The 50,048-nt window shown below is 65.6% G+C and carries 49 protein-coding genes and 1 pseudogene; 22 read left to right on the top strand and 28 right to left on the bottom strand.

The window, feature by feature from the left end:
• Positions 1-101: 101 nt before the first annotated feature.
• A complete protein-coding gene (locus ACP15K_RS16815) occupies positions 102-1,256 on the bottom strand; it encodes a phosphoserine transaminase (protein ID WP_424991060.1) in 1,155 nt (384 codons plus the stop codon).
• A 206-nt stretch (positions 1,257-1,462) separates the two neighbouring features.
• On the opposite strand from ACP15K_RS16815, the gene ACP15K_RS16810 reads away from it, so the two are divergent.
• Positions 1,463-2,284 (top strand): c-type cytochrome, encoded by an 822-nt coding sequence (locus tag ACP15K_RS16810; protein ID WP_193140205.1) that lies wholly within the window; start codon positions 1,463-1,465, stop codon positions 2,282-2,284.
• A 4-nt stretch (positions 2,285-2,288) separates the two neighbouring features.
• On the opposite strand, the gene ACP15K_RS16805 is transcribed toward ACP15K_RS16810, so the two are convergent.
• On the bottom strand, positions 2,289-3,230 hold the full coding sequence (locus ACP15K_RS16805) for an L-lactate dehydrogenase (RefSeq protein ID WP_424991059.1): 942 nt from the start codon (positions 3,228-3,230) through the stop codon (positions 2,289-2,291).
• Positions 3,231-3,679: 449 nt separating this feature from the next.
• On the opposite strand from ACP15K_RS16805, the gene serB reads away from it, so the two are divergent.
• The 4 genes from serB (at position 3,680) to ACP15K_RS16785 (ending at position 7,885) form a co-directional block, all read left to right on the top strand.
• Positions 3,680-4,555 carry a phosphoserine phosphatase SerB gene (serB, locus tag ACP15K_RS16800; RefSeq protein ID WP_424991058.1) on the top strand — a complete coding sequence of 292 codons (876 nt, stop codon included), beginning with the start codon at positions 3,680-3,682 and terminating at the stop codon, positions 4,553-4,555.
• Between the two features lie 140 nt (positions 4,556-4,695).
• Complete coding sequence (locus ACP15K_RS16795) at positions 4,696-5,220, top strand: invasion associated locus B family protein (RefSeq protein WP_193140212.1); 525 nt, start codon at positions 4,696-4,698, stop codon at positions 5,218-5,220.
• A 124-nt stretch (positions 5,221-5,344) separates the two neighbouring features.
• Entirely contained in the window at positions 5,345-6,523 is a 1,179-nt protein-coding gene (gene rlmN / locus ACP15K_RS16790) for a 23S rRNA (adenine(2503)-C(2))-methyltransferase RlmN (RefSeq protein WP_424991057.1), read from the top strand.
• A gap of 216 nt (positions 6,524-6,739) precedes the next feature.
• A complete protein-coding gene (locus ACP15K_RS16785) occupies positions 6,740-7,885 on the top strand; it encodes an alpha-hydroxy acid oxidase (protein WP_193140216.1) in 1,146 nt (381 codons plus the stop codon).
• A gap of 67 nt (positions 7,886-7,952) precedes the next feature.
• Here the strand turns inward: ACP15K_RS16785 and idi are convergent, their stop codons facing one another.
• Positions 7,953-8,483, bottom strand: a complete 531-nt coding sequence (idi, locus tag ACP15K_RS16780; RefSeq protein WP_193140218.1) for an isopentenyl-diphosphate Delta-isomerase — start codon at positions 8,481-8,483, stop codon at positions 7,953-7,955.
• A 219-nt stretch (positions 8,484-8,702) separates the two neighbouring features.
• On the opposite strand from idi, the gene ACP15K_RS16775 reads away from it, so the two are divergent.
• Complete coding sequence (locus tag ACP15K_RS16775; protein WP_424991056.1) at positions 8,703-9,125, top strand: c-type cytochrome; 423 nt, start codon at positions 8,703-8,705, stop codon at positions 9,123-9,125.
• 134 nt (positions 9,126-9,259) lie between these two features.
• On the opposite strand, the gene ACP15K_RS16770 is transcribed toward ACP15K_RS16775, so the two are convergent.
• Positions 9,260-9,562: an HNH endonuclease gene (locus tag ACP15K_RS16770; RefSeq protein WP_424991055.1), complete on the bottom strand. Its 303-nt coding sequence runs from the start codon at positions 9,560-9,562 to the stop codon at positions 9,260-9,262.
• Positions 9,563-9,581: 19 nt separating this feature from the next.
• On the opposite strand from ACP15K_RS16770, the gene ACP15K_RS16765 reads away from it, so the two are divergent.
• On the top strand, positions 9,582-10,820 hold the full coding sequence (locus ACP15K_RS16765) for a TIGR03862 family flavoprotein (RefSeq protein ID WP_424991054.1): 1,239 nt from the start codon (positions 9,582-9,584) through the stop codon (positions 10,818-10,820).
• Here ACP15K_RS16765 and ACP15K_RS16760 read toward each other — a convergent pair.
• From ACP15K_RS16760 to ACP15K_RS16740, 5 genes are all read right to left on the bottom strand, one after another.
• On the bottom strand, positions 10,801-11,418 hold the full coding sequence (locus tag ACP15K_RS16760; RefSeq protein ID WP_193140227.1) for a glutathione S-transferase family protein: 618 nt from the start codon (positions 11,416-11,418) through the stop codon (positions 10,801-10,803). The two genes, ACP15K_RS16765 and ACP15K_RS16760, sit on opposite strands and share 20 nt — an antisense overlap.
• Positions 11,419-11,421: 3 nt before the next feature.
• Entirely contained in the window at positions 11,422-12,447 is a 1,026-nt protein-coding gene (gene holA, locus ACP15K_RS16755) for a DNA polymerase III subunit delta (RefSeq protein ID WP_424991053.1), read from the bottom strand.
• Positions 12,444-12,956 (bottom strand): LPS assembly lipoprotein LptE, encoded by a 513-nt coding sequence (gene lptE, locus ACP15K_RS16750; protein ID WP_424991052.1) that lies wholly within the window; start codon positions 12,954-12,956, stop codon positions 12,444-12,446. The genes holA and lptE overlap by 4 nt, the downstream gene beginning before the upstream one ends.
• Positions 12,943-15,507 carry a leucine--tRNA ligase gene (gene leuS, locus ACP15K_RS16745; RefSeq protein WP_424991051.1) on the bottom strand — a complete coding sequence of 855 codons (2,565 nt, stop codon included), beginning with the start codon at positions 15,505-15,507 and terminating at the stop codon, positions 12,943-12,945. Before leuS ends, lptE begins: the two co-directional genes overlap by 14 nt.
• A gap of 64 nt (positions 15,508-15,571) precedes the next feature.
• Entirely contained in the window at positions 15,572-16,039 is a 468-nt protein-coding gene (locus tag ACP15K_RS16740) for a DUF3576 domain-containing protein (protein ID WP_193140234.1), read from the bottom strand.
• 253 nt (positions 16,040-16,292) lie between these two features.
• Between ACP15K_RS16740 and ACP15K_RS16735 the strand changes: the two genes are divergently transcribed.
• Positions 16,293-17,258 carry a porin gene (locus tag ACP15K_RS16735; protein WP_424991050.1) on the top strand — a complete coding sequence of 322 codons (966 nt, stop codon included), beginning with the start codon at positions 16,293-16,295 and terminating at the stop codon, positions 17,256-17,258.
• 110 nt (positions 17,259-17,368) lie between these two features.
• Positions 17,369-18,025 (top strand): YggS family pyridoxal phosphate-dependent enzyme, encoded by a 657-nt coding sequence (locus tag ACP15K_RS16730; RefSeq protein WP_193140237.1) that lies wholly within the window; start codon positions 17,369-17,371, stop codon positions 18,023-18,025.
• Positions 18,026-18,037: 12 nt separating this feature from the next.
• Here the strand turns inward: ACP15K_RS16730 and ACP15K_RS16725 are convergent, their stop codons facing one another.
• Positions 18,038-19,285 (bottom strand): AGE family epimerase/isomerase, encoded by a 1,248-nt coding sequence (locus ACP15K_RS16725; RefSeq protein ID WP_424991049.1) that lies wholly within the window; start codon positions 19,283-19,285, stop codon positions 18,038-18,040.
• A 285-nt stretch (positions 19,286-19,570) separates the two neighbouring features.
• Between ACP15K_RS16725 and ACP15K_RS16720 the strand changes: the two genes are divergently transcribed.
• Together ACP15K_RS16720 and ACP15K_RS16715 are read left to right on the top strand one after the other, a co-directional pair.
• Positions 19,571-19,984: a rhodanese-like domain-containing protein gene (locus ACP15K_RS16720; RefSeq protein WP_193140242.1), complete on the top strand. Its 414-nt coding sequence runs from the start codon at positions 19,571-19,573 to the stop codon at positions 19,982-19,984.
• 7 nt (positions 19,985-19,991) lie between these two features.
• Positions 19,992-20,627, top strand: coding sequence for a VOC family protein (locus ACP15K_RS16715; RefSeq protein WP_424991048.1), 636 nt, complete (start codon positions 19,992-19,994; stop codon positions 20,625-20,627).
• A gap of 9 nt (positions 20,628-20,636) precedes the next feature.
• Here the strand turns inward: ACP15K_RS16715 and ACP15K_RS16710 are convergent, their stop codons facing one another.
• Positions 20,637-21,893, bottom strand: a complete 1,257-nt coding sequence (locus ACP15K_RS16710; protein WP_424991047.1) for an arylsulfotransferase family protein — start codon at positions 21,891-21,893, stop codon at positions 20,637-20,639.
• Positions 21,894-22,094: 201 nt separating this feature from the next.
• On the opposite strand from ACP15K_RS16710, the gene ACP15K_RS16705 reads away from it, so the two are divergent.
• From ACP15K_RS16705 to ACP15K_RS16685, 5 genes are all read left to right on the top strand, one after another.
• Positions 22,095-23,264, top strand: coding sequence for an iron-containing alcohol dehydrogenase (locus ACP15K_RS16705; RefSeq protein WP_424991046.1), 1,170 nt, complete (start codon positions 22,095-22,097; stop codon positions 23,262-23,264).
• Between the two features lie 98 nt (positions 23,265-23,362).
• A complete protein-coding gene (locus ACP15K_RS16700; protein ID WP_424991045.1) occupies positions 23,363-24,838 on the top strand; it encodes an NAD-dependent succinate-semialdehyde dehydrogenase in 1,476 nt (491 codons plus the stop codon).
• Positions 24,839-24,960: 122 nt separating this feature from the next.
• Entirely contained in the window at positions 24,961-25,947 is a 987-nt protein-coding gene (locus ACP15K_RS16695; RefSeq protein ID WP_424991044.1) for a zinc-dependent alcohol dehydrogenase, read from the top strand.
• Between the two features lies 1 nt (position 25,948).
• The gene (locus ACP15K_RS16690; RefSeq protein ID WP_193140252.1) at positions 25,949-26,353 is read left to right on the top strand and encodes a 6-pyruvoyl trahydropterin synthase family protein; all 405 of its coding nucleotides are present in this window, start codon (positions 25,949-25,951) and stop codon (positions 26,351-26,353) included.
• The gene (locus ACP15K_RS16685) at positions 26,350-27,138 is read left to right on the top strand and encodes a class I SAM-dependent methyltransferase (RefSeq protein ID WP_424991043.1); all 789 of its coding nucleotides are present in this window, start codon (positions 26,350-26,352) and stop codon (positions 27,136-27,138) included. The genes ACP15K_RS16690 and ACP15K_RS16685 overlap by 4 nt, the downstream gene beginning before the upstream one ends.
• On the opposite strand, the gene ACP15K_RS16680 is transcribed toward ACP15K_RS16685, so the two are convergent.
• The 10 genes from ACP15K_RS16680 to ACP15K_RS16635 all read right to left on the bottom strand — a co-directional run bounded on the left by ACP15K_RS16680 (position 27,114) and on the right by ACP15K_RS16635 (position 36,157).
• Positions 27,114-27,875 carry a RibD family protein gene (locus tag ACP15K_RS16680; protein ID WP_424991042.1) on the bottom strand — a complete coding sequence of 254 codons (762 nt, stop codon included), beginning with the start codon at positions 27,873-27,875 and terminating at the stop codon, positions 27,114-27,116. The genes ACP15K_RS16685 and ACP15K_RS16680 overlap by 25 nt on opposite strands.
• 80 nt (positions 27,876-27,955) lie before the next feature.
• Positions 27,956-29,071, bottom strand: a complete 1,116-nt coding sequence (locus tag ACP15K_RS16675; protein ID WP_193140257.1) for a THUMP domain-containing class I SAM-dependent RNA methyltransferase — start codon at positions 29,069-29,071, stop codon at positions 27,956-27,958.
• Positions 29,072-29,246: 175 nt separating this feature from the next.
• Entirely contained in the window at positions 29,247-29,876 is a 630-nt protein-coding gene (locus tag ACP15K_RS16670; protein ID WP_193140259.1) for a helix-turn-helix domain-containing protein, read from the bottom strand.
• Between the two features lie 416 nt (positions 29,877-30,292).
• Positions 30,293-31,063: a malonyl-ACP O-methyltransferase gene (locus ACP15K_RS16665; protein WP_424991041.1), complete on the bottom strand. Its 771-nt coding sequence runs from the start codon at positions 31,061-31,063 to the stop codon at positions 30,293-30,295.
• Complete coding sequence (locus tag ACP15K_RS16660; RefSeq protein ID WP_424991040.1) at positions 31,060-31,680, bottom strand: pimeloyl-ACP methyl esterase BioG family protein; 621 nt, start codon at positions 31,678-31,680, stop codon at positions 31,060-31,062. The genes ACP15K_RS16665 and ACP15K_RS16660 overlap by 4 nt, the downstream gene beginning before the upstream one ends.
• A gap of 6 nt (positions 31,681-31,686) precedes the next feature.
• The gene (gene bioA, locus ACP15K_RS16655) at positions 31,687-32,970 is read right to left on the bottom strand and encodes an adenosylmethionine--8-amino-7-oxononanoate transaminase (RefSeq protein ID WP_424991039.1); all 1,284 of its coding nucleotides are present in this window, start codon (positions 32,968-32,970) and stop codon (positions 31,687-31,689) included.
• On the bottom strand, positions 32,967-33,593 hold the full coding sequence (gene bioD / locus ACP15K_RS16650; protein WP_424991038.1) for a dethiobiotin synthase: 627 nt from the start codon (positions 33,591-33,593) through the stop codon (positions 32,967-32,969). Before bioD ends, bioA begins: the two co-directional genes overlap by 4 nt.
• Positions 33,590-34,729 (bottom strand): 8-amino-7-oxononanoate synthase, encoded by a 1,140-nt coding sequence (locus ACP15K_RS16645; RefSeq protein WP_424991037.1) that lies wholly within the window; start codon positions 34,727-34,729, stop codon positions 33,590-33,592. Before ACP15K_RS16645 ends, bioD begins: the two co-directional genes overlap by 4 nt.
• Positions 34,726-35,703, bottom strand: coding sequence for a biotin synthase BioB (bioB, locus tag ACP15K_RS16640; RefSeq protein ID WP_424991036.1), 978 nt, complete (start codon positions 35,701-35,703; stop codon positions 34,726-34,728). The genes ACP15K_RS16645 and bioB overlap by 4 nt, the downstream gene beginning before the upstream one ends.
• Positions 35,704-35,839: 136 nt before the next feature.
• Positions 35,840-36,157 (bottom strand): antibiotic biosynthesis monooxygenase family protein, encoded by a 318-nt coding sequence (locus ACP15K_RS16635; RefSeq protein WP_226925685.1) that lies wholly within the window; start codon positions 36,155-36,157, stop codon positions 35,840-35,842.
• A 130-nt stretch (positions 36,158-36,287) separates the two neighbouring features.
• On the opposite strand from ACP15K_RS16635, the gene ACP15K_RS16630 reads away from it, so the two are divergent.
• Positions 36,288-37,097: a hypothetical protein gene (locus ACP15K_RS16630; RefSeq protein ID WP_193140275.1), complete on the top strand. Its 810-nt coding sequence runs from the start codon at positions 36,288-36,290 to the stop codon at positions 37,095-37,097.
• A gap of 16 nt (positions 37,098-37,113) precedes the next feature.
• Here the strand turns inward: ACP15K_RS16630 and ACP15K_RS16625 are convergent, their stop codons facing one another.
• On the bottom strand, positions 37,114-37,701 hold the full coding sequence (locus ACP15K_RS16625) for a rhodanese-like domain-containing protein (protein WP_424991035.1): 588 nt from the start codon (positions 37,699-37,701) through the stop codon (positions 37,114-37,116).
• Positions 37,702-37,815: 114 nt separating this feature from the next.
• Between ACP15K_RS16625 and ACP15K_RS16620 the strand changes: the two genes are divergently transcribed.
• Positions 37,816-38,304, top strand: a complete 489-nt coding sequence (locus ACP15K_RS16620; RefSeq protein WP_193140279.1) for a HugZ family protein — start codon at positions 37,816-37,818, stop codon at positions 38,302-38,304.
• Here ACP15K_RS16620 and ACP15K_RS16615 read toward each other — a convergent pair.
• Positions 38,301-38,693, bottom strand: coding sequence for a DUF4864 domain-containing protein (locus ACP15K_RS16615; RefSeq protein ID WP_424991034.1), 393 nt, complete (start codon positions 38,691-38,693; stop codon positions 38,301-38,303). The genes ACP15K_RS16620 and ACP15K_RS16615 overlap by 4 nt on opposite strands.
• A gap of 50 nt (positions 38,694-38,743) precedes the next feature.
• On the bottom strand, positions 38,744-40,327 hold the full coding sequence (locus tag ACP15K_RS16610; protein ID WP_424991033.1) for a lysine--tRNA ligase: 1,584 nt from the start codon (positions 40,325-40,327) through the stop codon (positions 38,744-38,746).
• 172 nt (positions 40,328-40,499) lie between these two features.
• Here ACP15K_RS16610 and ACP15K_RS16605 point away from each other — a divergent pair, with 172 nt between their 5' ends.
• Positions 40,500-40,922, top strand: coding sequence for a tellurite resistance TerB family protein (locus ACP15K_RS16605; protein WP_319022426.1), 423 nt, complete (start codon positions 40,500-40,502; stop codon positions 40,920-40,922).
• A gap of 24 nt (positions 40,923-40,946) precedes the next feature.
• On the opposite strand, the gene dacB is transcribed toward ACP15K_RS16605, so the two are convergent.
• Both dacB and ACP15K_RS16595 read right to left on the bottom strand, forming a co-directional pair.
• Positions 40,947-42,443, bottom strand: a complete 1,497-nt coding sequence (dacB, locus tag ACP15K_RS16600) for a D-alanyl-D-alanine carboxypeptidase/D-alanyl-D-alanine endopeptidase (protein ID WP_424991032.1) — start codon at positions 42,441-42,443, stop codon at positions 40,947-40,949.
• Positions 42,440-43,042: a nicotinate-nucleotide adenylyltransferase gene (locus ACP15K_RS16595; protein ID WP_424991031.1), complete on the bottom strand. Its 603-nt coding sequence runs from the start codon at positions 43,040-43,042 to the stop codon at positions 42,440-42,442. The genes dacB and ACP15K_RS16595 overlap by 4 nt, the downstream gene beginning before the upstream one ends.
• A gap of 185 nt (positions 43,043-43,227) precedes the next feature.
• On the opposite strand from ACP15K_RS16595, the gene ggt reads away from it, so the two are divergent.
• Positions 43,228-45,042, top strand: coding sequence for a gamma-glutamyltransferase (gene ggt / locus ACP15K_RS16590; protein WP_424991030.1), 1,815 nt, complete (start codon positions 43,228-43,230; stop codon positions 45,040-45,042).
• Between the two features lie 313 nt (positions 45,043-45,355).
• Here the strand turns inward: ggt and mgrA are convergent, their stop codons facing one another.
• The gene (gene mgrA / locus ACP15K_RS16585) at positions 45,356-46,384 is read right to left on the bottom strand and encodes an L-glyceraldehyde 3-phosphate reductase (protein ID WP_193140293.1); all 1,029 of its coding nucleotides are present in this window, start codon (positions 46,382-46,384) and stop codon (positions 45,356-45,358) included.
• A gap of 73 nt (positions 46,385-46,457) precedes the next feature.
• Positions 46,458-47,060, bottom strand: a complete 603-nt coding sequence (locus tag ACP15K_RS16580; protein ID WP_424991029.1) for a Crp/Fnr family transcriptional regulator — start codon at positions 47,058-47,060, stop codon at positions 46,458-46,460.
• Positions 47,061-47,462: 402 nt separating this feature from the next.
• Between ACP15K_RS16580 and ettA the strand changes: the two genes are divergently transcribed.
• A complete protein-coding gene (ettA, locus tag ACP15K_RS16575) occupies positions 47,463-49,118 on the top strand; it encodes an energy-dependent translational throttle protein EttA (protein ID WP_193140297.1) in 1,656 nt (551 codons plus the stop codon).
• 95 nt (positions 49,119-49,213) lie between these two features.
• Positions 49,214-50,023 (top strand): annotated as a pseudogene (locus tag ACP15K_RS16570) (P-loop ATPase, Sll1717 family); the annotation flags it as partial.
• Positions 50,024-50,048 lie beyond the last annotated feature (25 nt).

The following is a 50,048-nucleotide window of genomic DNA, read 5'->3' as shown; positions in this document are numbered from 1 at the left end:
GGGCCGGCCAACCGGGGGGGTCGGGCCGGGGTCTCTGGGGGCGGGGGGGGGCCGGGGGGGGCGCCCCCCGCACCCCCGGAGTATTTCAACCAAGAAGAAGATCAGGCGGCTTCGGAGAGCGCCGCGAGTTCTGCTTCATAGGCCCATTCGATCCAGGGCATCAGGGCGGCCACATCGGCGGTTTCCACCGTGCCGCCGCACCAGATGCGCAGGCCCGCCGGGGCATCGCGATAGGCGCCCAGGTCGAGGCCCGCGTTTTCCGCTTCAAGCCGCTTGGTCACCGCCTTGGCGAAGGCCGCGGTGTCGGCGATGGCCGGATTGGTGAACTTCAGGCAGACGCTGGTGGTCGAGCGGGTGGCCGGGTCGGTGGCCAGGAAGTCGATCCAGTCGCGGGTGGAAACGAAATCGTCGATGGCGGCGAAATTGGCCTCGGCGCGGGCGATCAGGCCCTTCAGCCCGCCCACGGATTTCGCCCAGTTCAGGGCCACAAGGTAGTCTTCCACGCAGAGCATCGAGGGGGTGTTGATGGTGGCGCCGGTAAAGATGCCGTCGATCAGCTTGCCGCCCTTGGTCAGGCGGAAGATCTTGGGCAGCGGCCAGGCGGGGGTGTAGCTTTCGAGCCGGTCCACCGCGCGCGGGCTGAGGATCAGCATGCCGTGGGCCGCTTCGCCGCCCAGCACCTTCTGCCAGGAGAAAGTGGTGACGTCGAGCTTGTCCCAGGGCAGATCCATCGCGAAACAGGCCGAGGTGGCATCGCAGAGGGTCAGGCCGTCACGGTCCGCGGGGATCACGTCGCCCGAAGGCAGGCGCACGCCCGAGGTGGTGCCGTTCCAGGTGAAGACCACGTCCTGATCATAGTCCAGCGCGGCCATGTCCACGATTTCGCCGTAGTCGGCAAGATGGGTAGTGGCTTCGATCTTGAGTTGCTTGACCACATCGGTGACCCAGCCGGCGCCGAAGCTTTCCCAGGCGACCATCTGCACCGGGCGTTCGCCCAGCAGCGACCACATGGCCATTTCCATGGCGCCGGTGTCGGAGGCGGGCACGATGCCGATCTTGTAGTCGGCGGGGATGCCGAGGATCTCGCGGGTGGTTTCGATCGCCTCTTTCAGCTTCGCCTTGCCGATGGCGGCACGATGCGAGCGGCCCAGCGGGGCATCTTTCAGGGCGTCGAGGGTAAAGTCAGGATTCTTCGCGCAGGGGCCCGAAGAAAAACGCGGATTGGCCGGGCGCGTTGCCGGAGTCGGTTTGACCATTGCTGGTATCCTTGCAGATATCTGCCCCTCGTTGGGGAGGGGTGTCCCACCGCCGCGTATAGAAGAGGCGGGATCGGTCTTGCAAGCGCGATTTAGGTCCTGCGGCGGTTTCAACGCCTTGGCCGTGCGGGACGGGTTCCCTGCCCTTAGGTAAGGTGGCGGTTCCGTGATAGGGTAGACCCCTGTCAAACGGGGGAAAACAGGAGATGTTGAAGCAATTTTTAGGAGTTCTGGGGGTGATTTTGCCGGTGTCGGGGGTGATGGCAGAGACGGCGGTGGAGCGCGGCGCCTATCTTGTCGAGGGGCCGGCGGCCTGCGGCAACTGTCACACCGCGCCGATGCCGGGGGCACCGGCCTATGGAGGCGCGGCGATTCCCGAGCATGGGTTCGTGGCGCAGGCACCGAACATCACCCCGGCCGGCCGGATCGCGAATTGGAGCGATGCGGAACTGGGCCGCGCGATCCGCGAGGGCATCCGGCCCGACGGATCGGTGATCGGGCCGCCGATGCCCATCGGCCTCTACCGAGGCATTGGCGATTCGGATCTGGCCGCCATCGTGGCCTATGTCCGCACGCTGGCGCCGGTCGAAACACCGTTCGTTGCCACTGAATACCCTTTCGATTTGCCGCCCGCCTATGGGCCGCCGATCGACAGCGTCGCGGACAGGGTACCGGGGGTGTCGGTGGAGTACGGTGCCTATCTGGCGGGGCCGGTGGCCCATTGTATCGAATGCCATTCGTTGAAGGACGGCCGTCCGGATATCGCGGGCAACCTTGGCGGCGGTGGCCATGCCTGGGAAGGGCCCTGGGGGCGCGCGGTGGCGGCCAATCTGACCAGCCATGCGGATGGCCTGGCCAATTACAGCGATGCCGAGATCAAGGCGATGATCGCGCAGGGGGTGAAGCCCGACGGGACGCCGATGAAGCCGCCCATGGGCTATCCCTTTTACGCGCGGATGAGCGAAGCCGATCTGGATGCCATCGTGATGTACCTTCGGACCCTGCCGCCGCTGCCTGACGCGCAGTAGCGCCTTACAGCGGTTGCAGCGGCACGGCCTCCAGCGTCTGTTTCAGCAGGCGGGCGCTGTTGGCCAGGGCGGACTGTTCGCTTGCGTTCAGGTCGGGCACCAGTTCGGCCTCGACCCCGTCACGGCCCAGAACGCGGGGCAGGGACAGGGGCACATCGCGGACGCCGACGATCTGCGCGGTCATGGTGGACACGGAATGCACCGAGCGTTCGTTGCCGTTGATCGCGGCCACCAGCCGGGCCAGTGCCGCGCCGATGCCGTGATAGGTCGCGCCCTTGCCTTCGATGATGGCATAGGCGGCGCGACGGACGCCGGTGTCAATCTCGGTGCGGATGTTCTCGGTCAGAGGGCGGCCGGTCTGGGTGGCGGCAGCATCCAGCGTCAGGGCGCCGACGCGGGCCGAGGACCAGGCCAGAACCTCGCTGTCGCCATGTTCGCCCAGCACATAGGCATGGACCGAGCGCGGCGCCACATTCAGGGCGCGGGCCAGAAGATCGCGGAAGCGGGCGCTGTCGAGCGTGGTGCCGGAGCCGATGACGCGGGCGGGCGGCAGGCCGGTCAGGCGCGCGGTGATGCCGGTCATCACGTCCACCGGGTTGGTGGCCACCAGCAGGATCGCCTGCGGTGCGACGGTCATGGTTTCGGACAGAACGGCGCGAAACACGGCGGCATTGCGGCCGAGCAGATCCAGACGTGTTTCGCCGGGTTTCTGCGACACGCCGGCGGCGATGATGATGACAGAGGCGCCGGCCAGATCGGCGTAGGTCCCGGACCGCACCTGCGTGGCTGCGGCAAAGGGCATGGCGTGGGCGATGTCGTCGGCCTGCGCACGCGCAAGGCCTGCGTTCCGATCGACCAGGACAATTTCGGACACATGGCCCATCAGGGCCACGGCATAGGCGGTGGTGGATCCCACCATTCCCGCGCCGACAATTCCCAATTTCATGGCAGGTCCCCTGTTCCGGCGCCGTTAGCGCAATCAAGACAGGGGTACGACAGCCGCAGGCGCTGTGTCAGGCGGCGCAAGGTCACGGGCCGACGCGCGGCCCGCGCGGTTCAGCGACGAACGATGCTGACGGGCGAGTAGAAGGTGCTGGTGAGGCGTTCGCCCCAGATCTTGACCAGAGCTTCGTAGGTGATGCGCGGGATCGGCATGGAGACCTCCAGTTTGCGACTGATATGTTAGATAATTAAATTAAAATGTTTGCGCACGCAATAGTACTAAAGTTTCATGCTCAATTTTCTCGCGGATGTGTCGGCCGTGCACTGGTGCCGGCAGGGGCGGGGCAAAGGCCGTCAATTCACCACAGTTCTGCGAATTGGGCCGCCCGGCCTCTGGCCTGCTGCGGCCGCGCGTGATCTATGGCGCGGCAAGCCAAGGATGGAGCCGTTTCGATGCAAGTTGTCACCCTTCTGACCTCTCCCGCTGCACCGGCGCTGGATCGCGCCACGGTCGAGGCGCTGCGCGATGCCTGGGGCGGCGGCGAGGCGCGCTGGCTGGCGGAAGGCGAGGCGGCGGAGTTCACGGTATCGGTCTTGCCCGAGAATTTCTGGCAGGTCTGGGAAGATCTTCAGACACGCGGCATCGACATGCTGGGCCAGCCCCTGGCGGGGCGCGAAAAGAAGATGCTGCTGGCGGATATGGACAGCACCATGATCGATCAGGAATGCATCGACGAACTGGCCGATCTGGCCGGGGTCGGCGACCGGGTCAGCGAGATCACCGCGCGGGCGATGAATGGCGAGCTGAATTTCGACGGCGCGCTGACCGAGCGGCTGGGACTGCTGACCGGGCTGGACGCGGCCATTGTCGACCGGGTCTATGCGGATCGCATCACTCTGGCCGCGGGCGGCAAGGCACTGGTGGCGACGATGAAGGCGCGCGGGGCTTATGCGGCGCTGGTGTCGGGCGGGTTTACGGCGTTTACGGAAAAGGTCGCCGCCGATCTGGGTTTTGACGAGCATCGCGCCAATGTACTGGGCATGGCCGGGGGCAAGCTGACTGGCGTGCCGGTGCAGCCGATCCTGGGGCGCGAGGCCAAGATCGCCGCGCTGGAGGAAATCACCGCCCGTCTGGGCCTGTCGGAAGCGCAGGTTTTGGCCGTGGGCGACGGGGCAAACGACCTGGGAATGCTGGGCCGTGCCGGTGCCGGGGTGGCGCTGCATGCGAAGCCCTCGGTCGCCGCGCAATGCGACCTGCGGGTCAACCATGGCGATCTGACGGCGCTGCTCTATATGCAGGGCGTGGCCCGGTCGGAATTTGTCGGCTGAGACTGGCTCACATCCCCGCGATTGCCCTTTCGGGTCCGTGGGCTTTTCGATAAGCTGGCGACCGAGGATACGGAGCCCTGAGGCCGGGAAAACTGGCGAGGAGGGTGCCGTGCGAAGCAGAGTGCTGGAGGCGAAGGGTGATGAACGCAGCGATCCGGTCAGGTCTGGCGGCGGTCCTGTGTATGGCCGCGAGCATGGCCATGGCGCAGAACGAAGCCACGCGCGTGGCGGCGAAGTCGGACTGGAGCATTTTTGCCGAGGAAGATCCCAAGCAGTGCTGGGTTGTCTCGGCCCCCAAGGAAACGGTGAACACGCGTGACGGGCGTGTCGTGGCGGTGCGCCGCGGCGACATCTACATGTTCGTGTCGTTCTGGCCGGGCAGCGAGAAGCTGGGCGAGGTGTCCTTCCAGGGCGGCTATCCTTTCGCGCCGGGGTCAACCGTGGCCATGCAGGTAGGTGATTCGAAATTCGAACTGTTCACAGATGGCGAAATGGCCTGGGCGGCGACGCCCGAGGATGATCGCCGCATCGCCACCGCCTTGAAGCGCGGCGTGGAAGCGGTGATTACCGGACGGTCGTCGCGCGGCACCACCACCAAGGACACCTTCTCGTTGATCGGCTTTACCGCCGCCTACGACGACGCGATGACCCGCTGCGGCGGCTGATCCCGTATCTCGGCCGTTGACACTGTCGCCCCCGCACACAGGTTCGGGGGCTTTGGCCTGTGGATACTTTTCAAAACTGCTGTGAGGCGCTATGTAGCGGTCTGCCCTGTCCGAAAGATCCGCCATGACCGCCACCGCGCCCATCACGCAAGACGTTCTGACCCTGCCGCGCAAGCCGCCGCAGGACGGCAAGATGAACCTTGTCGGCCTGACCCGCCCGGCCCTGCAAGAGGCGCTGGTTGCCGCCGGCACGCCCGAGCGTCAGGGCAAGATGCGGATGAACCAGGTCTGGCAATGGATCTATCAGAAGGGTGTGCGCGACTTCGACCTGATGACCAATCTGGCGAAACCCTATCGTACGCTGCTAGCCGAGAACTTCGTGGTCGAGGTGCCCGAGATCGTCAGCAAGCAGGTGTCGGACGACGGCACCCGGAAATATCTTGTCCGCATCGCCGGGGGCCATGAGGTCGAGACCGTCTATATCCCCGAGGAAGATCGCGGCACCCTGTGCGTCTCCAGCCAGGTCGGCTGCACCCTGAGCTGTTCGTTCTGCCACACCGGCACGCAAAAGCTGGTGCGCAACCTGACACCCGGCGAAATCGTCGGCCAGATCCTGCTGGCCCGCGACGATCTGGGCGAATGGCCGGAACCGGGACGCAATCCCAAGGATGAAACCCGGCTGCTGTCGAACATCGTGCTGATGGGCATGGGTGAGCCGCTGTACAACTTCGAAGCCGTGCGCGACGCGATGAAGATCGCCATGGATCCCGAAGGCATCAGCCTGAGCCGCCGCCGCATCACCCTGTCCACCAGCGGCGTGGTGCCCGAGATCGCCCGCACCGCCGAGGAAATCGGCTGCATGCTGGCGATCAGCTTCCATGCCACCACCGACGAGGTGCGCGACCGGCTGGTGCCGATCAACAAGAAGTGGAACATCGCCGAGCTTCTGGACAGCCTGCGCGCCTATCCCAAGCTCAGCAATTCCGAGCGGATCACCTTTGAATACGTGATGCTGCAAGGGGTGAACGACAGCGACGAGGATGCCCGCCGTCTGATCAAGCTGATCGAGGGCATCCCGGCCAAGATCAACCTGATCCCGTTCAACGAATGGCCCGGTGCGCCCTACAAGCGGTCGTCGAACAACCGCATCCGGGCCTTTGCCGACATCATCTACAAGGCCGGGTACGCCAGCCCGATCCGCACCCCGCGCGGCGAGGATATCATGGCCGCCTGCGGGCAACTCAAATCCGCCTCGGAACGTGCCCGCAACGCCCGCCGCGCCGAAAAGCCTGCCGCCGAATAGCGCGCGGCACGCCCCTGACCTGCTGCCTGACCGGCGCCGCGCGACCTTCGCGCTGGCGCCGGTGTGCGTTTTGGGGGGCAGATTCGGGCAAACTGACCCAGTGGCAGGTTTGGCGCTGGCTTTTTCGGCAAAATTGGTAAACTAATATTACCAGTACGACGGAGTCACGGAATCCCCGCAGGGGCGGTGGATCCGGCACCGGAAGAGGAGCGCCGAATGGGTCTGAACCAATGCCATAATTTTCATGACTTCCGAAAGCTGGCCAAGCGCCGGCTGCCGGGGCCGATCTTCAACTACATCGACGGCGGGGCCGACGACGAGGTGACGCTGCGCCAGAACACCAGCAGCATCGAAACCTGCGATCTGGTGCCCAACGTGCTGCGCGGGGTCGGCGATGTGGATCTGTCGGTGACGGTGATGGGGCAGAAGCTGGCGATGCCCTTCTATTGCTCGCCCACCGCGCTGCAACGCCTGTTTCACCACGAGGGCGAGCGCGCCGTGGCGGCGGCAGCGGCGAAGTACGGCACCATGTTCGGGGTCTCGTCGCTGGGCACGGTCAGTCTTGAAGAGCTGCGCAAGAAGCACGACACCCCGCAGGTCTATCAGTTCTATTTCCACAAGGATCGCGGGCTGAACAAGGTGATGATGGATCGCGCCAAGGCGGCCGGGGTCGAGGTGATGATGCTGACCGTGGACAGCATCACCGGCGGCAACCGCGAGCGGGACCTGCGCACCGGGTTCTCGATTCCGTTCAAGCTGACCCTGAACGGCATGTATGAATTCGCGCGCAAGCCCATGTGGGGCATCAACTATGTCACCCACGAAAGCTTCAAGCTGCCGCAACTGGACGACCATGTGGACATGAGCGGCGGCGCCAAGTCGATCGGCAGCTACTTCACCGACATGCTGGACCCGTCGATGACCTGGGATGACGTGGCCGAAATGGTGCGCGACTGGGACGGGCAGTTCTGCCTGAAGGGCATCATGTCGGTCGCCGATGCCCGCCGCGCGGTCGAGATCGGCTGCACCGGCATCATCCTGTCGAACCACGGCGGGCGGCAGCTGGACGGCTCGCGCACGCCGTTCGACCAGCTTTCGGAAATCGTGGATGCGGTGGGCGACGAGATCGACGTGATCATGGACAGTGGCATCCAGCGCGGCACCCATGTGCTGAAGGCGCTGTCACTGGGGGCAAAGGCCGTCGGCGGCGGCCGGTTCTACCTGTATCCACTGGCCGCCGCAGGGCAGCCGGGGGTCGAACGTGCCCTGGGTCTGATGAAGGCGGAACTGGAGCGGGGGATGCGGCTGATGGGCTGCACCTCGGTCTCGGAGTTGAGTCGCGACAACCTGCGGTTCCGGTGATCACGGCCCTTCGGGCCGGATCCAGACCCTTGCCGGACTCACCACATGTGGGTCCGGCGCTGGTGCCTCAGACCCGCAGCATCGATCCGAAGATCGTGTCGGAATGCTCTTCCAGGTAGATCCGCAACCACGGCGTGAAACGCGCCGGGCGCCGGGCGACCTCGGCCATCAGGTCGTAAAGGCCGATCCATTCCACCTGCATCACCTCGTGCGGATTGGGCGTGACCTTCAGGCTTTTCGAGGCGGTGGCCATGAAGATGTCGACCACCTCGTGTTCGATCATGCCGTTGCCCACCTGCGCGCGATATTCCACGCGGTCGCGCTTGGCCGGATAGATGCCGGTGATGCCCAGCTCTTCCTTCAGGCGGCGCACAGCGCAATCGGCCGGGCTTTCGCCCCAGTCGGGATGGGTGCAGCAGGTGTTCGCCCACAGTCCCGGTGTGTGATATTTTGACATTGCCCGGCGCTGGATCAGGATATTTTGCCCATCGACGATGAACACCGACACGGCCTTGTGCCGGAGTCCGCGCTTGTGCACCTCCAGCTTCTCGACCGGCGTCAGGGTGCCGTCTACCCAGGCGGGAATCATGTCTGTCATCGGTCTGGGTCAGATGCGATCGGGCTGAAAGGTCTGGCGAGGGCTGTTGCCCAGATGTAAGCGCGTTGTCGCGCATCATGCACGAAGGCATCATGACACAGGGGCGGCACGACGCGGGGCATGGTGCCAAGGTCGTGTTGAAAGCTGGCGCGATCCGCGCAATTTCAACGGTGAGATCACCGGACGCCGGTGCTGACGCCATTGAAAGGAGACCGCCCCATGAAGACCCCCCTTCTCGCTGCCGCCCTTGCGACCCTGTGCGTCACGCCCCTGCTGGCCCAGGGCGACGTCGCCGCGGGCGAAAAGGCATTCCGTAAATGTGTCGCCTGCCACGTGGTGGTGAACGACGCGGGCGAGACTCTTGCGGGCAAAAGGGCCAGCACCGGCCCGAACCTGTATGGTGTGACCGGACGCGCGGCCAGCACGGTCGAGGGCTTCAAGTATTCAGGACCGGCCCTGCAACTGGGCGAAGCCGGGGTGATCTGGGATGAGGCCAGCTTCACCGCCTTCGTGCAGGATCCCACCGCCTATCTGCGTGCTACGCTGGACGATGGGTCGGTACGGTCGAAGATGACCCTCAAGGTGCGCAAGGAACAGGAAGCCGCCGACCTTTTCGCCTATCTGTCCAGCCTGTCGGACTGACCTGGCGCGCGCCAATCCCCTTCTTCTTGGCGGAAATACTCAAACGGCGCCGCGCAGCGGCGCCCGGCCGAACGCCTTGCGGCCGCCAGGTCGAAAGGGGGCGGGAGCATTCCCGGCGGCGGCCCTGATTCCGGTCACGGGCGCCGCCGCCGCCCCGGCGTTCGTGACCTGAAATCAGGCGGCCGCCGGACCACCCAGCCGATGAACTTCGCAAGCCGGGGATGGCTGCGCAGGGCCTCGATGGTGTTGTAGTTGCGCGCCAGTTCGGCCTCTGTCAGGGTCGCGTGAATTTCAGAATGACAGATCTGGTGCAACAGAACCGTCGGCCCGCCCTTGCCGCCTTTCAGCTTCGGGATCAGGTGGTGACGGCTTTGCAGCACCCCTTTCGGGATCGGGCGGCCGCACAGCGGGCACAGCGGATCGGTCGGATCGGTCATGGGGCAAGGATGGCGCATCATGGCCGCAGGACAAGAGCAGGTTGAGGCATTGATCATCGGCGCCGGTCCGGCCGGGCTGATGGCCGCCGAGATGCTGGCGCAGGCGGGTCACCGCGTGGTGCTGGTCGAGGCCAAGCCGTCGATCGCGCGCAAGCTGCTGATGGCGGGCAAGTCCGGGCTGAACCTGACCAAGGCCGAGGATCCGGCGCAGTTCCGGGTGGCCTATGGCACAGCGGCCGACTGGTTGGCGCCGATGCTGGAGGGCTTCGGTCCCGACGCGGTGCAGGACTGGGCACGCGGGCTGGGTCAGCCGGTGTTCACCGGTTCCACCGGCCGGGTGTTTCCCAAGGCAATGAAAGCCTCGCCATTGGTGCGGGCCTGGGCCGCAAGGCTGGGCGCGCTGGGGGTCGAGAGGCGCACGCGCTGGCGCTGGACTGGCTGGGATGGTGCGGCGGTGTTGTTCGACACGCCCGAAGGGCCGCGCCGGGTACTGGCCGATGCCACGGTTCTGGCGCTGGGCGGGGCAAGCTGGGCGCGGCTGGGCTCGGACGGGGCCTGGGCCGCGATCCTTGAAGGCGCGGGCATCGCGCTGACCCCGTTTGCCCCGGCCAATGCCGGGATCCGCATCGATTGGTCGCCGCACATGGCCCGCCACTTCGGCGCCCCGGTAAAGGGTGCGGCCCTGCGCGCCGGGACGGTGCTGTCGCGCGGCGAATTCGTGATCTCGGCACGCGGGCTGGAAGGCGGCGGGGTCTATCCGCTCAGCCAGCAGATCCGGGCAGGGGCCGCGCTGCACGCTGATCTTCTGCCCGATCGCGAAGCCGCATGGATCACCGCACGGCTGGCCCGCCCGCGCGGCAAGGCCACGGTGGCCGCCCATCTGCGCAAGAGCCTGAAGCTGGACCCGGCACGGCTGGCCCTGTTGCAGGAGTTCGGCCGCCCGCTGCCCGACACACCCGAGGGGTTGGCTCACTGCATCAAGGCCTTGCCCATCGCCCACGCCGGACTGCGCCCGCTGGACGAGGCGATTTCCACCGCCGGGGGGGTGCCGCGTGCGGCGCTGGATGACGGGCTGATGCTGACGGCCCGGCCCGGCACCTTCTGTGCCGGGGAAATGCTGGATTGGGAAGCGCCCACGGGGGGCTATTTGCTGACCGGTTGTCTGGCCACGGGGCGTCACGCAGGGCGCGCTGCCGGGGCGTGGCTGTCAGGCGGGACGCTGGACGCAGGCGTCGAGATCAGCCCGCGTCTGAGTTGAGCGCCGCCTGCCCGCGCGCCACCGCCGCCCTATAGGCCGGTCGGGCCTGCATCCGGGCCAGATAGTCGTTCAATTCCGGCAGGTTCAGGTCAAATTTCGCCACATTGGCCCAGCTCATGCAGTGGGCTGCAAGGATGTCGGGGACGGTCAGAACTTCGCCCATCAGGTAGGGGCCGTCGCCGATGCGCCGGGCCAGCGCCTTGGCCGAGCTTCGCATCTCCCACCGCAGGCTGTCCTTGATGGCGGGCATCCGGTGTTCCTCGGGCAGGATGAAACTGTGCCGCGCGGCGGTCCACAGGGCCGCATCGAACTGATCCAGCAGGAAATGCATCAGCCCATCCTGGCGCGCGCGCTCCATCGAGCCTGCGGGATAGGTCAACACCTCGTGCCGGTCGGCCAGAAAGTTCAGGATCGCGGTGCTGTCGGTCAGCGCCTCGCCCTCGACCAGCAGGATCGGCACCTTGCCCAGATCGTTGTGGGCAACCACCCGGTCCGATTGCGGCGGTGCCGGGATCAGGTCATAGTCCAGCCCGGCTTCCTCCAGCATCCAGATCACGCGGAAGGTGCGGGTGCGCGGCAGTCCGATCACGGTGTACATGGTTCAACGTCTCCCCAGATATGTCAGGCGGAACAGGGCGCGTTCCATCAATGCGGCCTGCGGCGCGGTGGCCCCGGCCGCGCGCAGCGCCAGATCGGTCTCGACCAGCACCGCCAGCGCCTCTTCCAGCCGCGCGGCCCCCCAGTGCTGGGCCTGCCGTTGCATGGCGTTGCGGCGCGGGCCGAACAGCGGCGGGCGCAACCGGGCGACGCCTTCGGACACGCCACCGGGATGGGCGGCGATCATGTGCAGGGTGCGGAAATGCATCAGCGCGCCGATGCACAGGGTTACCGGCGCGACGCCCTGATCCTTCAGCCGCCGCAGGGTGCTGGCCAGCGCATCGGCGCGTCCGCCCGCCACCACCGCCAGAAGCTGATCGACCTCGGCCTCGGTGGACAGGGGGGCGATGGCGGCAATGTCCTCGCCGCTGACCGGCGCGGGATCGTTCAGCTTGTACAGCGCCAGCTTTTCCACGTTCTGTGCGAAATCGCCGGGGTCGAGGGTTTCGGCCAGCGCCACCAGATCGTCCATCGCCGCGCGCGGCAGATCCCGCAGTCCGGCCTGCGCCAGCGCGGCCTCGATCTCGGCACGGCTGGGCGGATCGGCATAGACCGCCGCCGCATAGACCGCTTTGTGCGTCTCGAACAGCTTGCGCAGGGCCGAGGACTTTTTCAGATTGCCGGCGGTCAGGATGATCTGCGCATCGCCGGGCTGCCAGGCCTCCAGCGCGGATTTCACGGCCCCGGCCAGGCTTTCAGGGGCCATGTCCACGAAGACCACGCGCGGGCCAGGAAAGAACCCCGCCGCACGGGTCGCATCCCCCAGCGCCGCCGGATCGCCACGCAGATCGCCGGGGGCCAGCCGCGTCAGCCGCATTTCGGCCTCGCCTTCCGGCCCTACAAGCGCGGCGATGACCTGCTGGCGTTTCAGCGCCACGCGCATGGCGTCGGGACCATAGATCAGCAGCCCCGCCTTCTTCGGGTCCGGTCGGGCGAAATACCCGGTCGCATCCCGCGCCGATAGCTTCACCGCGACAACTCCGGCCCGGAAATCAGGCGTGACATGATCTTGTCGGCCAGAATCACCGTCAGGCGGTCATAGCCATCGCGCTCGGCCGCCTGTGTCGAGACCGAGATGCCCGACGAGTTGTAGCTGGAAAACCCGTCCACCCGTCCCGACATCGCAACGCCGCCGGTCGAAGTGTCGACCAGCTGATAGGTCGCAACGCCGATCAGGTTGAACTGGTTGGTGCTTTGCGCGGTGGTGATCGCCACCCGTTCGGAGCGCGTGCGCAGGGTATAGCTCAGCCGGTAGCGCGGCGATTGCGGCGGCCCCAGCCGATCCTGCAACGCCTGCCCCAGAGAAAACTCCACATTGCCGTTCTGGAAAGCTACATCGACGTTGCCCGACAGGGCCGCGCCCTGTCCGCCGGGCGCGTATACCGGCGTGAGTTCACAGGCCGAGGTCACCAGAACCGCTGCCAGCGCGGCCAGCGCGCCGCGCCTTGTCGGGCCGGGGCTGGTCTCAGACCACCACATTGACGATGCGCCCCGGCACCACGATCAGCTTTTTCGGCGCGCTGCCGGCCAAGGCCTTCTGCACCGCCTCATGGGCCAGAACCAGGGCCTCGATCTCGGCCTTGGGCATGTCCTTGGCGACCGAGATTTCGGCCTTGCGCTTGCCGTTGATCTGGATCGGCAGAGTGACATTGGCTTCGACCAGCAGCGCCGGATCGGCCTTGGGCCAGGTGGCCTGCGCGACCAGTCCTTCGCCCTGCAGCAGCGACCAGATTTCCTCGGCCAAATGCGGGGTCATCGGCGACATCAGTTGCGCCATCACCCGCAGGGCGCGGACCCGGTCGGCATTGGGCGCCTTCGATTTGTGCAGCGTGTTGGTGAACCCATAAAGCTTGGCCACCGAGGTGTTGAAGGCAAAGCCCTCGATCCCCTCGGTCACGTCGCGGATGGCGCGGGCGGTGGCGCGGGCCAGATCGTCGTCGCCGATCTCTCCGCCGGCCTCGGCATGGGCGGCCAGCTCGCTGGTCATGCGCCAGACCCGCGACAGATGCTTGAAGGCGCTTTCAGCCCCGGCCGCGGTCCATTCCACGTCGCGCTCTGGCGGGCTGTCCGACAGCATGAACCAGCGCGCGGTATCGGCGCCGAAGCGCGTGACGATGGCCACCGGATCGACGACATTCTTCTTGGATTTCGACATCTTGGCCGAGGGAATCACCTCCACCTCGGTGCCGTTTTCCAGCTTGCCATCGGTCACCTCGGACGGCAGGTGATACACCGGGCGGCCCCGGTCGTCGCGGGTCTGATAGATCTCATGGGTGACCATGCCTTGCGTGAACAGCGCGTTGAACGGTTCCTTCGCGCTTTCGGGCAGGTAGCCACAGATCACCATGGCGCGGGCAAAGAACCGCGAGTAGAGCAGATGCAGAATCGCGTGCTCGATGCCGCCGATATACTGGTCGACGTTCATCCAGTAGTCCGCCTCGGCCCGGTCGGTGGGCGTCGCCGCCCCCGGCGAGGTGAACCGTGCGTAGTACCACGAGCTGTCGACGAAGGTGTCCATCGTGTCGGTTTCGCGCTTGGCGGCAGCCCCGCACGCGGGGCAGGGCACATCGCGCCAGGTCGGATGCCGGTCCAGCGGGTTGCCGGGGCGGTCGAACTCCACGTCCTCGGGCAGGCGGACGGGCAGGTTTTCCTTCTTCTCGGGCACCACGCCGCAGGCCTCGCAATGCACAACGGGGATCGGACAGCCCCAGTAACGCTGACGCGACAACCCCCAGTCGCGCAGCCTGAACTGGGTCACGCCCGCGCCCCAACCGGCGGATTCCGCCGCCGCGATGGCCGCCGCGACGCCCTCTTCACCGGTGGTGGGCGTGCCGGCGAACCCCATGACATAGCGCACCGCGTCGGTTTTCGCGGGCACGAAGGCCTCTTCTTCTTGGTCCAAATACTCAGGCCCGGCTTCCGCAGGCGCGTCGGCAGGCACGAAGACCGATTTGATCGGCAGGCCGTATTTGCGCGAGAACTCGAAATCGCGCTGGTCGTGGGCCGGACAGGCGAAGATCGCGCCGGTGCCATAGTCCATCAGGATGAAATTGGCGATCCAGACCGGCAATTCCCACGACGGATCAAGGGGGTGGCGCGCTTTCAGCCCGGTGTCGAATCCCTTCTTCTCGGCGGTTTCCAGATCCGCCTCCGAGGTGCCCATGCGACGGCATTCGGCGCAGAATTCGGCGATCTCGGGGTTTTCGGCTTCCAGCGCACGGGCCAGCGGGTGGTCCGGCGAGATGCCGACAAAGCTGGCACCCATCAGCGTGTCGGGCCGGGTGGTGTAGACCTCGATCTTCTCCTGGCCGCCCGCCGGGGCGGTTAGGTCGAAGGCAAAGCGCAGGCCCTGGCTCTTGCCGATCCAGTTGGCCTGCATGGAGCGCACCTTCTCGGGCCAGTCGGTCAGCCCGTCCAGGGCGGTCAGCAGCTCTTCGGAATGCTCGGAAATGCGGAAGAACCACTGGGTCAGTTCCTTGCGTTCGACCAGCGCGCCCGAGCGCCAGCCGCGCCCGTTCTCGACCTGCTCGTTGGCCAGAACGGTCATGTCCACCGGATCCCAGTTCACCACCGCGTTCTTGCGATAGACCAGACCCTTGTCGAGAAAGTCGATGAACAGTGCCTGTTGCTGGCCGTAATAGTCCGGGTCGCAGGTGGCGAATTCGCGGGACCAGTCCAGCGACAGCCCGAGACTGGCGAACTGCTGCTTCATGTTGGCGATATTGGCATAGGTCCATTCGCCGGGATGGATATTGCGCTCGATCGCGGCGTTTTCCGCCGGCAGGCCGAAGGCGTCCCAGCCCATCGGATGCATGACCGAGAATCCCTGCGCCGCCTTGTAGCGCGCCACCACGTCGCCCATGGCGTAGTTGCGCACATGGCCCATGTGCAGGTTGCCGGACGGATAGGGGAACATCTCAAGCACGTAATACTTGGGACGGTCCGGGTCGGGCCGGGCCCGGAACACCTCGGCCTCGTCCCAGGCCTGCTGCCATTTTGCTTCGATGGTGGCGGCGTCGTATCGCGACATGGCGGTTCTTTCTGAATCTTGGTCTTGAGCACACCGGCCGGACACTGCGGCCCCCGAATCGGCGTTACAGGTTCTGGTCGCGGATGCGCAGCATGCGGGCGTGAGTCAGAATCGCATCTTCCACCGCGCGCACGGTTTCCGGCGATGCGGGGCCCGACCGGGTCGACAGCGCCAGGTTCAGCGACCGGGCATCCAGTGCGGGATCCTGCACATAGACGGTGGCGCGATAGGCGCGGCTGCCGCCGGGCGGCGTGCCATAGCCCATCACGATGACACCGGAAAACGGATCGGAGGCTTCGACCGGCATGAAGTCCAGCACCTCCAGCGCGGCGGTCCACAGGTACCGGTTCACTTCCAGCGTGACATTGGGATCGTCAACATTCTGGAACAGGTCCCACAGGGTCGATTCGGGCACCGGATCATCCCCGGCCAGCGGCACCTCGGTCACCTGCTGCCCGGTCGGGCCACAGGACGCCAGCCCGGCACAGATCAATACCGTGCACAGAAAGGGGCGACTGGTTTTAAAGGTCATGCGCGTCGTTCCTGATCCTGATGTCCTGCAATCCCTAGCCGACCCCCTTGCCGCGGACAAGCCAAAGGCCGCTGCATCCGCCTGCAGAGACGCCGCGGCCCCGGCTTCACTGTGGCAAAGCTGCACCAATTCAGGATCATGATTTGCGGTTGCTTTCGGTGCTTCTTGTTTTGGGCGGCGGAAAGCGAGAGATAGGGTCCAGCTCAAACGGGTGCTCCCGATTTGAGGACCACCTTTATCTACGAGGGAACCGATGAAAAAGATTCTTCTTGCCTCGACCGCACTGGTCGTAACCGCGGGTATCGCAGCCGCAGATGTCAAAGTTTCGGGCGACGGCCGTATGGGTGTTGTCTACTACGATGACGCATTCGCACGTGTCGACAACTACGGCGAAGAGCAGAACTGGCAGTTCAACAGCCGGATCCGCATCAAGTTCGCAGCTTCGGGTGAAACCGACGGCGGCATGACCTTTGGCGGCTCGATCCGTGCAGACAACTCCATCGGTGGCAAAAACGGCACCGAAGGCGAAGTCTTCATCTCGTCCGACACCTTCGGCACCCTGGCAATGGGTGACGTGGACGGCGCAGCCGAGACCGTTGTTGGCGACCTGGACATGATCTCGCTGCAGGGTCTGTTTGACCAGAACGAAATGCTGTACCTGTTCGGCGCCAACGATCCGTCGGCTCTGTACACCTACGCATGGGAAGGCCTGACCCTGGGTCTGTCGCTGTCGGACGACCAGGAATACGCACTGGGCGCCGGCTGGGACGGTGGCATGTGGGGCGTTGGCCTCGGCTACGAATACCTGCCTGAAGGCGGCAACGTTCAGATCAGCATCGACGATCAGGACATCACCATCTTCCGCGGCGTGAACGAAGACACCGAGCAGCTGATCGGTCAGGCCTACGTGACCTTCGCGAACATCACGCTGAAAGGTGCCTACGGCGAGATCAAGCAGGGCAGCCAGAACGCAGACCAGTATGGTGTGTCGGCCATCGGCGACTTCGGTCAGTTCTCGGTCGCAGCCTACTACCGCGTCCTTGAAGGTCTGAAGGGTGCACAAATTGTTGGCGGCGGCACCATCCAGAAAGACAAGCTGGAAAACTACGGCATCGGTGCTGCTTACGACCTGGGCGGCGGCGCATCGCTGGTTGGCGGTATCGCCAGCGTCTTCGGCGGCGACACCACCGGTGACTTCGGTCTGAAGTTCGCGTTCTAATCTGAACACCGAACTTGTTTTGGGAGAGCGGGCCTTCGGGTCCGCTCTTTCCTTTTGTGCGCCTGCATGTTTGAACATCCCCGAAATGTTCAGGAAGCCATGAGACGCCCATGCCTCTTGCCGAGATTACCGACCGCATCCACAAGGCCGAAGCCGCTGCCGGCCGGCCGCAAGGCAGCACCACGCTGATTGCCATTTCCAAGGTTCAGCCGCTGGACCGGGTGACCGCGGTGCTGGGCGAAGGCCATCGCGTCTTCGGCGAAAACCGCGTGCAGGAAGCCACCGGACGCTGGACCCCGCTTCTGGACCAGTACGACGGGCTGGATCTGCACCTGGTCGGGCCGCTGCAATCAAACAAGCTGCGCCCGGCGGTTGAACTGTTCGGTACCATCCATTCGCTGGACCGCGAGAAACTGGCGCGCAAACTGGCCGATCTGGCGCAGGAACGCGGGCAGTGCCCGAAGCTGTTCGTGCAGGTCAACACCGGGGCCGAGCCGCAAAAGGCCGGGGTTCTGCCCGAGGCGCTGGACGCCTTCATCGGGGCCTGCCGCGCCATGGATCTGACGCTGGACGGGTTGATGTGCATCCCGCCGGTGGACGAGGAACCCGCCCTGCATTTCGCGTTGCTGCGCAAGATGGCCGAACGCAACGGGCTGAGCGGCCTTTCGATGGGCATGAGTGCCGATTTCGAACAGGCCATCGCCCTTGGCGCCACCCATGTGCGCGTCGGCTCTGCCCTGTTCGGCGACCGCGTTCCGGCCGCCTGACCGGCGCCCCGGTCAGGCCGGGGGCAGATCCTGCAGGCTGGGCGCGATGTGCGACAGTTCCGGGCTGAGCGGAAACAGGCAGGCCTGAAGCGCGTGATAGATGTCGGGCTTGCCCTTGAACTGGGTCGCGTCGGGCTTGCCTTGTGCATCCACCTCTGGATACCAGCCGCCCCGCGCTGCATCGATGAAATGTGACGCGGCAAACTGCCAAAGCTGGCGGTAGCGGGCTTCGTCTTGCGGGTTGCGCTCCAGCTTCAGCAGCGCGGCATAGGCGCCGATGGCCTCGGTCACCGGCCACCAGTAGCGATCGGTGATCCGCGGGCTGCCGTCATGGTTCAGGGTATAGTAGAGTCCGCCCTTTTCGGCATCCCAGGCATCTTGGAAGGCCGTATCGATCAGTTTGCGCGCGGTCTGCGGGACGCGGTCGTCCTGCCGTCCGGTCAGATCCCAGTATTGCAGCAGCAGTCGTCCCATTTCAAAGGAATGCCCCGGTGTGGTGCCCGCCGGGCGGAACATGGCATCGCCGGTAAATTCCAGATCCACGGACCAGTCGCTTTTATAGTGTTCGGGGATTCGCCAGCCATGCGCGGGCGCCCTGTTGAACAGGAAGAACTCGAAAATGCGGCCGGCCCGATCCAGATAGATCTGGCGGCCGGTGGCTTCATAGGCCGCCATCAGCCCCTCGGCCCCGTGCATGTTGGCATTCATGCCGCGATAGTCTGAAAACGGTGTCCAGTCGCGGTTGTATTCATCGCACAGCCGCCCCGGCGTCTCTTCCCAGAAATGGCGGTCCAGAACCTCGCTCACATCGGCGATCAGGCGGTCGGCATCCGGGTGCCCCACCATCCGGGCGCTGGATCCGGCCAGAAGCACGAAAACATGGCCATAGGCAAGCTTGCGCGGGTCGGCCATGGCCTGGTCCTTGATGCCCCAGACATAGCCGCCATGCCGGGTGTCGCGATGGCCGCTCCACAGCGCATCCATCCCCCGGTCGATGATCGCATCGCAATCCTCGCGTCCCAGCAGTTTGCCCAGGGCAAAGGAATGCACCAGCCGCGTGGTCGAATGCAGCGGCTGTATGGCGTCGGTCAGCGGGTTGCCGTCGTAGTCGAGCGACCGGAACCCCGGCTCCGGCCCCAGCACCCCCTTGAAGAAGTCGAACATCGCATCGGCCTGCGCCCGCAGCCAGCGGCGATGTTCGGGCGTGTCGATCCAGAACAGGTCGGGGTCGGCGGGGCCTGCGGGGGCAAGGTCGGTCATCGGGCGCACTTTCTGGCAATGCTGCGGGCGCGGGGGCACCCGTGCTGGGGGCATGTCACGGATTCGCGGCGAGGATACCCAAGCCTTCGCGGATTGAAACCGCAATCCGACGCGGCGGTCCAGCGACCCAAACCGCGCCGCCGCCCTCGACGGCTCGCGCATAGCGCGAACAAGCCGCGCGAATCCGCCTCACCGACCCCCGGAAAGGCCCAAGCCCTGTTGCACGACTCTGCCCGGCAAGGCACGCTGTTGTTAACCTCTTGTCGCCAGCACAGGATCGGAACCATGAGACTTCAGACCCCGGTTGCCGAGATGGTTGCCACCGCACGCGCCCGGATCACCGAAATCGAGACGCCGGATCTGATCGCGCGTCTGGGCGATCCGAACCTGATTGTCGTGGATATCCGCGATGTGCGCGAACGCCAGCGGTCGGGCTATATTCCCGGAAGTTACCACGCACCGCGCGGCATGGTCGAATTCTGGGTCGATCCCGACAGCCCGTATTTCAAGACAATCTTCGGCCAGCAGGACAAGACCTTTGTCTTCCACTGCGCCTCGGGCTGGCGGTCGGCGTTGACGGTGGCCACCCTGCAGGACATGGGATTTGACGCGGCGCACCTGCGCGAAGGCTTCTCAACATGGGAAAAGCACGGCGGACCGGTGGAGTTTCCCGCGTCGCGCAAGGTTGAACCGGACTGACACCGCCATGACCCCGCGACTGGATCACATCGTGCTGGGCTGCGCCCGGCTGGATCAGGGCGCCGACGCCCTGCAGGGCAGGCTGGGGGTGACTCTGCCCGAAGGGGGCCAGCATCCGGCGATGAGCACCCACAACCGGCTGACCCGGCTGGGGTCCGAGGCCTATTTCGAACTGATCGCGGTCGATCCCGCCGCCCCCGATCCGGGCCGTGTGCGCTGGTTCTCGCTGGATGATCCGGCCACGCAGGCGCGGTTGGCGGCGCGTCCCCGCGCGTTGTGCTGGGTTGTGGCAGTTGATGATCTGGACGCCGTGGTGGCCCGCAGCCCGGTCGATCTGGGCGAGGTGTTGAGCCTTGCGCGTGGCGATCTGACGTGGCGGTTGACCGTGCCGCGCGATGGCCATCTGCCCGAAGCGGGGCTTCTGCCGGCCTTCATCGAATGGCCCGGCGGGCAAGGCCCGGCAAGCCGCCTGCCGGATCAGGGGTTGCACCTGACCGCCATCCACCTGCGCCATCCCGCGCCCGAGGCATTCGGCCAGACGCTGGAGGCGCTTGGCCTGTTGCCGCTGGTGCGGTTGCACGCCGGGCCGCGCGCCCTGTCCTTCGACATCGAATGCCCCGCAGGCCCTGTCACGCTGGACTGAGCCCGTGTGCTAGTTGGTGCAACTGGGCAGGCTGTCGAAGAAATCCGGCCCCACATGCACGGCAGTGGTGATGATCGAGTTGTAATCCCCGCTCAGCACGTTCGAGATTTCGCGCACCAGTTCGCCCTCGGCGGTCAGCTCGATCACCCGGCCTTCCATCGGGGCCGAAACCAGCCAGTTGCCGTTGGGCAGCCGTTCCTGCTGGCCCATGATGTAGCTGTCGAATTCGAAGCCCGAGCCCGCGAACTTGTCGCGCACAACGCCTGTGGTCATGTCCATCTCAAGAATGGTCGAGCGCATGCGATGGGTGTTGTTCGAATAGACGGTGATGGTGCCATCGGGATGGAAATCCGCGTCGTGCTGATGCTCCCACGGGCCGGCCTTGTGCCATTTCAGCTTGCCGGTCTGGCGATCGACGACGCCGACAAGGTCGATGGCGCGGTGTGACATGATCAGATCACCGGCCTCGAACTGGGGGAAGGCATCGGCCCAGGCCGCGGGCAGAACCTCTACATCGTTGGGATGGATGATGTCGGGGATCTCGTCGGTCTTCGCGTCCATGTTCCAGCGGAAATGCTCGGGGATGCGGAAGGCCATCAGGGCGTCGGGGTCGGGCAGCAGCACGTCCTGCACGAGGTCGATGGATTCCAGCGTCTCGCCGGTGTCGGCATCCACCCGCACCATCTGCTGGTCATGGCCGCCATCCCAGTATTTCGACGTCCACGTCCAGAAGCCGCCCAGATCGGGATCTTCGGTCAGCGAATGGTGGTACACCACGTCCGTCCGCCGCCAGATTGGCTCTCCGCAAGCATCGAATCGCGCCATCCCGAAGCCATCATCGAAGTTGGCCACGATCGAGCCGTCGGGCAGGGGCCGCACCGCGTGCACGAATTCCATCTCGGTGCCGCCGTCGATCACCTTGGAATGGTCGATCTTCCACGAATGCAGCACCGCACCGTTTTCGTCGATCAGGTCGGTGACATAGCCCGGCTCGGGGCTGGCGATGCGGTTGATCAGCAGATAGCCCGGCGCGATCTTGTCGGCCTGATGCACCACATAGCGGTCATCGGGCATCCGGGGCGGGCGGCGCAGATAGGTGCCATCGGGCACCACGTATCCCGTCGCGCGCCAGGACTTCACCGCCTGTTTGGTGTCGTTCAGCATTTTCCAGGGGGCCCAGTCCTTGTGGGTCGTCCACATGCCCCCAAGGAAGGCCAGTACACCAACGAGAAACAGGGCAGAGAGAAGAGAAACAAATCGGGACATCAGACCAGCCACACCGTGGAAATTTCCCGCAGGGTGAAGGATTGGGGCGCGAAGTCAACCACGCGCGAGGCGCCTCCCTGACGCAGGGGGCGTTTTGGGGTCAGCGATCCTCGGCCAGACGCCGACCTGGGCTGATCCACCCGCCCTTGATCTGGCCGCGAATTTGCCTGCATTCTTGGCCCGAAACAGGGGGAGCGCAGCGTGGATTTCACATTCAGCACCACAGGCACCATTCGCCAGCAGCGGGGCGGGGCCGCGCAACTGGGCCGCCTGCTGGCCGACACCCCGGCCACCGCCGGGGTGCGCCGCCTTCTGCTTGTCACCGATCCCGGCATCATGCGGCTGGATCTTGCCGGTCCGGCGCTGGCCGATCTGGCCGCCTGCGGCATCGCCGTCACCCTGTTTGACGGTGTCGAACCCGATCCCAAGGCCCAGACCGTGCGGGCCGCGGCGGATCTGGCCCGTGACTGTGGCGCGCAGGGGGTGATCGGCTTTGGCGGCGGTTCGTCGATGGATGTGGCCAAGGTCGTGGCGTTGCTGGCCCGGTCGGATCAACCGTTGGAGGAGATCTACGGCGTCGGCATGGCGCATGGCCGGCGTCTGCCGCTGGTGCTGGTGCCCACCACCGCCGGCACCGGGTCCGAGGTCACGCCGATCTCGATCCTGACCACCGGCACGCAAGAGAAAAAGGGCGTGGTTTCGCCCCTGCTGCTGCCCGATCTCGCGCTGCTGGATGCCATGCTGACCCTTGGCCTGCCGCCGGCGATCACCGCCGCCACCGGCGTGGATGCCATGGTGCACGCGATCGAGGCCTATACCTCGGCCAGCCCCAACAACAACCCGATCTCGCGCCAGTTGGCGATGCAGGCGCTGACGCTTCTGGGGGCGAACATTCGGACCGCTGTAAAGCAAGGCGCGGACATCGATGCGCGGGAAAACATGGCGTTGGGGTCCATGCTGGCGGGGCAGGCCTTTGCCAATGCGCCGGTGGCGGCGGTGCATGCGCTGGCTTATCCGGTGGGCAGCCTGTTCCATGTGCCGCACGGGCTGTCCAATGCCCTGGTGCTGCCGCATGTGATGCGCTTCAATGCGCCCGCCTGCGGTCCGGCCTATGCCGAACTGGCGCCGCATCTGTTTCCCGACATGGACATGGCCCGCGACAGCCAGGCCATTACCGCCGATCTGATCGCGCGGCTGGCGACGCTGAACACCGATCTGGGCCTGCAACCGGGTCTGCGCAGCGTCGGCATCGGCGTGGATGATATCGACCGGCTGGCCGGTGACGCCATGAACCAGACGCGGCTGCTGGTGAACAACCCGCGCCCGCTGACGTTGGAGGATGCGCGGGCGATTTATCGCGCCGCCCTGTAAACACGGGATTGCCGACCCCGGCAGTTTCGCTCAGACATGCACTGACGTTCGGGCCAAGACGGCAGATCGCCGGGCCCACAGACCTGAAGGACATCTCGATGACTCGATCCGCTCTCTCTGACCGCCTGTCCAACCCCGCCCTTTTGATCGAAGCCGGTTTCCTCGCTGGCGAATGGGTCGCCGAAAGCCAGCAGGGCAATCGCTTCGATGTGACGAACCCCTCGACCGGGGAAGTTCTGGCCTCGCTGCCCGATTTCGGCGTGACCGAAACCCGTGCCGCCATCGATGCGGCCTACACGGCGCAAAAGGACTGGGCCGCGCGCACCGGCAAGGAACGCGCCGCCGTGCTGCGCAAATGGTACGATCTGATGGTGGCCAATGCCGATGATCTGGGCGCGATCCTGACCGCCGAGATGGGCAAGCCGCTGGCCGAGGCCAAGGGCGAGATCCTGTATGGCGCCAGCTTCATGGAATGGTTCGGCGAAGAGGCCAAGCGCATCTACGGCGACCTGATCCCCGGCCACCAGCGCGACAAGCGCATCATGGTGATGAAGCAGCCCGTCGGCGTGGTGGCCTCGATTACCCCGTGGAACTTCCCCAACGCCATGATCGCCCGCAAGGTGGCCCCGGCGCTGGCGGTGGGCTGTGCCATGGTGTCGAAGCCCGCTGGCGAAACCCCGCTGTCGGCGCTGGCCATGGCCAAGCTGGCCGAAGAGGCGGGCGTACCCGCGGGGGTCTTCAGCGTGGTGACCTCGAAAAGCTCCTCGGCCATCGGCAAGGAATTCTGCTCCAATCCCAAGGTGCGCAAGCTGACCTTCACCGGCTCGACCGAAGTGGGCCGGATCCTGATGGGCCAATCCGCCGAGCAGATCCAGAAAACCTCGATGGAACTGGGCGGCAACGCGCCCTTCATCGTCTTTGACGACGCCGATCTGGATGCGGCGGTGGAAGGGGCGATGATCTCGAAATACCGCAACAACGGCCAGACCTGTGTCTGCGCCAACCGGATCTACGTGCAATCGGGGGTCTATGACGCCTTTGCCGAGAAACTGGTGGCCGCAGTAGAAAAGATGAAGATCGGCGACGGCTTCGAGGACGGCGTGACCACCGGCCCGCTGATCGACAAGGGCGCGGTCGAGAAGGTCGAAGACCATATCGCCGACGCGGTGGGCAAGGGCGCCAAAGTGGTCACCGGCGGCAAGCCGCACAAACTGGGCGGCACCTTCTTCCAGCCCACGGTTCTGACCGGCGTCACCGACAAGATGAAGGTCGCCAGCGAGGAAACCTTCGGCCCGGTCGCACCGCTGTTCCGCTTCGACACGGTAGACGACGTGATTGCCCAGGCCAATGACACGATCTTCGGTCTGGCCGCCTATTTCTACGCCCGCGATCTGGGCCGTGTCTACAAGGTGGTCGAGGCGCTGGAATACGGGATCGTCGGGGTGAACACCGGCATCATCTCGACCGAGGTGGCCCCCTTTGGCGGCGTCAAGCAGTCGGGGCAGGGCCGCGAAGGCTCGAAATACGGCTGTGAGGACTACCTCGAGATGAAGTACGTCTGCCTGAGCGTCTGAGCCGCGCATCGCGCAGATGTGACACCGCGGGCGGCGAAAACCGCCCGCACCCGCCCGCGTCCCGTGTTCCCCTGCCCAAAGCACTGGCGTAGGCAGGCAGGGCCCCCGTGACGGAGACCGCCTTGGACACAGCCCGCAGCCTTTGGACCACCGCCCCCGGCCAGATGGCCCTGCGCACCGAGGATCTGCCCGCGCTGTCGGACGGGCAGGTGCGGCTGCGCGCCCTGTGTTCGGGCGTCAGCCGGGGCACCGAGGCGTTGGTGCTGGCCGGAGATGTGCCCGAGACCCTGCACGCCACCATGCGCTGCCCCGGTCAGGCGGGGGATTTCCCCTTCCCTGTGAAATATGGCTACGCGCTGGTGGGCGAGGTCGAGGATGGCCCGTTCGACCGCCTGGGCCAGACCGTGTTCACCCTGCATCCGCATCAGGATCACGCAGTGGTGCCCGCGTCCATGGCGGTGCCGCTGCCCGAGGGTCTGCCGCCCCTGCGCGCGGGGCTGACCGCCAATATGGAAACCGCGCTGAACCTGTGCTGGGACAGCGGCGCGGCGCCCGGCGATCGGGTGCTGGTGGTGGGGGCCGGGGTGGTCGGCCTGCTGGTGGCCGGCCTGATCCGCGACATTCCGGGCACCAGCGTCGTGTTGTGCGACATCAATCCCGCCCGCCGCACGGTGGCCGAGGCGTTGGGGCTGCCCTTCGCGCTGCCCGAGGCCGTGCCGCAGGATATCGACATTGCCATCAACCTGTCGGCCAGCGGTTCCGGGCTGCAAACCGCGCTGGATGCCGCCGGGCAGGAAGCCACGGTCGTCGAGGGCAGTTGGTACGGCAGCCGCGCCACAAGCCTGCATCTGGGCGGCGGGTTTCACCCCCGGCGCCTGACCCTGAAATCCAGTCAGGTTGGCCATCTGCCGCCCGGCCGCGCCCCGCGCTGGTCCTTCACCCGGCGTCTGCAAACCGCCATGGCGTTGCTGCGCGACCGGCCCGCGCTGGACCTGCTGGTGCGTCAGACCCTGCCGTTTGCGCAAGCGCCCGAGCGGTTGCCGCCCTTGCTGGCACCGGGCGCTGACGCCCTGTGCCCCGTCCTGATCTATCCCGAAACTGGAGCCTGACATGTTCGCGCTGGAAGTCCGAGACCACATCATGATCGCCCATTCCCTGCCCGGCGAGGCCTTCGGCCCGGCGCAGGGAATGCATGGCGCCACCTTCGTCATCGACGTCACCTTCTTTCGGGCCGAACTGACCGAGAATGACATTGTGGTCGATATCGGTCTGGCCGCCGAGGCGCTGAAACGTGCCATCGCGCCGCTGAACTACAAGAACCTCGACGAATTGGATGTTTTTGACGGCCGCCGCTCCACCACCGAGGTTCTGGCCCATCACATTTTCACCGTCCTGAAGGGCGAGATTGCCGCTGGCGGGCTGGGCGAGGACGCCCGCGACATCACCCGGATGCGGGTCACGCTGAACGAAAGCCACGTCGCGCGCGCCTGGTACGAGGCGGATCTCGACCTGTGAGCGGTTTCGATCCGGTCTGGCTGGCATTGCGCGAACCCGCCGACCGGGCGTCGCGCGATGCCGGGTTGATCGAACAGGCGGCGGCGGGGCTGCGCGGGCAGGACGCGCCGCAGATCTGTGACATCGGTGCGGGCACCGGGGCAGCCAAGCGCGCTTTTTCTCCGGTGTTTCCTTCCGGCTGCCGCTGGACCTTCGTGGACATTGATGCCGAGGTTCTGGCCGCTGCCCGGCAAGCCTGCGGGCCGGAGGTTGCGCTGCGGCAGGTCGACCTGAGCCTGGAGCCCGCCCCCTGGCCCGAGGGTTGCGCCCTTGTCACCGCCACGGCGTTCTTCGATCTGGCCGGGGCGGCCTGGGTGGACCGCTTTGCCGCAGCATTGGCACGCGACCGGCTGCCGCTTCTGGCCTGCCTGACCTATGATGGGGTGATGCGGTTTGACCCTGCGCATCCGCTGGATACGGCGATCACATCCGCCTTCAACCGCCACCAGCAGACCGACAAGGGGCTGGGCGGCGCGGCGCTGGGACCGAACGCGACGCGCTTTCTGGTGTCGGCGTTGCAGGCGCATGGCTACCGCTGCCGGACCGCGCTGACGCCATGGCGGCTGACCCCTGCGCACCAGGCTGGGCTGATTGACACGCTGGTCACGGGCATTGCCGGGGCCGCGGTCCAGATTGGCGACATCTCCGCCGCACAGGCCGAGGTCTGGAGTGCGGATCGCAAGGCCCGACTGTCAGAGATGCAGGTTGGCCATCTGGACCTTTACGCGGTGCCGCCCGCGTCCTGATCCGGCGGCACCAGATCGCAGGCCACAAGGATATCGCCATCGGGAAAGACATGGGTCTTGCAGTCCGGGCGCAGGGCATCGGACAACTTGGCGATGGGCGGCAACACCACGCCGGGCTGGCCCGAGCCGAGGATCAACTGCCCATAGAGCAAATGCAGGCTGGTGATCTGGCCATCGGCCAGAAAGCGACCCAGCGTGTCCGCGCCGCCCTCGACCAGCAGCCGGATCAACCCGCGCTGCGCCAGTTCCGTCACCAGACGGTCCGGCGGAATATCGCCACCGGGCACCGCAATCCGCTCTACATGTGCGGGCAGGTCGGGGGCGCCGCCAAAGACCAGCGACCTGGTGCCATCGTCGGCCCAGACCCGCGCGCGGGGCGACACCCGCCCGTTGGGGTCGATCACCACCCGCGCGGGGTGGCGTCCGTGGCACAGGCGCACCGTCAGTTGCGGATCATCCGCAAGCGCCGTGCCCGAGCCCACGATCACCGCATCCACCAAGGCCCGCAGACGATGCAGATGTGCCAAGGCATCGCGCCCGTTGATATATTTCGAATCGCCTGTCTGGGTGGCGATCCGCCCATCCAGCGACAGCCCAAGCTGCGCGACCACACAGGCGCGGTCCCGCCGGCGCGCCTCGATCAGGGTCGCGAAGGCGTTCCAGAATGCGGGGGTGTCCGCGCGAAGATCGGGATAATCGGTGCCCTCGATCAGGTCATGCCAAGTCTTGTCCAACATGCGCCGACCCTAACAAGCGCGGGCAGGGAAGGTCATGAAAATCATTCGTGAACAGACTGTAAGAAACCCAGGCCGGCGCGTCAGGGCAGGGGGCCGGTCTTGTGCAGCGTCACCTTCAGGCCGCCGAAGGCTACCGAAGGGCCCGAGGGCAAGAACGGCAACTCGGTGGCCCGCGCCAGCCCGCCGTCCGAGGTCACAAGCCCCACCCGCCAGCCAGAAAACCGCGCCGCCAGCGTCTTCCCAAGGCTGCCGTAGAGGCCGAACAGCAACTTGCGGTTGCCGATGCGCGCGCCGTAGGGCGGGTTGACGATGACCAGACCGGGCGGGCCTTCAGGCGGGGCGATGTCGCTGATCGGTTTCATGTCGAACTGCACCAGATCGGTGACCCCGGCGCGGGCGGCGTTCGCGATGCTGGAGCGGATGGCACCGGCGTCACGATCGCTGCCGAAACTGCGCGCGTCGGTGGCCCGCGTCTGCTGGGCGTCGCGCAGCGCCTGCCAGCGTGCGGCGTCGAAACTGGCCAGATCTTCGAAGGCAAAGCTGCGGCTGCGCCCCGGTGCCAGCCCGCAGGCGATTTCCGCCGCCTCGATCACGAAGGTGCCCGAGCCGCACATCGGGTCCAGAACCGTCTCGTGCCCGTCGTAGCCGCAATCGCGCAGGAACAGCGCCGCCATGGTTTCGCGCATGGGGGCCTTGCCCACGGCCTCCTTGTGGCCGCGCTTGTGCAAGGCCTCGCCCGTGGTATCGACGCTGAGGGTGACCAGATCATCCTCGATTCGGGCCTTCACCGTGATCGCGGCCTCGGCAGAGATTTGGGCGCCCAGTTCTTCGGCGATGGCGCGTTCGATCCGCTGCGTGGCTGCCTTGGCGTGATAGATGCGCGAGCGTTTGCAGGTGGCCTCGACCCGCACGGGCAGATCGGGGCGCAGCACCTCGGCCCAGGGAAACTTGCGCGCGCGCTTGTCCAGTTGCGCCAGATGCAGGGCGCGGAAACTTCCGATCCGGGCCAGAACCCGGCCCGCACCGCGCAACTCCAGATTGGCGCGCCAGACCTCGGGCCAGCCGCCCTGTATGGTCACGCCACCGGGCACCGCATGGGGGCGGTCGAACCCGCGTTCGCGGGCCTCGTCGCACAGCAGCGCCTCAAGCCCCGGTGGGGCCATCAGGAAGATCTCGAAATTGGGCTCTTGGGTCATGGGCTTCGCATACCCCGGAACACGGGCGGCTGCGAGGGGCTTGTCAGACCACGCCGAAGCGCGCACCGACCTTGCTGTGTGGCGATCCGTGGCCCGCAATCGTGCATGTGCGCCGCTTCGGTGCGCGCTTTCACGCGGTGCCGGGCGGTCTGTAGACGCGCTGCGGGGTCTGACCTCAGGTGGCTTTCGGGGTCGAAATCACCGAAAGCACGCGCACCGGCACGCGGATCAACTCTTCGGGGCCGTGCGGCGCATCGGCGTCGAAGAAGAAACTGTCGCCCGGTTGCAGATCATAGATGTCATTGCCGTGGCGATAGCGGATCTCGCCTTCCAGCACGTAGATCAGTTCAACCCCGTCATGCTGAAACCCGGTGTGGATGTCGGAATTGTCGGTCAGCGTGATGAGATACGGCTCGACCGAGATGCCGGTGTCGCTGGGGCCAAGATCGCCCAACAGGCTGTAGCGATAGCTGTCCGGGGCGCCGGTGCGGGTGATCTCGGCGGCATCGCTTGGCCGGACATGTACCGCCTTGCGGCGGCGTTCATAGCGCTTGAAGAAGGTGGTGATCGGCACGTTCAAAGCCGTGGCCAGCGATTGCAGGGTCGTCAGCGACGGAGAAATATTGCCGTTCTCGATCTTCGACAGCATCCCCATCGACAGGCCGGTCTTGCGCGACAGGTCGGCAACGGTCATGTCCAACTGGTGACGATGGGCGCGAACCTCGCGGCCGATGGCCGATTCCAGGTCCTTTTCGGGGCGCGCGCGCGTGCCGTCCTTGTCCGGCTTTGAATCGGCTTGGGGCATTGGCTCTCCTGCAACTGGTCAACACACGGCTTTCACCACAGTGAAGCCTAGCCCCGCCGGGGGCCGGGGGCCAGACGGGCGTTACTCGCCCTATGGTAGAAGTGATAAAATCGGCACCCTCTGGGCGGATTTTCGCGCATCGGGCAGATCGTGGTGTGGATTTTCCGGATTTTCGCGCGGTCCGCGGGCGGCCATCCCAAGGTGACGCTGGGGTAAGGCGAAGCGGGACAGCGTGGCGGTACGCCGACTCGGTCTGCTCTGGTGGCCGGCGCATTTTTCGACGGGGTGTCGACGGGTGCAGGCGGGCGCGTACGGATGGCGGGGCTGGGTCTGATGTTGCAGGTGCCGTTGGTTTCCTGAAGGGAAATGAGATGCGGGCGCGGCATCCACCGGTCCGGTGTCTTGGCCAGGGCCTCTCAGGCGTCGCGGCGCGCCACGACGTACACCGGGTGATAGGTCACGGGCAGGGCGCCCAAACGGGTAAAGCGGTCGCGATAGCGGGCCTCGAAGCGGGACAGGCGTCCCTTGCTCCAGATCTGGCCGGCCCCGGCATTGACGCCGGTGCTGCGCAGGTGGCGCAACACGGCCGCCGCATCGGGAAAGGCAAGGCGCAGATGCCGCTCTTGCACATGCAGCAGGGTCATCCCCTTGGGCAGAAGCACGGCCCATTCACTTGGGGCCACATAGCCGGGCGCCGCGGCGGTGGAGCCAAGCGCCTGCAATTCGCAAAACTGGTCAGGGCCGAAACCGCTGAGTGCCAGCAGACCGCCGGGGGCCAGATGGCGGCACAGACGCGTCACCTCGCGCGCCGGATCGTCGAACCATTGCACGGTCGAGGCCGAGGCGATCAGGTCCAGCCGTCCAGGCAAGTCGATGGACTGGATCGGGCCGGGCAGGAAGGTTGCGCGACCGGGATGGGCGTTCAGGCGCGGGGCCAGAAGATCGGCGGTTTCGGGCAGCAGGTCGTTGGCCCAGAAGTCGCCGGGGGTCAGGTCGTCCAGCAGGTGCCGGGTCAGAAAGCCGGTGCCGCAGCCGAATTCCAGCACGCGGTCCGGGCGCGGGGCGGCATGGGCGCGGATCAGCGCGGCCAGATGCGCGGCAATGCGGGCCTGTGCGCGGGCATCGCGGCCATAGGTCGGCAGGCCCCGGCGAAAGGCGCGGGCAACGCGGGCGATCTCGGCGCTCATGGCACGTCGTCCCAGCTTTGCCACTGGCCAAAGGGGGCGTGCGGGGCGTCGATCTGCTGGATACGCCCTGCCTGCCCGGCCCAGGCGCGGGCCATGTTGGCCGGGGGAAAAATGCGGTCGCGGGTCGGCAGGATGATGGCATCGAATTGAGTCTCTGGCGCCGCGCCGCGACTGGCAACGGCGGCAAGCTCATCCTGCCGCGCTGGGATGTCGAGCGGCACAGGCGCCACCCGCTGCCCGAAGCACCGCCTTTGGAAGCTGGCGAAACTGTCCTCGGTCAGCGCCGCGCGGGTCTGGTCGACCACAGCAGTCGGGATGCCAAGCCGGTCATCCACCGGCGACATTGTCCCCGCGATGGCGGTCTTGCGGGTGAACGGATCTGCGCGCCCGTCCCGCCAGTGGCCATAGGCCGCCACGCCAAAGGACCACGCCAGCAGGCGCCGCCGGGCATAGGCAGAAATGTCGGGCAGATCGAGGCTCAGGTCGCGGTAGTCATCCACGAACAGCACGTCCTGAGGCCCGGCCAGATGCGACAGGCAGTCGGCGCCGACGGCCCAGCCGCCAAACACCACGATCACCTCGGAACCGCCGTTCCGTTTCAGCCAGCGCGCCTGCATGGGGGCTCACAGGACCTTGGCCAGATGCAGCATGGCGGCGGTGATCTGGCGCAACTCATCGGGCGCGGTCACGAAGGGCGGCATGGTGTAGATCTTCTTGCCGAAGGGGCGCAGGAAGACGCCCATCTCCTTGCAATGCCCATGGGCGATGTCGGCGCTGACCGCATGGTCCATCTCGATCACGCCGATGGCGCCCAGCACGCGCACGTCGGCCACGCCGGGCAGGGCGCGGGCGGGGGCCAGTTCGGCCTGAAGCTGCGCCTCGATGGCCGCGACCTGTCCCTGCCAGTCGCCCCGTTGCAGCAACGACAGGCTGGCCCCGGCGGCGGCGCAGGCCAGCGGGTTGGCCATGAAGGTCGGCCCATGCATGAACAGCCCCGGATCGCCGCCGCCGATGCCCTCGGCGATCTTGTCGTTGGTCATGGTGGTGGCAAAGGACATGGTGCCGCCGGTGATCGCCTTGCCCAGACACAGGATATCGGGCTGAACGCCCGTGTGATCGGCGGCGAACATCTTGCCGGTGCGGCCAAAGCCGGTGGCGATTTCGTCGAAGATCAGCACGATGTCATGGGCGTCGCACAGGGCGCGGGCGCGGTTCAGGTATTCGGGGTGATAGAAATACATCCCCCCCGTGCCCTGCACCACCGGCTCTAGAATCAGCGCGGCGATACGGTCCTGGTTCTCGTCCAGCAGCGCCTCAAGCGCGCCCAGCCCGTTGCGCGCCGGATCGTCGGACCAGTCCGCGTCGATGGCGATCGGCGGGCGGTCGACGAAATGCTGGATCGACAGCGCGCCAGTGAACAGGTGGTGCATCCCGGTGACCGGGTCGCAGACGCTCATCGCCTTCCAGGTGTCGCCGTGATAGCCCTGCCGGATCGTCGCGAACTCGCAGCGATCCGGGCGGCCCAGCGAGACCTGGTATTGCACCGCCATCTTCAGCGCCACCTCGACCGAGACCGAGCCGCTGTCGCAATAGAAGATCCGCTGCATCGTGTCGGGGGCAAGGTCCAGCAGGCGCTGGCCCAGCTCGATCGCCGGATCATGGGTCAGACCGCCGAACATCACATGCGGCAGCCGGTCCAACTGGTCATGGACGGCCTTGGTGATCACCGGATGCCGATGGCCGTGGATTGTGCTCCACCAGCTCGACATGGCGTCGATGACGCGGGAGCCGTCGTCAAGGGCCAGCCAGACGCCCTCGGCCTCTTTCACCACGAAGGTCGGGCCGGGTCTGGTGACATTGGTATAGGGATGCCACAGGTGATGCTGGTCGAACTCAAGCGGGGTCATGCGGTCATGGCCTTGCGGATGCGATCCGTGTCGATGGCGGCGAATTCTTCGCGCAGGGTTTCGGGGGTCAGCAAGTCCAGCAGGCCCAGCCGTCCCAGGTGCGCCACCTGCCCGAAGTCGCAGATCGTCTGCTCCACCTCGGGTTCCGCCGCGCCGATGAAGGCGATGCCGATCACCGGCACGTCGCGCGTGCGCAAGGCAGCCAGCGACAGCAGCGAATGGTTGATCGTGCCAAGGGCGGTGCGGGCGCACAGGATGACCGGCGCGCGCCAGCGGGCGATGACATCCAGATAGGTCGCGCGGCGGTTCAGCGGCACCAGCAGCCCGCCCGCGCCTTCGACCACCAGCGGGCCGGAGGTGTCGGGCAGGGTCAGGGTGGTGTCGTCGATCTCGACCCCTGCGGCCTCGGCCGACAGATGCGGCGAGGCGGGCAGTTTCAGCCGCCACGCTTCGGGCAGGATCGGGCGACCGGACAGGCGGGCGACGATCTGGCTGTCGGTTTCGTCTTCCAGACCTGATTGCACCGGCTTCCAGTAGGTCGCGCCAAGGGCGGCGGTCAGCCCCGCCGAGAAAACGGTCTTGCCGATGCCGGTGTCGGTGCCGGTGACAATGACCGGGGTCATGCGGGCACCTCGTCCAGCACATGCGCCAGATCGTGGAACAGGGAGGCCAGAATTTCGGCATCGACGTTCAGGGTGATCGACAGCCGCAGCCGCGCTGTGCCGCGCGGCACGGTGGGCGGGCGGATGGCACGGATGTCGTGGCCGCGCGCCTGAAGCGCCTTTGCAGCGGCCAGCGCCCGTTTGTCGTCGCCCAGGATCACCGGCAGGATCTGGCTGTGCAGCCCGGTCAGCCCGCAGTGATCTTTGGCCAGCCGGTGGGCTTCGGCCACTTGCGCGCGGGCGCGGGCGGGCAGATCCGGGTTGCGGTCAAGCTCGGCCAGCGCCGCACGCACCAGCGCGGCATTCAACGGCGAGGGCGCGGTGGCATAGATGAAGCTGCGGGCCTTGTTCACCAGCGTGTCGATCAGCACGCCGTCGCCGCAGATCAGCGCGCCGGATACGCCCAGCCCTTTGCCGCAAGTGTGCAGGCTCAGCAGGTTGGAGCGGTCGGCAAAACCGTGTGACAGCCCGCGTCCACCGGGGCCCCAAAGGCCGGTGGCATGGGCCTCGTCCACCACCAGGACCGCGCCCTGCCGGTCGGCCAGCGCCATCAGCCCGGCCACCGGGGCAAAGTCGCCATCCATGGAATAGACGCTTTCGACCGCGATCCAGACCTGCCCGTCGCCGCCTGCTGCGCGCCAGTCGGCAATGGCGGCCTCGGCGGCGGGAACATCATTGTGCGGGAAGCTGCGGGTCTCGGCGCGGCCCAGCCGCATCCCGTCATGGGCCGAGGCATGGATCAACGCATCATGCAGCACCAGATCGCCCTGCAGGGGCAGGGTCGAGAATATCGCTGTGTTGGCCTGAAATCCGCCCCCCATGAAAAGCGCGCGTTCGGCCCCGAAGAAAGCCGCCGCCTCGGCCTCCAGCGCCTCGTGCTCGGGCGCATTGCCGCGCAGCAGGCGCGAGCCCCCCGCGCCCACCGGCACGCCCCGGTCCAGCGCGGCATGGGCCGCCGCCCGCATCAGGTCGGACTCGGAGAGCCCGAGATAGTCGTTGGAGGCAAAGTCATGCCCCGCACGCGGCGCCAGAACCCGGCGGCGTCCACGGGAGGTCAGGGACGCCAGCGCCTGCGCGTGGCGCGGAAATCCGGTCATCGCGATCCGTCGCAGCCCGGCGCCATGGCTTCGATCCCCAGTCGGTCGAACAATTGCCCGTCCTTGTCTTCTTCCGGGTTGTCGGCGGTCAGCAGGGTGTCGCCCACAAAGATCGAGTTCGCCCCGGCGAAGAAGCACATGGCCTGCATCTCGTCGCTCATCTCGGTGCGGCCGGCGGACAGGCGCACATGGGACTTGGGCATCAGGATGCGGGCCAGCGCGATGGTGCGCACGAATTCAATGGGATCAATCTTTTCCACATCCGCCAGCGGCGTGTCGGCAATCGGGATCAGCTGGTTGATCGGCACGCTGTCGGGGTGTTCTTGCAGATTGGCCAGCGCCAGCAGCATGTCGACGCGGTCCATCTGTTGCTCGCCCATGCCGACGATGCCACCGGCGCAGACCTTGATGCCGGCTTCGCGCACGCGGTTCAGCGTGTCGATGCGGTCGGCAAAGGTGCGGGTGGTGATGATCTCGGAGTAATAGCGCTCGGAGGTGTCGATGTTGTGGTTGTAGTAATCCAGACCGGCGCCTTTCAGGCGCAGCACCTGGTCATCTTCCAGCATGCCCAGCGTCATGCAGGTTTCCATGCCCATCGCCTTGACGCCCTCGACCATGGCGGCCAGCGCCTCCATGTCGCGATCCTTGGGCGACCGCCAGGCCGCGCCCATGCAATACCGTGTCGCGCCGCCGTCCTTGGCCTTCTTGGCCTCGGCCAGAACGCGCTCGACCTCGATCAGTTTGCTGGCGGACAGTTGCGCCCCGTTGCGTGCCGACTGGCTGCAATAGGCGCAATCCTCGGCGCAACCGCCGGTCTTGATGCTCAGCAGCTTGGAGCGCTGGACCTGATTGGGGTCGAAATTGGCGCGGTGCACGCTGGCGGCCTGAAACAGCAGGTCGTTGAAAGGCTGATTGTACAGGGACTCGGCTTCTTCCCGGGTCCAGTCGTGGCGCAGCGTCGTCGAATCCAGCATGGTGATTTCCCCTTAGAGCGACCGCAACCTAGTGGCTTTTACCAGAAGTGCAACGGTTATGGCACCGCGCAGGGGGTCGCGGCGTTTGGCGGCTGTCTAGCAGTCCTGTCCCAGGGGTGGGATCGGGCCGATTGTCTCAGCCCAGCGTGTGCGCGACCTCGTACATCACCGGCTCGAAGCTGCGGCACAGGGTGTTGATCTGGCGGTTGCGCTCGCGCATCTCGGGGGTGCGCAGCATGGCCTGAAAGTCCTCGCGCCGTTGCCATTGCGAATAATTGGCGATCCGGGTCTGGGCGTCGTTCACATGCAGGCCGGCGGCAACGAATCCGGGCTGCTTCGAGATGAAATGGTCATAGGCGTCGCGCAGCGCGTCCATCAGGTCCTGACAGGTGCCGGGGGTGACCTCGAAGGTGGTGATGACGGTCTGATGGCTGGCCGTTGTGGTGATCTGCATGATGGCTCCTCCTCTTGGCTTCAGCCTAGCGCAGGGCGGCGCGGCGCGGACAGGGAAAATTGCGCAGACCGGGAATTAAGTCCCTGTTAACCCTGCGCGCTTCAGCCTGAGCTCTCGGGAGAGGCTTGTCATGCGAACCATTGCCCTTGCGGTCCTGCTGTGCGGGCTGCCCTGTGTCGCCGCGCTGGCCGGGGCCTGGCCGCGCGAGCCGGGCACCGGCTTTGCCTCGCTGGGATACGAGATCACCACCCTGCAAGACGAGCTGTCCGGCGAGGTTGCGCCGCAGTTTGACGGCTACGCCACGCTGTACGCCGAATACGGGCTGACGCCGCGGATGACCATCGGGTTGGACCTGGGCGGCGATGAAACCGTGCTGACCCCCGAATTGCAGCGCAGCTATCACCAGCAGACCGGCAGCGGCCAGTTGCCGCCGCCCGAACGGACGGCGATCCCGCAGGTGCGCACATGGTCCGGCGTGGCCTTCCTGCGCTATGCGCTGTCGCCGCTGGATGCCACGCACCACTTTGCGGCGCAACTGGGTGTCGGGCAACGCCGCTATGCCACGCTGGGCCGCTATCTGGGCCAGATCGAGACCGAGACAGAAGCAATTCTACGCCCTGCCCTCGCCTATGGCCGGGGGTTCAGCCTTGGCGAGTATTCCGGCTGGCTGGCGGTCGATGCCTCGGTCGAGTTTCGGGAGCAATCCTCGGGCACGGCGCAAAAGCTGGATGCCACCATTGGCGTCAAGGGCGCGGGCCGGCTGACCTATATGCTGCAGCTTCAGGGTGGCGACTTTCCGCAGGCCGACCCCTACCTGAAGGTTCTGCCGGCGGTGGTTGTGGACCTGCCCGCCGGTCTGGCGCTGGAAAGTGCCCTGATCTGGGGGGTGCGTGGCGATAACAGTGCGGGGGTGCGGATGGCCCTGTGGTGGACCTTCTGACCCCCGCGCCGGACCCCTAGGATCCGCCGGTAACGGTGAGCCCCAGCATCTGCCAGGCCTGCATCCCGCCCCGGTAATAGAAGATCCGGTCGGCCGGGAAGCCCGCGCCGACCATCTGCCGGATCGCCGCCGGGGACTGTCCGCACCAGCTGCCGTTGCAGAACAGGGCGACCGGCTTGGCATTCTCGCAATCCCAGCCGTCGAAATCGATCTCGCAGCCCAATTCGCCCAGGTGATCGACGATCTGGGTGTAGGGGATGTTGATGGTGCCGGGGATGGTGCCGCGCCGGTACCAATCGGCAACGCGGCTGTCGACGACCACGGCCTCGGGATCCTGCAACATGTCCAGCAATTCCAACTCGCCAATGGTGGTGACGCCCTCGGCGGGCGTCATCGGCTGGATGCAGAACGGCGGGCAGGCGCGCGAGGTGCGGGCGAATTCGCCTTCGATCTGCGCCTCGGTGTCCTGGTTGCGTTGAATGATCGTGAATGTGCCGGGCACTTCGACCTGGCCAATGGCGCTGGTGATCCCGACCTCCAGATCGGCAGCGTGCAGCGGGGTGGTGGCCAGGCACAGGGCGAGAGCGGTAAAGAATCGTGTCATGAAAGTCCTCCTGATATTCAAGAAGCACGATGAATGCATGCTGGGCAAGGGCGCAGACTGTCCCTTGTCAAACGCGCTCTTGCCAAACACTGACGTGCGGCCATGATCGGCGGTATGTCCAAACCCTCTCCGATCCGGCCCACCGATGATGAGGCGCGCGCGCTGGCCCGGCGCCTGCTGGCCGACATGCGGTTCGCCGCGCTGGGGGTGCTGCATCCCGACACCGGCCTGCCCGAGGTCACGCGGGTGGCGCTGATTGCCGGGCCGGATGGCGCGCCGTTGTCGCTGGTGTCTGACTTGTCGGCCCATACCCGTGCCCTGCGGGCCAACCCGTCGGCCTCGCTTCTGGTGGGTGAACCGGGGGGGCGTGGCGATCCGCTGACCCATCCGCGCATGACCCTGGCCTGCACGGCCCGCTTCATTGGCCATGGCGACCCACAGCACGCCGATCTGCGCGCGCATTACCTGCGGGTTCAGCCCAAGGCCAGGCTGTATGTGGATTTCGCGGATTTCTCGTTTGTGCGGTTCAGCGTCCGTGGCGCGGCCCTGAACGGCGGATTCGGCAAGGCGTTTCATCTGAGCCCGCAGGATCTGGAGCTTTAAAGGCCGACGCCCCCGGTCAGGATCTGCACGCCGTTGATCCGCCAAGCGCCCTGAAGCTGGACCATGCGATAGGCCAGAAAGTGCAATTGGCCGGCGCCATCGCGGATCATCACACGCTGGATGGCCTCGGCGCCCATCTCGGTGCGGTCCAGAAAGGTCACGTCCGCCGGACGCCAGACCATCGGGTAGCCATCCCGCACCATCTGGCCAAAATTATCGGGGGTGCCGAACATGCGCCTGATCGCCGGGGCGGCATGGTCGAAGGCGCGGGCCATGTCATCGGCCTGAAAGGCGGCGATCTGGTCGCCGATGACCGTTTCGATGTCCTGCGCCGGCTGTGCCATCACCGGCGTTGCCATCAGGAGTGCCAAAAGACTTGCCGTGCGCATGTTGGATCCCTCCGCGCCTTTCCCCAATGGTAAGGCACGGAGGGGATCAGTCAATCGGTGGCCAGCTCTCCGGCCAGCGCGCGGTCGATCAGGGCGACGGTTTCCGGCACTCCGTACAGCGCGATGAAGCCGCCAAAACGCGGGCCCTGGCTGGCCCCCAGAAGCACTTCGTAGATGGCCGAGAACCAGGCGCGCAGGGGATCGAACCCATGCGCCTTGCCGACGGCGAAGACCTCGGACTGCAGGGCTTCGGCCTCGACGTCGCCCTTCCAGTCGCGCAGGCGGTCGGCCAGATCCTGCAGCGCCGCGCGCTCCTGATCGGTGGGCGCGCGATAGGTTTTCGCGGGCTTCACGAAGTTCTCGTAGTAACGCACGGCAAAGCCGGCTGCCTCATCCAGCCCCGGATGGGTCTCGGGCGTGGCATCTGGTGCGTATTTGCCGATGAAGCCCCACAGGGTGTCCTTGTCATGGGCCGAGGCCGCCGAGGCGAGGTTCAGCAGCATCGAGAAGGTCACCACCATGTCCGACGCGGGCACATCATGGCCGTGGATGTGGTACACCGGGTTGTTCAGCTGCGCCTTCAGATCCTGGTCCGGATAGGCGCGCAACTGCTGGTGATACTCGTCCACAGCCTTGGGGATCACGTCGAAATACAGCCGCTTGGCGGTTTTCGGCTTGAGGTACATGAAGTACTGCAGGCTTTCGGGCGCGGCGTAGCTCAGCCAGTCTTCCATCGACAGGCCGTTGCCCTTGGATTTCGAGATCTTCTGCCCGTTCTCGTCGTTGAACAACTCGTAGGACAGCGTCACCGGCGGCGTCTTGCCAAGTGCCTTGCAGATCTTGGTGGACTGGGTGACGGAATCGATCAGATCCTTGCCCGACATTTCATAGTCGACGCCAAGGGCGGCCCACCGCAGCGCCCAGTCGGGCTTCCACTGCATTTTCACATGGCCGCCAGTGACCGGGATCTCGACCTTCTCGCCGTCGGGTTCCTGATAGACGATGGTGCCCCTGGCGACATTGCGTTCCAGCGTCGGCACCTGCAGGACATGGCCGGTCTTGGGGCTGATCGGCAGGAAGCAGGAATAGGTCGCGCGGCGGTCGGGGCCGAGGGTCGGCAGCATGATGTCCTGGATCTTCTCGAAACGTTCCAGCGCGACCAGCAGCATCTCGTCGAGCTTGCCCGAGGTGTAATACTCGGTCGCCGAGGCGAATTCATAGTCGAATCCAAAGCTGTCTAGGAAGTCGCACAGGCGCGCGTTGTTGTGCTGGGCAAAGCCGTCATGGGTGCCGAACGGATCGCGCACGCGGGTCAACGGCAGGTTCAGATCCTCGGCCAGCAACTCCTGGTTCGGAACATTGCCGGGCACCTTGCGCAACCCGTCCATGTCGTCCGAGAAACAGATCAGCCGGGTCGGGATGTCGCTGATTTCCTGAAACGCGCGGCGCACCATGGTGGTGCGCGCCACTTCACCGAAGGTGCCGATATGCGGCAGGCCCGACGGGCCATAGCCGGTCTGGAACAGCACATAGCCTTTCTCGGGCGGCGCGTTTTCATAGCGCTTGAGAACACGGCGGGCTTCTTCGAAGGGCCAGGCCTTCGAGGCCAGGGCTTCGTCGCGGAGGGAGGTCATGTGCGGATATCCTGACAGATTTTTCGCAGGGCTTAGTGACAAGACCGCGTCAGGTCAACATATGCCGCACGGGGCACAGCGGGGGTTGCCGGGGATCAATGACGAAATACATGGCGTCATGGCGCCCGCCAAGGTAACACAAGCGCCAGAACCACGTACAAGGACATTCGCCGTGTCGCAATCCGAACCGTCTCTCACACCGCAAGACAGCCTCGTCGCCCTGATGATCGCCGTGTCGCTGTCGGATGCCAACATCCGCACCTCGGAACTGGTGAAGATCCAGTCGATGATCAATCACCTGCCGGTGTTCTCGGATTTCGGCGACGAACGGCTGCACAGCCTCGGCCAGCTGGTGTTCGAACTGTTCGAAGCCGAGGAGGGGCTGGACGCGCTGTTCGGCCTGATCCGCGAGGCCCTGCCCGAGCGGCTGAACGAAACCGCCTATGCGCTGGCCTGCGACGTGGCCGCAGCCGATGGGCACCTGAACGAGTCCGAACTTCGCCTGCTGGAAGAGATTCGGTATGAGTTGAACATCGACCGTCTGCACGCCGCCGCCATCGAACGCGGTGCCCGCGCCCGTCACATGGTGATCTGAGGTCCGCGCCCCGGACCCGATCCCCTAGGCCAGCGGCACCCCGGACCACAGACGCACAAGATTGTACTGCATCCGGCGGGAGCGCCGGGTCCAGCTTTGGCTGCCGGCGGGGTTTTCGCGATCATCCGGTGCGATGGCCGCGCGCCGTGCCATGTCGGCGGTCAGGATGGCAAAGATCATCCCCGGCCCGGCCCGTGGCGCGATATGGCCCGCAAGCGCGCTGACGAAATTCAGGGTTCCGGTCTTGGCCGACAGGCTGAGCGGCGTGGCGGTGCCATCGTCCTGCCGCAACGCGATGTTCTTCAGGCTGGATTTCAGCGCGCCTTCGCGGCCCTGCATCAAGAGCGCGGAACACAGATCGCGGGTCGTGGTGCGCGAACCGTCGCCCAGACCGGAATGATCCACGAACCGGCTTTGGGTCATCCCCAGATGGGCCTTGGCCCAATCGGTCATGGCGGCGCCGGAACTGGGCAGATCGGACAGTGGCGCGCCGTTCAGGTGGGCGCTGGCTTCCAGACCCAGAACCTCGGCAGTCAGGTTGGTGGAATACTTCAGCATGCCGCGCGCGATGTCGTACAGCGGCGCGCTGATCCGGCTGGCCAATGTCTGGCCTTCGGGCAGAAGCGTGATCCGCTTGGCGGCGGGCAGAACCAGCCCTTCGGCCCGCAGCAGGGTGCGAAACACATCCCCGGCATAAAGGCCGCTGTCGCGCACGGGCAGCCAACGGGCGCCGCCGGTGCCAAGGGCCGGGCGGGCCACTGACCAATGCTCGTAACCGGTGTCCGCATCGGTGCGATGGGCGTAGACCGGCAGGCTGCGCGCGGCCAGTTGCACGCGGGCATGACCGGTGCGCGGGCGCAGCGTGCCGACGCGGGCATCCATGGTCACCTGGTAATCCGCGCCCTGCTGACGCCATTCGAAATGCACGCGGTTGTAGTTCAGGTTCAGCCCCGACACCGAGGGGTTATAGCCCAGGTGATCGGGTTGATCCGGGGCGATCTCGGGGATCTGGGGCAGGGCCGCGGACCAGATCAGCAAGCGGCCCTTGACCTCGTGAAGCCCGATGGCCTTGAGGTCGGCGGCCAGTTGCGCCAGCCCCACGGTGTCGAGACCGGGGTCGCCGCCGCCGGCCAGAACCAGATCGCCGTGCAGCACCCCGTCGCGCATCGGGCCGGTGCCCAGCACACGGGTGGCAAAGCGATAGCCCGGTCCCAGCGTGTCATAGGCATAGGCCGCCGTCACCGCCTTGGTGACGCTGGCCGGTGGCAGCAGCAGATCGGGCTGGATCACCACCAGCGGCTGGCCGGTCTGGGCATCGGCCATGACGCAGGCCACCTCGCCGCTCAGCCCGACATCGGCAATCAGGGCGCGGGTCAGGGCTGCAAGGTCGCGCGGCGGTGGTGCCGAGGGGCGCGGCGTCGGGATCGGCGAGACCGGCACATTGGCCAGCGCGCCCTGCGCAGCCAGCCCGGCGATGCCGGTCAGCACGGCCCGGCGTTTCAGAAGGACGTTGCGGCTCATCTTACCCAGTCTCCCCGCGCGCGGATGTCGGTTGAGGACAAATCTATCTGCGGGCCGCGCAGATAGCACCATGCGGGGGGAATCGCCCCGCCCAGAAGCCGCGCCTCGGCGCGGCGCAAGCGGTCGTTCCGCATCAGCTGGGCCGCCCGCGAGGTGCGCGCCCACAGCGGATTTCCGGGTCGCGCAATCACCCCCACCGGCACCTGCGCGAAGATCGACGGCCAACGTTCCCAGCGATGGATCTGGGCCAGGTTGTCCGCGCCCATCAGCCATGTGAACCGCACGCCGGGATAAAGCCGGATCAGGGCTTCCAGCGTGGCGGCGGTGTGGCGGGTGCCCAGCTTCGCCTCGGCATCGGTGATGGTGACGCGTGGATGCTGCATCACCTCCCGCGCGGCCTTCAGGCGGCGGGCCAGCGGGGCGGGGCCTTCGGATTTCAACGGGTTGCCGGGCGAGACCAGCCACCAGACGCGATCCAGCCCGAAGCTGCGCAGCGCGGTCCGCGTCAGATGCGCATGGCCCTCGTGTGCCGGGTCGAAGGATCCGCCCAGAAGCCCGATCCTTTGCCCGGCCCTTGCCGCTGGAAAGCCTGCCTTCATGCCTGCGCCATGTCGCTGTTACCGTCTGGGGCCGCCCCGGCGTGCAGGGCCATGCCGAAGCTACATCATGCGCGGGCGCGAACTGCAAGCCGGGGCCGCTCTGTCGGGGCGGCGGAGATTCCATTGGACAGCCCCGATCCCCAAACGCCATGGTGAGGCCCAACGACCAACTGGGAGGATTGGACATGCGATATTTGAAATCTGTTTCCGTGCTGACACTGGCGGTGGTCCTGGCCACGCCGGCCCTGGCACAGCAGGCTGCCGATGCGATCACCACCGAAGGCACCAGCGAAGCCAAGGTCGCGGGCTGGGAAGCGGCGGGCCTGTCGCCTGCCGCGATGGAGGCCCTGCGCATCAAGGCCGAGGGCAGGCCCACGCAAGCCGCCGACTGGATGGTGGCCGCCGCCAACCCGCTGGCGGTGCAGGCCGGGGCCGCAGTGCTGGAAGAGGGCGGCACCGCTGCCGACGCCATGGTCGCGGTCCAGTCGGTACTAGGGCTGGTCGAGCCGCAAAGCTCGGGCCTTGGCGGCGGCGCGTTCCTGGTCTGGTACGACGCAGAGAGCGGCGAGGTGACGACGCTGGATGGCCGTGAAACCGCGCCTCTGGCCGCGACGCCGACCCTGTTTCAGACCATGGACGGCGAAACCATGGGCTTCTGGGATGCGGTCGTGGGCGGCCTGTCCGTCGGCACCCCCGGCACGCCCGCGCTGATGGCCGAGGCGCATCGCAAATGGGGAAGCGCCAACTGGGGCCGACTGTTCGACGACGCCATCGCGCTGGCCGAAGACGGCTTCCCGGTGTCGCCCCGTCTGGCCACCCTGATCGTGGATGATGCCGAGAAACTGGGTCGGTTCCCGGCCACAGCCGAGTATTTCATGCCCGGTGGCACGCCGTTGGCGGAAGGCACCATCCTGAAGAACCCGGCCTATGCGGACACCCTGATGACCATCGCCGACAAGGGCGTCGGGGCTTTCTACACCGGCGAGATCGCCGAAGGCATCACCGCCGCCGTGCGCGGTGCCGAGGGCAATCCGGGGCTGCTGAGCATGGTCGATCTGGCGCTGTATCAGGTCAAGGAACGCCCGGCGGTCTGTGTCGACTATCGCGGCGCGGATGTTTGCGGCATGGGGCCGCCGTCATCGGGGGCACTGACCGTGGGCCAGATCCTCGGGATGCTGAACACCTACGACCTGGCCAGCCTGGGGTTCGAGGATCCGCAGGCCTGGCGTCTGATCGGTGATGCCTCGCGGCTCGCCTTCGCGGACCGGGGCCGCTATATGGCCGACAGCGACTATGTGCCGGTGCCGGTCGAAGGGCTGGTGGATCCGGCCTATCTGGCCGACCGTGCCGCCCTGCTGAACCGTGACACCGCGCTGGAAGAGGTCGCCCCCGGCACGCCGGAGTTCGACCATGCGCTGAACTGGGCCGACAACCAGGATATCTCGCTGCCCTCGACCTCGCATATCTCGATCGTCGACAGCTACGGCAACGCGCTGTCCATGACCACCACGATTGAAAACGGCTTCGGTTCGCGCGTGATGACGTCGGGCGGGTTCCTGCTGAACAACGAGCTGACCGACTTCAGCTTCTCCAGCCAGTCGGACGGTGTGGCCATCGCCAATGCGATTGCACCGGGCAAGCGGCCGCGCAGTTCGATGGCGCCGACGATTGTCCTGCAGGACGGGGAACCGATCCTTGTGGTCGGATCGCCGGGCGGATCGCGGATCATCGGCTATGTGGCACAGACCATCATCGCCATGGCCGACTGGGGGCTGGACCCGCAACAGGCGGTGTCCATGCCGCATCTGGTCAACCGGTTCGGCACCTATGATCTGGAAGCCGGCACCGAGGTCGCCAACAGCGCCGAGCCGCTGCAGGAACTGGGCTATGAGACCAATGTCCGTGACCTGACCTCGGGGCTGCATGCCATCGCAATCCGCGACGACGGGATCTGGGGCGGCGCCGATCCGCGCCGCGAAGGCATCGCCCTGGGCGAATAACCTGCCGCCGCATTAAGGACCCATCCCTCGCCGCTGTGGCGGCGGGGGATCCCGGCGCACAGGCGGCGGGCCGCGCCTCCGCGCTAACCACGACATCCCGAACATCTTTGGCAGGCCCGGCAGGGTCGTTACGCTGGCTTCATGAGCAGGTCAAAAGCGTCCAAAGGGGGGAACGGCATGTCCCGATCACGCCGTCTTGTCGTCGCGATGGCATTTGGCGTGCTGTGCACCGCCGGCATGACCATCGCGGCGGTGCTGGCGCTCTAGCCGCATGACCGGCCACTTGCGCCAGCCGCCCGCTGTGCAATCGGCCTCAGCTTTCCGACGAACGTGCCCACAGGTTGATGTCTTCCTCGGACGACAGGTGGTCGATGGCCTTCAGTTCCTCTTGCGAGAAGTCGAGGTTGGCGACGGCGCCCACGCAATCCACCACCTGTTCGGGCCGCGATGCGCCGATCAGTGCCGTGGTGATCCCGCCGTTCCGCAGCACCCAGGCCAGCGCCATTTGCGCCAGCGTCTGACCGCGCGCCTCGGCCAGCTCGTTCAGCGCCCGCACCGAGGCCAGCGCGCTGTCGGTCAGCATCGTCGGGGCCAGTGATTTGCCCTGCGCCGCCCGGCTGCTTTCGGGCACTCCGTTGAGGTATTTCGACGTCAGGATGCCCTGCGCCAGCGGCGTGAAGGCGATGGAACCGACTCCCAGTTCTGCCAGTGTGTCCTTCAGCCCGTCGCGTTCGACCCAGCGGTTCAGCATGTTGTAGGACGGCTGGTGGATCAGGCAGGGGGTGCCCAGATCTTCCAGGATCGCCACGGCTTCGCGGGTGCGTTGCGCATTGTAGGAGGAGATCCCGACATAGAGCGCGCGGCCCGACCGCACGATGTAGTCCAGCGCGCCCATGGTTTCTTCCAGTGGCGTGTCCGGGTCGAAGCGATGTGAATAGAAGATGTCCACATAGTCCTGCCCCAGCCGTTTCAGCGACTGATCGCAGGAGGATATCATGGTCTTGCGGCTGCCGAATTGCCCGTAGGGACCGGGCCACATGGGGTAGCCGGCTTTCGAGCTGACGATCAGTTCATCCCGGTACCCGGCGAAATCGGTGCGCAGGATCTCTCCGAAGGCCTCTTCGGCACTGCCTGCCGGGGGGCCATAGTTGTTGGCCAGATCGAAATGGGTGATGCCATGGTCAAAGGCGGTCCGGCAGATGTCGCGCTTCAACTGGTGCGGCCGGTCGTGGCCGAAATTGTGCCACAGCCCCAGCGAGATCGCGGGCAGTTGCAACCCGGAGCGGCCACAGTGGCGATAGACCATCGAGTCGTACCGGGTGGCGGCGGGAAAATATGTCATCGGGTCACCTTGCTGTTGCCGCGGATGTTATCGCGAACAAGAGCCGCCCCGAGCGCCGAAGTCAAACCGGTTGCTAAAGGCCGCTTTCCAGCAGATGCACGTCCAGAACCTCGATCCGCTGGCGTCCGGTGGTCAGAACCCCGGCCTTGGACAGCCGGGACAGGGCGCGGCTGACGGCTTCGCGGTTGGCGCCGATGCAATTGGCAATGGTCAGATGACTGGGCGCGGGATCCAGCACCGCGCCGTTGTGCAGGCTTCCTTGCTGGATCAGACAGCGCACAAGGAAATGCCGCAGCCGGGTTTCCACGTCGTGAAAGGCAAACTCGAACAGCCGATCCGACAGGTCGCGCATCCGTCCGGCCAGCGCGATCGTCACATCGCGCATCGCCACCGGGTGGGCGCGCAGCCAGCGGTCGAATTCCTCGGTCGGGATGCGGCCCAGATCGCAACTGGTCTCACACCGCACTGACCGCACACGCGAACCGCCGTCAAGCACCGAAAGCTCGCCGAACACATCACCCTGTTCCAGCCGATCCAGGATGATCTCGCGGCCTTGCCGTGACGCGATATGGGCGGTGAGTTTCCCCTTGAACACGAAGTACAGGTAATCGGGGCGTTCGCCGCGGTGTGTCAACACGGTGCCGGCTTTGGCGGTGATCCGGGTCAGCCGTGCCACGAAGGCACGTGCGTCTTGGGGCGCCAGGTTTTTGAGCAACGAGAATTCGACAAACACTGTAAGGTCCTGAAACAATTAAGGGTTGTGACCTTTGTCACACTCAAGAATTCACCCCGCATATATCACCTAGGCCAATCCGACGGACCAAGCTACTCCCTATAAATAGTGAGGTGCCGCAGGGCAGGGCGGGCGCCTGCAAGGGGTATCCGGATCTGACATGTCAGAATTCCCTTGCGATACAGGGTTTCCGGATTTGTGCCGCAACGGCAGGTGACGCAGCGGCGATGTTCCCGTCGGGAAAGGCGAAAACGGCCGACTGTGGCGATTTTTTCGGTTGGCCGTTGCATTGTCCAAGCCCTCGCCACTAAAACGGCGCGATCTTCAGCAAGTCAGGGCGGGGCAATGGCAGCTTATCAGTATGTGTACCACATGGACGGCGTTTCCAAGACCTATCCGGGTGGCAAGAAGTGTTTCGAGAACATTCGCCTGAGCTTTCTGCCCGGCGTCAAGATCGGCGTGGTCGGGGTCAATGGCTCGGGCAAGTCGACGCTGATGCGGATCATGGCCGGGCTCGACAAGGATTTCTCGGGTGAGGCCTGGGCCGCCGAAGGCGCCAAGGTCGGCTACCTGCCGCAGGAGCCGGAACTGGACCGAAGCCTGAACGTGCGCGAGAACGTCATGCTGGGCGTCGCCGAGAAGAAGGCGATCCTGGATCGCTACAACGATCTGGCGATGAACTATTCCGACGAAACCGCCGACGAAATGGCCAAGCTGCAGGACGAGATCGACGCCCAGAACCTGTGGGATCTGGACGCGCAGATCGACATCTCGATGGAGGCGCTGCGCTGCCCCCCGGACGAGGCCGATGTAACCACCCTGTCGGGCGGCGAAAAGCGCCGGGTTGCCCTGTGCAAGCTGCTGCTGGAAGCCCCCGACATGCTGCTGCTGGACGAACCGACCAACCACCTGGACGCGGAAACCATCGCCTGGCTGCAACAGCACCTGATCGACTACAAGGGCACCATCCTGATCGTCACCCACGACCGCTATTTCCTGGATGACATCACCGGCTGGATCCTGGAACTGGATCGCGGCCGCGGCATTCCCTACGAGGGCAATTATTCCGCCTGGCTGGAGCAGAAGGCCAAGCGCCTGAGCCAGGAGGCGCGCGAAGACAAGTCGCGCCAGAAGACGCTGGAGCGCGAACTGGAATGGATGCGGCAGGGCACCAAGGCCCGGCAGGCCAAGCAGAAGGCGCGGATCAACGCCTATAACGATCTGGCCAGCCAGTCCGAACGCGAGAAGATCGGCCGCGCCCAGATCGTCATTCCCAACGGCCCGCGCCTTGGCGGCAAGGTGATCGAGGTCGAGAACCTGACCAAGGCCTATGGCGACAAGCTGTTGATCGAGGATCTGTCCTTTGCCCTGCCGCCGGGCGGCATCGTCGGGGTCATCGGTCCCAACGGCGCCGGCAAATCGACCCTGTTCAGGATGCTGACCGGCGAGGAACAGCCCGACAGCGGCACCATCAGCTATGGCGACACGGTGGACCTGTCCTATGTCGACCAGTCGCGCGACGATCTGGACGACAAGGCGACGGTCTGGCACGCGATTTCCGACGGGCTGGACGTGGTCAAGCTGGGCGATGCCGAAATGAACTCGCGCGCCTATTGCTCGGCCTTCAACTTCAAGGGCGGCGACCAGCAGAAAACCCTGAACCTGCTGTCCGGCGGCGAGCGCAACCGCGTCCACATGGCCCGGCTGCTGAAAGCGGGCGGCAACGTGCTGCTGCTCGACGAACCGACCAACGATCTGGACGTGGAAACCCTGCGGGCGCTGGAAGACGCGCTGGTCGATTTCGCCGGTTGCGCCGTGGTCATCTCGCACGACCGCTTCTTCCTTGACCGCATCTGCACCCACATCCTGGCCTTCGAGGGCGAGGCGCATGTGGAATGGTTCGAGGGCAACTTCGAGGATTACGAAGAAGACAAGAAGCGCCGCCTGGGACCGGACGCGCTGGAGCCGAAGCGGGTGAAATACAAGAAGTTCACGCGGTAAGATTGGAACATTAAAATGCCGAGCTTTTCTGACGAAAACATCGCTGCAATATTTGGAAATGAGGATGCGGAAAATGAGTCCCCCGAAAGGTTAAGGCAATTTTTTTCCGAAATCGGGCCTATGATAGCCTGAAAGCGAATCTTCCAATTAGAATAATCGTTGGACACAAGGGTGTAGGAAAGAGCGCGCTTTTAAAGATGTGCCATCTTGAAGACATCGAGGATGGCGTCGTATCGCTCTGGGTTCGCCCAAATGATGTTTTTGGAGCAGTCGACACAAACGCTGATAAGTTTGTCGATCTAATTGAGAACTGGAAGTCTGGAATATCAACCCTCATCGTTAGGTCTCTTCTTGAGGGTGTTGATGACTTCGAAGAGGCAAATAAGCTTGGAAAGCTGACAGGGGGCGTGCGTCAGGCGGCTTCGATCATATCAAACTACTTCTTGAACACTAACCGAAGTCTTTCAGGAGATGCGGCCCGGGTTGCAAAGTGTCTAAAAGCCAATAGGACGATACGTGTCTATCTGGATGACCTTGACCGTGGGTGGCAAGCTAGGCCGCAAGACATTGAAAACATCTCTGCGTTGTTGAATGCGGTTCGGGACATGTCGGGTCAAGACCGTGACATACAGTTCCGCATTGGGCTGAGAACTGATGTCTACCATTTGGTTCGCACCAACGATGAATCAACTGACAAAATTGAAGCGAACCTTATTTGGTTGATGTGGAATAATCATGACATCCTCGTTGCAATGGCTAAGCGCGTTGCTACTCACTTTGGTGAAGATGTAGACGAGGTTTTACTAGGTCATGTTGACAAAAAGGATTCACACTGGCCCTCAGGCGTGATTCAAGCTGGTATCTGTTATGGAGACCAGCTTGGCACGAGAGTTGATGACCGATGAGGAATGGAGGTTCTTTGAACACTTC

The sequence above is a fragment of the Fluviibacterium sp. S390 genome, assembly GCF_049800695.1.
Classification (GTDB): Bacteria; Pseudomonadota; Alphaproteobacteria; order Rhodobacterales; family Rhodobacteraceae; genus Meridianimarinicoccus.
Note: the sequence above shows the minus strand (reverse complement) of the source record. Positions and strands in the feature narration are given on the sequence as shown.

Coding starts and splice junctions, on each gene's coding strand:
- ACP15K_RS16815 (WP_424991060.1), bottom strand. CDS start 1,256: ATGGTCAAACCGACTCCGGCAACGCGCCCGGCCAATCCGCGTTTTTCT.
- ACP15K_RS16810 (WP_193140205.1), top strand. CDS start 1,463: ATGTTGAAGCAATTTTTAGGAGTTCTGGGGGTGATTTTGCCGGTGTCG.
- ACP15K_RS16805 (WP_424991059.1), bottom strand. CDS start 3,230: ATGAAATTGGGAATTGTCGGCGCGGGAATGGTGGGATCCACCACCGCC.
- serB (WP_424991058.1), top strand. CDS start 3,680: ATGCAAGTTGTCACCCTTCTGACCTCTCCCGCTGCACCGGCGCTGGAT.
- ACP15K_RS16795 (WP_193140212.1), top strand. CDS start 4,696: ATGAACGCAGCGATCCGGTCAGGTCTGGCGGCGGTCCTGTGTATGGCC.
- rlmN (WP_424991057.1), top strand. CDS start 5,345: ATGACCGCCACCGCGCCCATCACGCAAGACGTTCTGACCCTGCCGCGC.
- ACP15K_RS16785 (WP_193140216.1), top strand. CDS start 6,740: ATGGGTCTGAACCAATGCCATAATTTTCATGACTTCCGAAAGCTGGCC.
- idi (WP_193140218.1), bottom strand. CDS start 8,483: ATGACAGACATGATTCCCGCCTGGGTAGACGGCACCCTGACGCCGGTC.
- ACP15K_RS16775 (WP_424991056.1), top strand. CDS start 8,703: ATGAAGACCCCCCTTCTCGCTGCCGCCCTTGCGACCCTGTGCGTCACG.
- ACP15K_RS16770 (WP_424991055.1), bottom strand. CDS start 9,562: ATGACCGATCCGACCGATCCGCTGTGCCCGCTGTGCGGCCGCCCGATC.
- ACP15K_RS16765 (WP_424991054.1), top strand. CDS start 9,582: ATGGCCGCAGGACAAGAGCAGGTTGAGGCATTGATCATCGGCGCCGGT.
- ACP15K_RS16760 (WP_193140227.1), bottom strand. CDS start 11,418: ATGTACACCGTGATCGGACTGCCGCGCACCCGCACCTTCCGCGTGATC.
- lptE (WP_424991052.1), bottom strand. CDS start 12,956: ATGTGGTGGTCTGAGACCAGCCCCGGCCCGACAAGGCGCGGCGCGCTG.
- leuS (WP_424991051.1), bottom strand. CDS start 15,507: ATGTCGCGATACGACGCCGCCACCATCGAAGCAAAATGGCAGCAGGCC.
- ACP15K_RS16740 (WP_193140234.1), bottom strand. CDS start 16,039: ATGACCTTTAAAACCAGTCGCCCCTTTCTGTGCACGGTATTGATCTGT.
- ACP15K_RS16735 (WP_424991050.1), top strand. CDS start 16,293: ATGAAAAAGATTCTTCTTGCCTCGACCGCACTGGTCGTAACCGCGGGT.
- ACP15K_RS16730 (WP_193140237.1), top strand. CDS start 17,369: ATGCCTCTTGCCGAGATTACCGACCGCATCCACAAGGCCGAAGCCGCT.
- ACP15K_RS16725 (WP_424991049.1), bottom strand. CDS start 19,285: ATGACCGACCTTGCCCCCGCAGGCCCCGCCGACCCCGACCTGTTCTGG.
- ACP15K_RS16720 (WP_193140242.1), top strand. CDS start 19,571: ATGAGACTTCAGACCCCGGTTGCCGAGATGGTTGCCACCGCACGCGCC.
- ACP15K_RS16715 (WP_424991048.1), top strand. CDS start 19,992: ATGACCCCGCGACTGGATCACATCGTGCTGGGCTGCGCCCGGCTGGAT.
- ACP15K_RS16710 (WP_424991047.1), bottom strand. CDS start 21,893: ATGTCCCGATTTGTTTCTCTTCTCTCTGCCCTGTTTCTCGTTGGTGTA.
- ACP15K_RS16700 (WP_424991045.1), top strand. CDS start 23,363: ATGACTCGATCCGCTCTCTCTGACCGCCTGTCCAACCCCGCCCTTTTG.
- ACP15K_RS16690 (WP_193140252.1), top strand. CDS start 25,949: ATGTTCGCGCTGGAAGTCCGAGACCACATCATGATCGCCCATTCCCTG.
- ACP15K_RS16680 (WP_424991042.1), bottom strand. CDS start 27,875: ATGTTGGACAAGACTTGGCATGACCTGATCGAGGGCACCGATTATCCC.
- ACP15K_RS16675 (WP_193140257.1), bottom strand. CDS start 29,071: ATGACCCAAGAGCCCAATTTCGAGATCTTCCTGATGGCCCCACCGGGG.
- ACP15K_RS16670 (WP_193140259.1), bottom strand. CDS start 29,876: ATGCCCCAAGCCGATTCAAAGCCGGACAAGGACGGCACGCGCGCGCGC.
- ACP15K_RS16665 (WP_424991041.1), bottom strand. CDS start 31,063: ATGAGCGCCGAGATCGCCCGCGTTGCCCGCGCCTTTCGCCGGGGCCTG.
- ACP15K_RS16660 (WP_424991040.1), bottom strand. CDS start 31,680: ATGCAGGCGCGCTGGCTGAAACGGAACGGCGGTTCCGAGGTGATCGTG.
- bioA (WP_424991039.1), bottom strand. CDS start 32,970: ATGACCCCGCTTGAGTTCGACCAGCATCACCTGTGGCATCCCTATACC.
- bioD (WP_424991038.1), bottom strand. CDS start 33,593: ATGACCCCGGTCATTGTCACCGGCACCGACACCGGCATCGGCAAGACC.
- ACP15K_RS16645 (WP_424991037.1), bottom strand. CDS start 34,729: ATGACCGGATTTCCGCGCCACGCGCAGGCGCTGGCGTCCCTGACCTCC.
- bioB (WP_424991036.1), bottom strand. CDS start 35,703: ATGCTGGATTCGACGACGCTGCGCCACGACTGGACCCGGGAAGAAGCC.
- ACP15K_RS16635 (WP_226925685.1), bottom strand. CDS start 36,157: ATGCAGATCACCACAACGGCCAGCCATCAGACCGTCATCACCACCTTC.
- ACP15K_RS16630 (WP_193140275.1), top strand. CDS start 36,288: ATGCGAACCATTGCCCTTGCGGTCCTGCTGTGCGGGCTGCCCTGTGTC.
- ACP15K_RS16625 (WP_424991035.1), bottom strand. CDS start 37,701: ATGACACGATTCTTTACCGCTCTCGCCCTGTGCCTGGCCACCACCCCG.
- ACP15K_RS16620 (WP_193140279.1), top strand. CDS start 37,816: ATGTCCAAACCCTCTCCGATCCGGCCCACCGATGATGAGGCGCGCGCG.
- ACP15K_RS16615 (WP_424991034.1), bottom strand. CDS start 38,693: ATGCGCACGGCAAGTCTTTTGGCACTCCTGATGGCAACGCCGGTGATG.
- ACP15K_RS16610 (WP_424991033.1), bottom strand. CDS start 40,327: ATGACCTCCCTCCGCGACGAAGCCCTGGCCTCGAAGGCCTGGCCCTTC.
- dacB (WP_424991032.1), bottom strand. CDS start 42,443: ATGAGCCGCAACGTCCTTCTGAAACGCCGGGCCGTGCTGACCGGCATC.
- ACP15K_RS16595 (WP_424991031.1), bottom strand. CDS start 43,042: ATGAAGGCAGGCTTTCCAGCGGCAAGGGCCGGGCAAAGGATCGGGCTT.
- ggt (WP_424991030.1), top strand. CDS start 43,228: ATGCGATATTTGAAATCTGTTTCCGTGCTGACACTGGCGGTGGTCCTG.
- mgrA (WP_193140293.1), bottom strand. CDS start 46,384: ATGACATATTTTCCCGCCGCCACCCGGTACGACTCGATGGTCTATCGC.
- ettA (WP_193140297.1), top strand. CDS start 47,463: ATGGCAGCTTATCAGTATGTGTACCACATGGACGGCGTTTCCAAGACC.